At 60.3% G+C, this 57,671-nt stretch carries 41 protein-coding genes and 14 pseudogenes; 25 read left to right on the forward strand and 30 right to left on the reverse strand.

The genetic code is table 11. The features are described 5' to 3' along the window. The first annotated feature begins 158 nt into the window (after positions 1-158). From ACG873_RS02165 to ACG873_RS02190, 6 genes are all read left to right on the forward strand, one after another. Positions 159-710 (forward strand): GNAT family N-acetyltransferase, encoded by a 552-nt coding sequence (locus ACG873_RS02165; protein WP_394890178.1) that lies wholly within the window; start codon positions 159-161, stop codon positions 708-710. 260 nt (positions 711-970) lie between these two features. Beyond that, positions 971-1,246 carry a hypothetical protein gene (locus ACG873_RS02170; RefSeq protein ID WP_394890180.1) on the forward strand — a complete coding sequence of 92 codons (276 nt, stop codon included), beginning with the start codon at positions 971-973 and terminating at the stop codon, positions 1,244-1,246. A gap of 185 nt (positions 1,247-1,431) precedes the next feature. Beyond that, positions 1,432-2,706 (forward strand): flavin-containing monooxygenase, encoded by a 1,275-nt coding sequence (locus ACG873_RS02175; protein WP_394890182.1) that lies wholly within the window; start codon positions 1,432-1,434, stop codon positions 2,704-2,706. 208 nt (positions 2,707-2,914) lie between these two features. Further along, a complete protein-coding gene (locus ACG873_RS02180) occupies positions 2,915-3,397 on the forward strand; it encodes a phage integrase N-terminal SAM-like domain-containing protein (RefSeq protein WP_394893813.1) in 483 nt (160 codons plus the stop codon). 185 nt (positions 3,398-3,582) lie between these two features. Further along, complete coding sequence (locus tag ACG873_RS02185) at positions 3,583-5,262, forward strand: alpha-amylase family glycosyl hydrolase (RefSeq protein WP_394890184.1); 1,680 nt, start codon at positions 3,583-3,585, stop codon at positions 5,260-5,262. 78 nt (positions 5,263-5,340) lie between these two features. Beyond that, a complete protein-coding gene (locus tag ACG873_RS02190) occupies positions 5,341-7,818 on the forward strand; it encodes a family 16 glycoside hydrolase (RefSeq protein ID WP_394890186.1) in 2,478 nt (825 codons plus the stop codon). 1,365 nt (positions 7,819-9,183) lie between these two features. Here the strand turns inward: ACG873_RS02190 and ACG873_RS02195 are convergent. Then, on the reverse strand, positions 9,184-9,885 hold the full coding sequence (locus tag ACG873_RS02195; RefSeq protein ID WP_394890188.1) for a tyrosine-type recombinase/integrase: 702 nt from the start codon (positions 9,883-9,885) through the stop codon (positions 9,184-9,186). 566 nt (positions 9,886-10,451) lie between these two features. Between ACG873_RS02195 and ACG873_RS02200 the strand changes: the two genes are divergently transcribed. The 3 genes from ACG873_RS02200 to ACG873_RS02210 all read left to right on the forward strand — a co-directional run bounded on the left by ACG873_RS02200 (position 10,452) and on the right by ACG873_RS02210 (position 12,722). Then, complete coding sequence (locus ACG873_RS02200; protein WP_394890190.1) at positions 10,452-11,495, forward strand: acyltransferase family protein; 1,044 nt, start codon at positions 10,452-10,454, stop codon at positions 11,493-11,495. Next, complete coding sequence (locus ACG873_RS02205; protein ID WP_394890192.1) at positions 11,419-12,339, forward strand: SGNH hydrolase domain-containing protein; 921 nt, start codon at positions 11,419-11,421, stop codon at positions 12,337-12,339. The genes ACG873_RS02200 and ACG873_RS02205 overlap by 77 nt, the downstream gene beginning before the upstream one ends. An 89-nt stretch (positions 12,340-12,428) precedes the next feature. Continuing rightward, a complete protein-coding gene (locus ACG873_RS02210) occupies positions 12,429-12,722 on the forward strand; it encodes a hypothetical protein (RefSeq protein ID WP_394890194.1) in 294 nt (97 codons plus the stop codon). Between the two features lie 477 nt (positions 12,723-13,199). Here the strand turns inward: ACG873_RS02210 and ACG873_RS02215 are convergent. Next, a pseudogene (locus tag ACG873_RS02215) lies at positions 13,200-13,873 on the reverse strand (DUF2130 domain-containing protein); the annotation flags it as partial. 137 nt (positions 13,874-14,010) lie between these two features. On the opposite strand from ACG873_RS02215, the pseudogene ACG873_RS02220 reads away from it, so the two are divergent. From ACG873_RS02220 to ACG873_RS02230, 3 genes and pseudogenes are all read left to right on the forward strand, one after another. After that, positions 14,011-14,467: pseudogene (locus ACG873_RS02220) on the forward strand (IS110 family transposase); the annotation flags it as partial. A 103-nt stretch (positions 14,468-14,570) separates the two neighbouring features. Next, positions 14,571-15,112, forward strand: a pseudogene (locus ACG873_RS02225) (flavin-containing monooxygenase); the annotation flags it as partial. 25 nt (positions 15,113-15,137) lie between these two features. Next, complete coding sequence (locus tag ACG873_RS02230) at positions 15,138-15,461, forward strand: hypothetical protein (protein WP_394890196.1); 324 nt, start codon at positions 15,138-15,140, stop codon at positions 15,459-15,461. Positions 15,462-15,569: 108 nt separating this feature from the next. Here the strand turns inward: ACG873_RS02230 and ACG873_RS02235 are convergent. From ACG873_RS02235 to ACG873_RS02250, 4 genes and pseudogenes are all read right to left on the reverse strand, one after another. Beyond that, positions 15,570-16,293 (reverse strand): annotated as a pseudogene (locus tag ACG873_RS02235) (Bax inhibitor-1/YccA family protein). 212 nt (positions 16,294-16,505) lie between these two features. Next, complete coding sequence (locus ACG873_RS02240; protein ID WP_394890198.1) at positions 16,506-16,754, reverse strand: DUF6074 family protein; 249 nt, start codon at positions 16,752-16,754, stop codon at positions 16,506-16,508. Positions 16,755-16,962: 208 nt separating this feature from the next. After that, positions 16,963-18,276 (reverse strand): M16 family metallopeptidase, encoded by a 1,314-nt coding sequence (locus ACG873_RS02245; RefSeq protein ID WP_394890200.1) that lies wholly within the window; start codon positions 18,274-18,276, stop codon positions 16,963-16,965. A 62-nt stretch (positions 18,277-18,338) separates the two neighbouring features. Further along, a pseudogene (locus tag ACG873_RS02250) lies at positions 18,339-19,642 on the reverse strand (M16 family metallopeptidase). Between the two features lie 1,766 nt (positions 19,643-21,408). Between ACG873_RS02250 and ACG873_RS02255 the strand changes: the two are divergent. From ACG873_RS02255 to ACG873_RS02270, 4 genes are all read left to right on the forward strand, one after another. After that, on the forward strand, positions 21,409-21,972 hold the full coding sequence (locus ACG873_RS02255; protein ID WP_394890202.1) for a hypothetical protein: 564 nt from the start codon (positions 21,409-21,411) through the stop codon (positions 21,970-21,972). Positions 21,973-22,006: 34 nt separating this feature from the next. After that, positions 22,007-22,996 (forward strand): S8/S53 family peptidase, encoded by a 990-nt coding sequence (locus ACG873_RS02260; protein ID WP_394893814.1) that lies wholly within the window; start codon positions 22,007-22,009, stop codon positions 22,994-22,996. A 1,435-nt stretch (positions 22,997-24,431) separates the two neighbouring features. Continuing rightward, entirely contained in the window at positions 24,432-25,001 is a 570-nt protein-coding gene (locus tag ACG873_RS02265) for a helix-turn-helix domain-containing protein (RefSeq protein WP_394890204.1), read from the forward strand. Further along, entirely contained in the window at positions 24,994-26,223 is a 1,230-nt protein-coding gene (locus tag ACG873_RS02270; protein WP_394890206.1) for a type II toxin-antitoxin system HipA family toxin, read from the forward strand. The genes ACG873_RS02265 and ACG873_RS02270 overlap by 8 nt, the downstream gene beginning before the upstream one ends. Before the next feature lie 1,133 nt (positions 26,224-27,356). On the opposite strand, the gene ACG873_RS02275 is transcribed toward ACG873_RS02270, so the two are convergent. Together ACG873_RS02275 and ACG873_RS02280 are read right to left on the reverse strand one after the other, a co-directional pair. Next, positions 27,357-27,935 (reverse strand): serine protease, encoded by a 579-nt coding sequence (locus ACG873_RS02275; RefSeq protein WP_394890208.1) that lies wholly within the window; start codon positions 27,933-27,935, stop codon positions 27,357-27,359. Continuing rightward, positions 27,872-28,033 carry a trypsin-like serine protease gene (locus ACG873_RS02280; protein WP_394890210.1) on the reverse strand — a complete coding sequence of 54 codons (162 nt, stop codon included), beginning with the start codon at positions 28,031-28,033 and terminating at the stop codon, positions 27,872-27,874. The genes ACG873_RS02275 and ACG873_RS02280 overlap by 64 nt, the downstream gene beginning before the upstream one ends. 295 nt (positions 28,034-28,328) lie before the next feature. Here ACG873_RS02280 and ACG873_RS02285 point away from each other — a divergent pair. Beyond that, positions 28,329-28,556 (forward strand): annotated as a pseudogene (locus ACG873_RS02285) (hypothetical protein); the annotation flags it as partial. Between the two features lie 76 nt (positions 28,557-28,632). Here ACG873_RS02285 and ACG873_RS02290 read toward each other — a convergent pair. The 5 genes and pseudogenes from ACG873_RS02290 to ACG873_RS02310 all read right to left on the reverse strand — a co-directional run bounded on the left by ACG873_RS02290 (position 28,633) and on the right by ACG873_RS02310 (position 33,958). Continuing rightward, positions 28,633-29,391, reverse strand: coding sequence for a hypothetical protein (locus ACG873_RS02290; RefSeq protein ID WP_394890212.1), 759 nt, complete (start codon positions 29,389-29,391; stop codon positions 28,633-28,635). A gap of 53 nt (positions 29,392-29,444) precedes the next feature. Further along, on the reverse strand, positions 29,445-29,939 hold the full coding sequence (locus ACG873_RS02295; protein WP_394893816.1) for a trypsin-like peptidase domain-containing protein: 495 nt from the start codon (positions 29,937-29,939) through the stop codon (positions 29,445-29,447). A 570-nt stretch (positions 29,940-30,509) separates the two neighbouring features. Continuing rightward, positions 30,510-31,984, reverse strand: a pseudogene (locus ACG873_RS02300) (NAD-dependent succinate-semialdehyde dehydrogenase). A 183-nt stretch (positions 31,985-32,167) separates the two neighbouring features. After that, positions 32,168-32,277 (reverse strand): annotated as a pseudogene (locus ACG873_RS02305) (IS630 family transposase); the annotation flags it as partial. Positions 32,278-33,472: 1,195 nt separating this feature from the next. After that, positions 33,473-33,958 (reverse strand): hypothetical protein, encoded by a 486-nt coding sequence (locus tag ACG873_RS02310; RefSeq protein ID WP_394890214.1) that lies wholly within the window; start codon positions 33,956-33,958, stop codon positions 33,473-33,475. A gap of 410 nt (positions 33,959-34,368) precedes the next feature. Between ACG873_RS02310 and ACG873_RS02315 the strand changes: the two are divergent. Continuing rightward, positions 34,369-34,507, forward strand: a pseudogene (locus ACG873_RS02315) (transposase); the annotation flags it as partial. A gap of 445 nt (positions 34,508-34,952) precedes the next feature. Here ACG873_RS02315 and ACG873_RS02320 read toward each other — a convergent pair. Further along, positions 34,953-35,225, reverse strand: a complete 273-nt coding sequence (locus tag ACG873_RS02320) for a hypothetical protein (protein ID WP_394893843.1) — start codon at positions 35,223-35,225, stop codon at positions 34,953-34,955. A 78-nt stretch (positions 35,226-35,303) separates the two neighbouring features. Here ACG873_RS02320 and ACG873_RS02325 point away from each other — a divergent pair, with 78 nt between their 5' ends. Then, complete coding sequence (locus tag ACG873_RS02325) at positions 35,304-36,578, forward strand: flavin-containing monooxygenase (protein ID WP_394890216.1); 1,275 nt, start codon at positions 35,304-35,306, stop codon at positions 36,576-36,578. Positions 36,579-36,622: 44 nt separating this feature from the next. Next, positions 36,623-36,751: pseudogene (locus ACG873_RS02330) on the forward strand (RidA family protein); the annotation flags it as partial. Positions 36,752-37,039: 288 nt separating this feature from the next. On the opposite strand, the gene ACG873_RS02335 reads toward ACG873_RS02330, so the two are convergent. After that, the gene (locus ACG873_RS02335) at positions 37,040-37,795 is read right to left on the reverse strand and encodes a hypothetical protein (protein WP_394890218.1); all 756 of its coding nucleotides are present in this window, start codon (positions 37,793-37,795) and stop codon (positions 37,040-37,042) included. Continuing rightward, complete coding sequence (locus ACG873_RS02340; protein WP_394890219.1) at positions 37,789-38,805, reverse strand: hypothetical protein; 1,017 nt, start codon at positions 38,803-38,805, stop codon at positions 37,789-37,791. Before ACG873_RS02340 ends, ACG873_RS02335 begins: the two co-directional genes overlap by 7 nt. A gap of 266 nt (positions 38,806-39,071) precedes the next feature. Here ACG873_RS02340 and ACG873_RS02345 point away from each other — a divergent pair. Further along, a pseudogene (locus tag ACG873_RS02345) lies at positions 39,072-39,533 on the forward strand (IS110 family transposase); the annotation flags it as partial. 254 nt (positions 39,534-39,787) lie between these two features. Here the strand turns inward: ACG873_RS02345 and ACG873_RS02350 are convergent. The 6 genes from ACG873_RS02350 to ACG873_RS02375 all read right to left on the reverse strand — a co-directional run bounded on the left by ACG873_RS02350 (position 39,788) and on the right by ACG873_RS02375 (position 46,034). Beyond that, positions 39,788-40,036: a DUF6074 family protein gene (locus tag ACG873_RS02350; RefSeq protein WP_394890198.1), complete on the reverse strand. Its 249-nt coding sequence runs from the start codon at positions 40,034-40,036 to the stop codon at positions 39,788-39,790. A gap of 208 nt (positions 40,037-40,244) precedes the next feature. Further along, the gene (locus ACG873_RS02355) at positions 40,245-41,558 is read right to left on the reverse strand and encodes a M16 family metallopeptidase (RefSeq protein ID WP_394890220.1); all 1,314 of its coding nucleotides are present in this window, start codon (positions 41,556-41,558) and stop codon (positions 40,245-40,247) included. A gap of 62 nt (positions 41,559-41,620) precedes the next feature. Next, complete coding sequence (locus ACG873_RS02360) at positions 41,621-42,973, reverse strand: M16 family metallopeptidase (RefSeq protein WP_394890222.1); 1,353 nt, start codon at positions 42,971-42,973, stop codon at positions 41,621-41,623. Positions 42,974-44,381: 1,408 nt separating this feature from the next. Then, complete coding sequence (locus ACG873_RS02365; protein WP_394890224.1) at positions 44,382-44,711, reverse strand: MFS transporter; 330 nt, start codon at positions 44,709-44,711, stop codon at positions 44,382-44,384. Next, positions 44,711-44,896 carry a hypothetical protein gene (locus ACG873_RS02370; protein ID WP_394890226.1) on the reverse strand — a complete coding sequence of 62 codons (186 nt, stop codon included), beginning with the start codon at positions 44,894-44,896 and terminating at the stop codon, positions 44,711-44,713. Before ACG873_RS02370 ends, ACG873_RS02365 begins: the two co-directional genes overlap by 1 nt. A 151-nt stretch (positions 44,897-45,047) precedes the next feature. Next, positions 45,048-46,034 (reverse strand): NAD(P)H-dependent flavin oxidoreductase, encoded by a 987-nt coding sequence (locus ACG873_RS02375; RefSeq protein WP_394890228.1) that lies wholly within the window; start codon positions 46,032-46,034, stop codon positions 45,048-45,050. A gap of 115 nt (positions 46,035-46,149) precedes the next feature. On the opposite strand from ACG873_RS02375, the gene ACG873_RS02380 reads away from it, so the two are divergent. Continuing rightward, positions 46,150-47,076 (forward strand): LysR family transcriptional regulator, encoded by a 927-nt coding sequence (locus ACG873_RS02380; RefSeq protein ID WP_394890230.1) that lies wholly within the window; start codon positions 46,150-46,152, stop codon positions 47,074-47,076. A gap of 415 nt (positions 47,077-47,491) precedes the next feature. Here the strand turns inward: ACG873_RS02380 and ACG873_RS02385 are convergent. Further along, positions 47,492-47,841, reverse strand: a pseudogene (locus ACG873_RS02385) (ABC transporter transmembrane domain-containing protein); the annotation flags it as partial. Positions 47,842-48,059: 218 nt separating this feature from the next. On the opposite strand from ACG873_RS02385, the gene ACG873_RS02390 reads away from it, so the two are divergent. Together ACG873_RS02390 and ACG873_RS02395 are read left to right on the forward strand one after the other, a co-directional pair. Further along, positions 48,060-48,356 (forward strand): hypothetical protein, encoded by a 297-nt coding sequence (locus ACG873_RS02390; protein WP_394890232.1) that lies wholly within the window; start codon positions 48,060-48,062, stop codon positions 48,354-48,356. Continuing rightward, a complete protein-coding gene (locus ACG873_RS02395; protein WP_394890234.1) occupies positions 48,346-48,936 on the forward strand; it encodes a type II toxin-antitoxin system VapC family toxin in 591 nt (196 codons plus the stop codon). The genes ACG873_RS02390 and ACG873_RS02395 overlap by 11 nt, the downstream gene beginning before the upstream one ends. A gap of 613 nt (positions 48,937-49,549) precedes the next feature. Here ACG873_RS02395 and ACG873_RS02400 read toward each other — a convergent pair. After that, positions 49,550-49,798, reverse strand: a complete 249-nt coding sequence (locus tag ACG873_RS02400; protein WP_394890235.1) for a DUF6074 family protein — start codon at positions 49,796-49,798, stop codon at positions 49,550-49,552. 253 nt (positions 49,799-50,051) lie between these two features. After that, a pseudogene (locus tag ACG873_RS02405) lies at positions 50,052-50,393 on the reverse strand (insulinase family protein); the annotation flags it as partial. A 583-nt stretch (positions 50,394-50,976) separates the two neighbouring features. Here ACG873_RS02405 and ACG873_RS02410 point away from each other — a divergent pair. Next, complete coding sequence (locus ACG873_RS02410) at positions 50,977-51,126, forward strand: hypothetical protein (protein ID WP_394890238.1); 150 nt, start codon at positions 50,977-50,979, stop codon at positions 51,124-51,126. Between the two features lie 168 nt (positions 51,127-51,294). Here the strand turns inward: ACG873_RS02410 and ACG873_RS02415 are convergent, their stop codons facing one another. The 5 genes and pseudogenes from ACG873_RS02415 to ACG873_RS02435 form a co-directional block, all read right to left on the reverse strand. Beyond that, positions 51,295-51,405, reverse strand: a complete 111-nt coding sequence (locus ACG873_RS02415; RefSeq protein ID WP_394890240.1) for a hypothetical protein — start codon at positions 51,403-51,405, stop codon at positions 51,295-51,297. 749 nt (positions 51,406-52,154) lie between these two features. Next, positions 52,155-53,807, reverse strand: coding sequence for a chaperonin GroEL (gene groL, locus ACG873_RS02420; protein WP_394890242.1), 1,653 nt, complete (start codon positions 53,805-53,807; stop codon positions 52,155-52,157). Positions 53,808-53,810: 3 nt separating this feature from the next. Next, a complete protein-coding gene (gene groES / locus ACG873_RS02425) occupies positions 53,811-54,149 on the reverse strand; it encodes a co-chaperone GroES (protein WP_394890244.1) in 339 nt (112 codons plus the stop codon). Between the two features lie 365 nt (positions 54,150-54,514). Next, positions 54,515-55,696 carry a TlpA disulfide reductase family protein gene (locus tag ACG873_RS02430; protein WP_394890246.1) on the reverse strand — a complete coding sequence of 394 codons (1,182 nt, stop codon included), beginning with the start codon at positions 55,694-55,696 and terminating at the stop codon, positions 54,515-54,517. A 485-nt stretch (positions 55,697-56,181) separates the two neighbouring features. Continuing rightward, a pseudogene (locus tag ACG873_RS02435) lies at positions 56,182-57,302 on the reverse strand (beta-ketoacyl-ACP synthase III). Positions 57,303-57,671 lie beyond the last annotated feature (369 nt).

The following is a 57,671-nucleotide window of genomic DNA, read 5'->3' on the forward strand; positions in this document are numbered from 1 at the left end:
AGACAAATCGAGCCACATCATCTTTCGAGTGTCAATGCGAATACTAGAAACTTCTAGCCTCCTCACCCCCAAAACCCGCGTTTCAACGCACCACTTTTGGCTTGTGTCGAACGTGGCAAGTCTGGAAGCTCGGCCGATATCACGCGAGATTTGATCTCATGCAGCTCGATACCCTTCCTGTCTTAGAAGGCAGCAGCATCATTCTCCGGGGAGCTCAGAGCCATGATGCTGAGGCTCGCTTGAAATTAGGCGATGCCTCGGAAATCCTGGAAATGCTCGGCGTCAGCCCGGATGCAGTCCGGGCTCCGACTCCGGAGAGCGCGGCAAGATGGGTTCAGAACCTTATTGATCATCCCAGGGCATGGGTGATCGAGACTGATCGGCTAATTGGTGAGGTGCGCCTCGATCGGATCGACATGCAGGATAAACGCGCCTCTCTGGCGATTGGGATTCTTGATCCAGCGTGCCTAGGGAAAGGCTTGGGAACTGAGGCAATCATGCTCGTGCTCGGCCACGCGTTCCGCGATTTGAAACTTCACCGGATCTCCATCCGGGTCCTTGCCTATAACGCAAGAGCCATCCGGTCTTATCAAAAGTGTGGTTTTCTGATCGAAGGTCGCGAGCGCGAAACGGCGTTTGTCAACGGCCAGTGGTATGACGATTTCATCATGGGGCTATTGGAACATGAGTTCAACCCCCCTCTGCCCTAGAGTACAGGACCGTTCTCCTTCTGCCTGGATCTGATGGGCTCAGCCTATGACGACGAAATAACACCTTAGCCAGCGGCTGCCTTGCAGCAGCTAATTGACCGGAATGGTCACTCTGATCTGGCAGAGGCAGATTGTTCCTATAGGGGCACCGTCAAGTTGGGGTCAGAACAAGAGCTCTCAAAATCGATCGGATGGAAGGCTCCCGCTCCGCCGGTGCTAGATAGGCATCGGTTAGGAATAGACAAACTGGGAGCGCTCGAATGGAAGAGATTTCTACCGTTGGCATCGACCTTGCGAAGTCGGTGTTGCAGATTCATGCACTTGGGGAATTAGCCTGCGAGCCAATTGAGCACGAGGCGGGTTGCTGCGATGCCGATCATCGTCTCTGCAAATCACAAGTGCCAGCCTCGCAGCCGGAGCGTCGGTCGCGTGAAAGCCGCTGCATAGAGTACGCGATCATTCAAGGCGGCGCCAAGGCCGCTACCGATTACCGTCACGAGGTGCAACTGTCGAAGGAGGATAGCAAGGCCGCTTAATGGCCTTCGTCTTCGTTATTGGTGAGGCTGTGGCGGCGTCGGCCGCCTTCTGGTGTGAGACTATGCGCTTTACCAGGGCGAGGAGATCGAAATGCTAGTTTTCGCATTTGGGTCCATTCAGTAAATCGAGAATCACACCTCCGCCGCATCCGCAGATAACTGGGTAGCCAGAAAAGGACGCAGATATGTCTGTCGAAAAAGTGGATACGCTTGTCGTTGGCGGCGGCCAAGCGGGAGTGGGTATGAGCGAACACCTGAGCAAGTGCGGGGTGCCTCATCTAATCCTTGAACGCGGCCGGATTGCCGAACGCTGGCGCTCGCAGCGGTGGGACTCCCTGGTTGCCAATGGCCCGGCCTGGCATGACCGGTTCCCGGGCATGGAGTTTCCGCGGACCGGTCCCGATGACTTTGCCCCCAAGGAGGAGGTCGCCGACTATTTTGTCGCTTATGCAAAGCAGATCAATGCGCCGATCCGCTGCGGCGTGGAGGTCAAGCTCGTGCAAAGAAATGTCGGGCGGCCCGGATTCCGCGTCGAGACGTCGGACCGTGTGATCGAAGCCAACAGCATCGTCGCCGCGACCGGACCTTTCCAGATCCCCGTCATTCCGCCCGTCGTCCCTCGGGAAGCGGGCATGCTGCAAATCCATTCCAGCGCGTACCGCAACCCTGAGCAACTGCCGAAAGGCGCGGTGCTGGTGGTTGGCGCCGGATCCTCGGGCGTGCAGATCGCGGACGAACTCCAGCGCGCTGGCAAGCGCGTCTACCTCTCGGTCGGCCCTCACGATCGCCCGCCGCGGGCCTATCGCGGGCGCGACTGCTGCTGGTGGCTGGGCGTCCTCGGCAAGTGGGAGGCCGAGGCCCCGGGACCCGGCACCGAACACGTCACGATCGCGGTGACCGGCGCGCGCGGCGGCGAGACGATCGATTTCCGTCGTCTGGCCGCGCAGGGGCTTACCCTGGTTGGTATGACCAACGCGTACCAGGACGGCGTGATGAGCTTCGCGCCCGATCTGGCGAAAAACATTGCCCGTGGCGACGCCAGCCTGATGTCGCTGCTGGATGAAGCCGACGCCTATGTCGCATGCAACGGGCTCGATCTTCCGGAAGAGCCCGCGGCCCGCAGGATCGACCCGGATCCGGAATGCATGAGTGATCCGATTCTTGAGCTCGACCTGGCCGAGGCCGGGCTATCGGCAATCATCTGGGCGACAGGCTTTGCAGTCGACCACAGCTGGCTGAAGGTCGATGCCTTCGACGAGAAGGGCCGGCCAAGGCACCAGCGCGGCGTCTCGACCGAGCCGGGGATCTATTTCCTGGGTCTGCCTTGGCAGTCGCGAAGAGGGTCCAGCTTCATCTGGGGCGTCTGGCATGATGCCAAGCACGTGGCCGACCGCATTTCGACGCAGCGAAAATATCTAGCCTACCATGCTGCCGCGAAGCGCGAACCCGTTGACGCCTGACCAAAGCTGACGACCGCTGCGAGCCCGACCTGACGGAGACCAAGATGGCGCACACGCGAATTCGCACCTTCAACACCAAGAATACCTATCCCCGAGCAGAAGCTCGACAATGATTTGTGCCAGGGCGGTTGTCACGCGCGGCGGCCGGACCGTTCAGCGGTGGGCACCGATCAGTCAGCTGCGCCAGCGGCTGATCGGCGACATGACCATGCGCCGGTTCAGCCAGGAGACGCAGCGCAACTACGTCCGCGATGTCGGCCGGTTCGCGACCTTCCTTGGCCGACCGCCGGATACGGCCACGGCCGACGACCTGCGGCGGTTCCAGGTCTGGCAGCAGGATGACGGCGTTCCCGTGCCGACCATGAACAGCATCGTGTCGGCGCTAGCTTCTTCTTCACCCATACCGTCGACCGCCCGGACTGGCGCGCAAGCTCGTCCGGCTGGCGCATCCGCGCAGCTGCCCGTGGTCCTGAGAAGAGGTCCGCTACTACTTATCTCCACATCCGCAATATCCGAGGCGATAGAACCCAGCGGTAGGCTCGGCTTAGATGAACTCCTCGCACACGCGCCGCTCCGAAGAATGCGTGCTAGTATAGTTGGCCAGCGGCGTGCTACGGTTGCATCGATCTCGGCTTCCGCACGGCAAACTTATGCGAGAGGTAGGCCAGCCGGTGACGCCGAGACGCATTGAGGTGGTCAGTGATCTCACTCGATGAAGTCGGAGCGCACCCGCAACCGCCCGTGGCAGGGCAATGGTCGGTCAGATTCGGTCTCTATCTCCCCGGGGTGACGTACAACAAAGGTTACCGCTTGAAGGTCCGCGTGATCCATGAGGCGGATCAGTTCATCCGAGGGATAGATCCGAAGGAATTCTGGATGAGCTGGGTCAACGGATCGCCGCTTGACCTCTGGACAGCGACGGTGCCGCTCGTGGCTGATCCGGCACCGAGTCATTTCGGCCAGGTCGGGCGCTACGTCTACCGCTACCAGCTGCTCCGTTCGGACAGGCGACCGATCGCATTCTGGTTTCCGGATCCCTTCGCGCGGGAGACGGCGATCGGAACGCTGTCGGCGTTCACGATTGATCCACAGGCGCAGCCCTTCGCGTGGTCCGACGCCGCATTCGTTCCGCCGCACATCGACCAGATGGTCGTCTACGAACTCAACGTCCGGGAGTTCAATACGGACTTCGACGGCGTGACGAGGCAGCTCGACTACGTGAAGGGCCTGGGCGTGAACGTGCTCGAGTTGATGCCCATCTCGAACGTAAAGGAAGCGGTGGAGTGGGGTTATACGCCTCTCGACTACTTCGCGCCGGACGAGCGCCTCGGTGGCCCGCTCGCGTTCAAGCGTCTCGTGGATGCCGCGCATGAGCGCGACATCGCCGTGATCCTCGATTCCGTCTACGCGCATACGCACCCGGAGTTCACCTACAACCTGGTCTACGAGGCCTCCGGTGAGATGAACCCCATGCTCGGCCGGTTCGAAGGAGAGTTCTTTCAGGACTGGGCCGGAACCGACTTCCGGAAGGCATTCACGCGTGACTACTTCATCACGCTGAACAAGTACCTGATCACCGAATACCACGTCGACGGATTCCGATACGATTACGTCCCCGGCATGTACGACGGCCCTGCCGGTCAGGGGTACGCCGACCTGGTCTACCAGACTTACCAATACTCGAAGTCGATCACTCGGTTCCAGGCTGCGAGCGGCGAGCGCCGGATCATCCAATGCGCGGAGCATCTCCCCGATGCGGCGGGAATCATGGCGCAGACGCACTCGAGCTGCGCCTGGCAAAACGGCCTGCTTGATCGCGCGAGAGAGATGGGGCGGGGCGGCTACGTCACCGAACGGCTGGCCCATCAGCTCGATCCGGAGTTCCTGGGCTACCCCTCGGAACACACGGCCGCCGGTGACACGTTCGCCGTCGCGCCGTTTCAGTACTTCGAATCGCACGACCACGGCCGCTTCATCAACCAGTTCGGGACGATGAACCTGCGCGACCTGCTCGGCGAGCGATACGGGAACAGGGACCGGTTCTACAAGATGCAGCCATACGTGATTGCGCTGTATACCGGGAAGGGGATTCCCATGCTGTGGCATGGGCAGGAGTTCGCCGAAAACTGGGGCGTGCCGCCCGGAGGATTGGGGCGCAATCTGTTCGAGCGTCCGCTGCACTGGGAGTTCTTCTACGACGAGGCTGGCAAGGCGCTGGTGCGCCTTCACCGCATCCTGGGAACGCTGCGCCGGACCCACCGTGCGCTCGGAAGCCGCGGGTACTATTACTACTACGACGATCAGGCCCACCTTCAGCGTGGGGTGCTCGCCTACAGACGCAAGGCGGAGGCTGAGGGCGCCGGCATTGCGGAGGATCTGCTCGTACTGCTGAATTTCTCCGATAGGGAGGCAGAGGTATGGCTGCCGTTTCCGACTGCCGGCACCTGGGCGGAAATGATCGACGGCACTCGTTCACCGATCGAGGTGACGCAGAACGGCCAATGGTTGCCGGCCGTCGTGCCATCAAACTACGGGAGCATCTACAAACGCACGTGAGGCGGTCGAAGAACCGGATAAGCGGTCCAACGTCTCACCGCGAGTTTCAAGCGTGCCGCCGGCAACTGGAGGTGCATCATGGCGAAACTGGGCATTGAGAAAACCGCCTTCACGCTGGACGTCATCGGCCGTTTCACATGCAATGCTGACCACGAAGCCCTGGCCGCGATGAGCCAGCCCTACGCACGCCCTTTCGACGTCATCGTCCTAGGCGGCGGTAGTTTCGGACCGATACTCGCTGAGAACGTCTACTTCGACGACAAGACCCACAGCCGGCGCGTGCTCGTGCTGGAGGCAGGACCGATGGTCCTCCCCGAGCACCAACAGAACCTCCCGGTGCTCGGGGGCGACATCGAGAAGCTCGTCCGCGATGTGCCTTGGGCCGCCGACCGGAAGCTCGGCTTCGCAGGTCTGCGGGTCATGCTGGGCGGCCGCTCGGCCTTTTTCGGCGGCTGGTCGCCCCAGCTCCTGGACAACGCGAAGCACACGGAGATGCCGCGCGACCGCTGGCCGGACGCGGTAGTGCAGGAGTTGAAAGACTTGTATCTTCCACGGTCCACCGAGCAGCTCGCCGTCGACGAGACGAACGACTTCATTTTCGGCCCGCTGCACGATGTGCTGCGGCAGCGCCTCGCCACCGGCATCGATGGCGGAAAGATCGATGAAGCCATCCCGCTAGACGATCTCGACCTCCATCTCAAGATCGATCCGGCCACGTCGCCGGCCGAACGGCGGTTACTCCGCCTCGAGGCTCCGCTCGCGGTACAGAGCAAATCGCCGCGCCCCGGTTTCTTCCCCTTCAACAAGTTCAGCACCGTGCCGCTGATCGTCCGTTGCGCACGCGAGGCGCAGTTCGAGGTCGAACGGCTGCTGAACGAGGATGGCTCTGAAGGGGACGACACGAAGAAGCGGTTCATGATCGTACCGCGGGTCGTGGTGACGAAGCTCGAGACTTCGCCAGCCCCGAACGGCGAGGTCCGCATTACCAAGATCAAGGCACGGCGTCGCGAGCAGAATGGCAGCGAGGTCCCCGTCGACTTTCCCGTGGAGAGCGGAGCCAATGTCGTGATCGCCATGGGGACGATCGAGTCCACACGCCTCGTGTTCGATTCTTTCCCAAGCCTGCCGAACGTTGGCAGCAACTTCATGGCCCATCTCCGCTCGAATGTCGTGATCCGCATCCCGCGCTCGTCTTTGCCGCCCAATCTGCCGCGCGAGCTCCAATCTTCGGCGCTCTTCATGAAAGGCGCCCACAAGTTCGCAGACGGGAGTTTCGGCTATTATCACCTGCAGATCACCTCGGCGGGTCTCGACAACTTGACCGATGACGACCACGTCGAACTCTTCATGAAAGTGCCAGATATCGATTTCTACGAAGACATGCTTGAAGCCGACGACCAGCACGTGGTCATCACGATCCGCGGCATAGGCGAGATGGAATCGCGCAATCCGGCCAGTCACATCAAGCACGTCAGCGACTCGCGCGTCGAGGCGACGATCGTCCCGAGTGCGCGCGACGAGGAGCTGTGGAAGGCGATGGACACTGCGTCCGATCAGGTGGCGCGCGTCTTCGCCGCAGGCCGGCAGTTCGAGATCCGGAAGGCCGATGGGAGCTGGATCACCGTGCCGTTCGCCGCGGACCTCCAGGACGATACGAACCTGCCGCTTACGTTCAGGGACCGGCAGGCCGGTGACACGCACATACCCGGCCGGCGCGACCGCCTCGGCACCACGCATCATGAAGCCGGCGGTCTGCACTTCGGCTCCGATCCCGCGACAACGGTCACCGATCAAGACTGCAAGATTCGCGGTGTGACCAACGCGTATGTTGCCGGTCCGGCGCTTTTTCCGACGATCGGCTCCCCTAACCCCATGCTCACCGGCACCGCCTTCGCGCGCCGGCTGGCGACGCATCTGATCGAAACCATGCCGCACCACGTGCCGGAAGTGGAGCCAGGCTTCACTCTGCTGTTCGATGGGCTGACGCTCCGAGGCTGGGTAATGTCGACGATCAGCGGCGAGCCGGGACGGCCGGGCCAATTCATCGTCGTCGACGGCGCGCTCGAGGGAACGCACGCGAGCGGTCTCGGTCTGCTCTGGTACACCACAGCAATGCCGCTGAACTACGTTCTGAAGTTGCAGTGGAAGCGCTTCCGCCATGAGGACAATTCCGGCGTACTGATCCGCTTCCCGGACCCGCGGAAAAAGGGCTACCGGAACACGGCCTGGGTCGCGAGCCACTTCGGGTACGAGGTGCAGATCGACGAGCTCGGCGTCGGGAATCCGAACGGCGCGAACAAGTTCCGCACCGGCGCCATCTACAATGAGGAGAATCAGAGCTTTTCACTCAAGCCTGCAAAACCGGCCGGTGAGTGGAACGACTACGAAATCCGCGTCGACGGCAACCGTTTCAAGGTTTTCCTCAATGGCCAGCAGGTGACGGACTTCACGAATACCGATCCGAACCGGGGTCAGCCGGCGAACAGCCACATCGGCTTGCAGATCCACCCCGGCTCGCGAGTAGCGTTCCGTAACATTCAGATGAAGGCACTCTGATGAGCGCCGGAAACTCCTATCCCTATTCGGAGTGCACTTTCCTGCGCATGAGTCGGGGCTCAAGATGTCGGCGGCGAACCGGCGGCCGCGACTCGTGACGAACTCGTAACCATCGCCAAGAGCGCTGGCGTGCTGACGCGCTACGGTGTTTAAGGAAACGTCGCTATGGCTAATCCGGTGAACGCGCAGCTTGGGCCTTGTGACGATGGAAATAACCTCCGGTCAAACCCGTATGCGCTAGCCGGCACGAAAGCATCGGTCCCTCGGACGGGTGGCTGCACGTCGCTCTGGAATGTCGCGCGTGACACGTAGAGGAGCGCTTCCGGAGCCGGTCTGGTGAGCGTCCGCTGAGCGTCAGTTCCTGAAGTCTCCTGGCCCGCGTGGGTGTCCGCGTTCGGTGTGGTTAGCGGACAAAAGCAAACTGCCGGGCGTCGAGACCGGTCATTGCGAGGCCAGCCGTCGCTTCGGTACTCGCGCCTGGAATGAACATTACAAATTGGCGTCGCCGGGAGGGATTCTGAACGATCTCATTGAGATCGCACATCACAAGCGGATTAATCGCGCCTGCGCGAGAGCGCGGTCATTGGACGATTGCAGCTTCGACGCCTCCTACGGGCGGTGGCAGGAAGTGCGTCGAAGCCGCCTAGAGTCCTCGAAGCTGCGATCCTCCCATACAGTCCTGTTCGAAGCGAGCGCCTAACTTCGTCGGCGTCGCACACACTACGACAGCCGCTCCGACTGCGCTCTCACGTCGTTCAGATGCCGCACGATCTCCGTCGTCTTGCGGATGTCCGCTTCGCCGAGAGCGACGCCCCTTCGCGGATGCGATCGAAAGGAGCCGGACGTTGAGCTCGCGGTAGCGCGCGTCGCCTCTGGGCGTCAGCTGTACAAGCTTCGAGCGCCGGTGCTTCGGATTGTCGATGAATTTGACAAGTCCCTCGGCCGCAAGCTCATCCGCCAGCCGCTGCATGCGCTAACGGCTGGTGGGTCGGATCTGGGCGATCTGCGGCACGGTCAGCGGACCAAGCAACGCGAGGCTTCGCATGAAGCCGAATGCACCGCGCCGATCAGGTCTGTTGGTCACGGCATGATCGTCCCAAGGGTCTTGCCTCATAGCGAATAATCTAAAGTCAAGTTCTCGGTACAAAGCGACCGTTCGTCTTATGCCGACTCAAGGGCAGCTCAGGGTCATGGGCGCTGGTTGCGGTGAAGGTCGGTTGTCGGAAAGCAAGCCCGCGCGGGAGGATCTCGAAACGGGGTCCGGAAGCCGCCCTGTAGGGTTGCACTCGAAAGTCGCAGCTAACAACATGTGGAACTCGTGCAGGGTAATAAATCACTATTATGCGGGCACCAAAAATGCCGGTATCAGGTCCGTGGTCCCGACGGTGGGGATGCGCCAATCGCCGTCGACCTTACCTGCTTATGGGCCTCTAGCTCAAATGGGCGGACGCAGTTTGGCCTTGCCAAAAGGCTAGGCAGACCTGTGATTTGCCGGGTGTTGCTGAAAGCTGGCTTTGCCAGCCGCCAGTAGACCCGCAGGATGCGCACAAGCTGCGCCGACAACATCACCGTGCGGTCCTTGCCGCCCTTGCCGTGCTCGACCCGGATCACGCCGCGTCCGCTGTCGATGTCGCCGACCTTCAGTCCGACAGTCTCCGAAGCGCGAAGGCCCGCGGCATAGGCCGTCGTCAGGGCGGTGCGCGTCTTCAGGCTCGGCACCGCCTCGAGAAAGCGGACAACCTCGTCGGCGCTGAGAACCACCGGCAGCGTGCGTGGAGCGCGTGCATAGGCGATCCGCTCAGGGATGTCGGCATGAGCGAACGTCACGCCGTAAAAGAACCGCAGCGCGCACACCGTCTGGTTCAGCGCCGGCCACGAGATTCCGGTAGAGACCAGATGCACCTGGAAGGCGCGCACATCCTCCAGGTCAAGCCGGTCCGGGGATCGGCCAAAGTAGCGGGAGAACTTCGCTACCGCGTGCACGTAGGATCGTTGCGTGGCCGGCGTCAGATTGCGGATCGTCATGTCCTCGATCATGCGCCGGCGAAGCGGGCTCATCTCGGCCATCTTATTGCTCCTGTTCTCAAGATTGCGCTTCAACAGCAGAAATCCTTCAAAACAGAAGCCTCATCCGCAAACCGACCCGCCAAATGCCGCGTCAGCGGCTTCGTTCAATCCTGAATCTCGTCAGACGCGACACGCTTTAGAGGCCGGCGTTCGCCCGCCGGTAATGCGCCTGCAATGACCTGTTCAGGCCGGGTTTACGGGCGCGCCGTAAGTTTTTACCCTCCGTCAAAGCGTCGAGCCAAAGGCGTGCAAGCGATCCATAGCGTGGATGTATGGCATTCAAACGATCGATTTTACGAATTAGCGGGCATGCTCCATTAGAAGAACAACAATTGACCGAAAGCAAGTACGCCGACACCTGCTGCCGGCGACTTTCTTAGTTATGGGCGAGTGCGGCAGATCGGCCGAAATCGATCCAGCGAATGATTCTAGAAGGGCACCATTTTCACATCGTTGCTGCGGATACCTACGGCTGACCAACGTGCCTAAGGCCTTAGTTCATCCAATTAAGCCGGGAATTCATCAGGTCTTCTATGCCGCGACACTTTCGAGCCGATGTCCGCGCCTTGCGGGGTCTAGCTGTCCTGCTGGTTGTCCTTTATCATACCCAAATCGCGCCGTTTGGTTATCTCGGCGTTGATATTTTCTTCGTAATTTCGGGCTTTCTGATCACCGGCCTCATCGCGACCCAGCTTGAGCAGTCACGGTTCAGCTTTTGGGAATTCTATTATCGTCGTGCGAAGCGTCTGTTGCCCGCGGCCTATGTGGTCATTGCGCTCGCGACGATCGCTGCACCCTTCTTCCTGTCAGATGTGGGCCTGCGGGACTTCCGAACTCAGGTCCTCGGGGCGCTCACATTCACCGGCAACATCGTTCTCTGGACTCAGGCGGACTATTTCGGCGGATCCGCCGAAACGAAGCCTCTCCTGCATTTCTGGTCGCTCGCTGTCGAAGAACAGTGTTACCTGCTGCTTCCTGCTTTCCTGGCCTTGGCTCCCAAGAGATGGTGGCTCACAGCGGTTAGTTCGCTCCTGGTTGCCAGCCTGGCACTGTGTCTCTTCGTGGCCTTTCGTCACCCATCCGCTGCATTTTATCTTTTGCCGACCCGCTTTTGGGAAATAGCGATTGGTTCGCTCGGGGCATTGCTTCCCGCCAGCGCTCGCGTGGCTGCCAAGTTTGCGGCGCTGCGCCTCCCGGCGCTCGTGCTTATCCTCCTTATTCCCATTGGACTTTCTGGTTCGCAGAACCCGATCGTGGATGCCGCTTTGGTCTGCTTGGCAACCCTGATCCTCCTGCTGTCGCCCAGCAGGGATAATGTGGCGGTTCGAAGCATGGCGAGGATCGGGGATATCTCGTACTCGCTCTATCTGGTCCATTGGCCGGTGCTTGTATATGTGCGGGCTGCTTGGCTGGCAGAGCCTCCTGCGCTTGCGATCTATGCGGCAGTTGCCTTCTCAGTTGTAGCGAGCTTAGTTCTTCACCGTTTCGTGGAAAAGCCGTTCCGGCAGGGATCTCGTCGCATCTCGTGGACGGATGGCCTCAGGACTCGTTGTCGCAACGGTTCTTCTCGGCTTCGCACCGTCAGTCGACATTGGCGCAGCCGAAAGTAGGGTTGGCTTTTCCGAGAGCCGACGGATCAATTACGGTCTGGGAAGGGCATGTGATCTCACATCTGGATCGCCTCCTCAGGGCATTCCGGAGGCCTGCCAGACGACGGACAGGCCCGAATTGCTGGTCTGGGGCGATTCATTTGCCATGGCACTGGTTCCCGGCTTGGCCAAAACGGTCGGAGAGGCCGGCCTGGCTCAGCTCACAATGAGCGCGTGCTTCCCCGCCATCGGCGTTGCTGCCTTCTCCAAGCGCGCAGCGTCTCCTTCCTTCGCCGAGGACTGTATTCGCTTCAATGACAGTGTTTTGGGTATCCTGAAAAATCGGCCGGGGATAAGGACCGTTGTCATTTCGAGCCCATTTGACGCCCCTGACTCCAAAGACTTCATGCTGCTTAAGAGGCGTGACGGGACATTACTGGAAGTTGAAACTTCGGTAGATGGAGCCGTTGAGGGTATCAAGTCTCTCGTCGAGGCCGTTCGCGCTTTGGGCAGGCGAGTGGTCGTAGTTGCTCCCCCGCCAGTCGCAGGCTTCGATATCGGCGATTGCCTTGAGCGAAAGGTGAGGGGAAGTCTTATGCTCGGGCGGCACAGTGATTGCAAAATTTATGTCATCGATTACCGCCGGATGCGATCCCGCACTCTCGAGCTCTTGAACCAGGTGGCCGTGAAAGCTGACGTAGAGGTTGTCTCTTACCACGACGTTCTCTGCGACGACACAAAATGCAGAACTGAGATCGATGGCAAATCCCTCTACCGGGACAGCGGCCACCTTTCCTATGAAGGATCAGAGATCATCGCTCGAAAGACAAGACTTGCTGAGAGGCTGATCAGGGCTGCTCGCTAGAGCATTTTCGACATGGATACTGTTTCAAGACGAATTTTTTAGGCGGAGTGAACCGCGAGCACTTTCGCGTGGCCCGCAATGAAAAGCGCATGAGGATTTCGGACGCCCGCCGCGCCGACCTGAAAGCGCACGAGGCGACGGCCCGCAAGGCTGCCAAGCGGAACGCGTTCCCGCACGGCGCGGATGATGAGCCGATCCGTTCCGGAGATCCGGCCGCAATGCAGCGGATTGTTACCCGCATTGAGGAATTGGCGCTTTCCATCGACCGGATGAAGGCCGCCAACGGGGAAAGAGCTTTCCAGCGAAGAGTGTCAATCGGCGTCCAAAAATTTGCCGCCGAAAATGTCGCCATGCTCCTACAAGCCAAGGAGAACAAGCCGTGAAGTTCTCTGATTGTTCCGCGAGTTGACCAAAATCGCAGCTTCGGGCCGATTAGGCCTACTTGGCAGTAGACGTGCCGTTGATCTCGCCAGGAGCCGCCGGGTTTCACAATCCTCAAAACGGAGCGGGATGGCCACTCCGCCATCCAAACCCAACTCGAGTTTGCCTCCTCGTCGCGCGATGTAGATCCGGTAGTTGCGCGGGGGCTTCATCGTGGTTGATCCCCTATTCCGGCCACACTTTCGCGCAAGGCGTTTGAAGCCTGATACTGCCGCGCAATCGCCCAGCGAGCTGTCCCGCGACGGCGGCCGTCGCATCTGCGTCCTCTGAACTAGGCAGCCGATATCAGTCGGATTGAATGCCGCCTGGCGGAGCCCGTCAGATTGCTATTCAATATCCTGCTGAGCTGCATACCGCTTGCCTATTCGGGTCGTGCGGAGATGGCTCAATTGCCACCTCAAAGCCCTCAATTTCCTGCATCACTTTTCCGGCGATACCTTGCAAGTCGCCGTACATCCCGACGGTCGATTCGATAACGCCTTGTATCTGAGCCTCCCGCTTGGCCCACAGGCGTGTAGTAGCCTTCGTTCCTTGGCTAGGTCCTCCTGCACATCAGAGAACTTTTCGACGATGGCCTCGACGCGATGGCGGAACCGGGGACCGGTCAGATAGCCATAGACCTGCTCCATTTTGGACGCCTGGCCGTCCTGAGCGAGGCGGGAGTTGGCCAGCTCGATGAGGGATTGCCGGAGCATGATGGCGATCGGAATCGAGAGCTTGGCGTCGGTCGGGAACATGACGTTCTTGGGCTGCACGGTGGTGTCAACGAGACCCGGCGCGTATCCTGCGGCTTAATTGCCCCGGTCTTGACGGCGACCGCCAGGCTTTCCTGCAGCAGGGCTGCAATCCGCTCCTCGCCCATGCGGCTCCGCCAGCGCGTCATCGAGGAGCGGTCGAACGGCAGCTCGTGGCGGAAGAACTCCTCGCCGCATAATACTGGAAGTACGGGTTCTCGATCCAGCGCGCACACAGCACCTCGTCCGACAGGTTGAAGGTGTGCTTGAGGATGGCGAGCCCGCCCATCAGCCGGCAGCGGTGGCATTCCAGGCCCGTCGCAATAGACCTCGCCGAAGCGCGCCTCCAGCACCGGCCACTAGTTGGTGCGGGCCAGCCGCACCAACTAGTCCCTATGATTGCTGGGCCTGAAGGTGGCCGGTCATCCGATATGCAACGGTACGAGGGTTAAGCCGGCTGGCCGGCGCAGAGCCTCATGCATAGGAGACGGGCCATATGGAACCTATCAGATTTGTCGGTTTGGATATTCACAAGGAGCGGATTTCGATCGCGGTGGCAGAGAGCGGACGCGGTGGGTCGGTGGAATATTTCGGCGAGATTGCCAACGACCCTGATGCCATCAACAAGCTATGCGATCGTCTGGGGCGTTCCGGCAAGCCGCTGGCGTTTTGCTATGAGGCCGGCCCGTGCGGTTATGGCGTTTATCGCCAACTCACAAGCCTGGGCCATCGCTGCGACGTGGTGGCGCCATCGCTGATTCCGAGAAAGCCTGGCGATCGGGTGAAGACAAACCGTCGCGACGCCACCATGCTCGCCCGCCTCAATCGGGCCGGAGAGTTGACCCCCGTCTGGGTGCCCGATACCGATCAACGAAGCCATGCGCGACCTGATCCGCCTGCGCAGCGTCGTGCGACAGGTGGTGACGCGAGCGCGTCAACATCTTCAGGGATTTCCACAGGAAATGCTAGTTTTCGCATTTGGGTCCATTCAGGAAATCGAGAATCACACCTCCGCCGCATCCGCAGAAAACTGGGTAGCCAGAAAAGGACGCAGATATGTCTGTCGAAAAAGTGGACACGCTTGTCGTTGGCGGCGGCCAAGCGGGAGTGGCTATGAGCGAACACCTGAGCAAGTGCGGGGTGCCTCATCTAATCCTTGAACGCGGCCGGATTGCCGAACGCTGGCGCTCGCAGCGGTGGGACTCCTGGTTGCCAATGGCCCGGCCTGGCATGACCGGTTCCCGGGCATGGAGTTTCCGCGGACCGGTCCCGATGACTTTGCCCCCAAGGAGGAGGTCGCCGACTATTTTGTCGCTTATGCAAAGCAGATCAATGCGCCGATCCGCTGCGGCGTGGAGGTCAAGCTCGTGCAAAGAAATGTCGGGCGGCCCGGATTCCGCGTCGAGACGTCGGACCGTGTGATCGAAGCCAACAGCATCGTCGCCGCGACCGGACCTTTCCAGATCCCCGTCATTCCGCCCGTCGTCCCTCGGGAAGCGGGCATGCTGCAAATCCATTCCAGCGCGTACCGCAACCCTGAGCAACTGCCGAAAGGCGCGGTGCTTGTGGTTGGCGCGGGATCCGAGGCGCTGCGTCTCCTCGTGCTGACTGGCGAAGGCGCCTGTGTTCGACACGATTGAAATCGCTTCCAGCTACATGGATGCGGCGGAAACGGACACGTTACGCCAGAAGGTCAACCAGACTTCAAACTCTACGATTGCCCCCGGTGCATGTCGGATGGCGAGTTTCAAACTCGACGCCGATTTCATCGGCGTCAGGCTTGCGGCCACTGCCCACGACTCTCTTGCCGCAGACCAGTTTACGGGTGCGCCGAACGAATACGCTAGGGCGCGCCGGTATCTGTCGAACTTCGCCAGCGCCTCGACCGTCTCAGGGAGACTAGACTCGGAGATCCCGGAGAGATGGAAGCCGCCAAACACGCTATAGAGCCGGATATGCGGAAACCGTCCCTGGGCGTGCGTCAGTACGTTGATCAAACCGGCTGCTGGTCGTTGCTGTCCGTGTGATAAACACTGCTCGCATTTTCCGGGTCGGTCATTCTTTCCGCTGGCCAGTGAAGGTCAGCAGCAGCTGGAAGATGTTGATGAACCTGAGGTAGAGCGAAAAAGCTCCGAAGATGGCGAGCTTCTGCAGCGATTCCTGGTCGAAATTCTCCGTATACTGTTCCTTGATCGTCTGCGTTTCCCAGGCGGTCAGCCCGACAAAGACGAGAATGCCAATCACCGAGACGGCGAATTGGACGGCGGTCGAGCCCAGGAAGAGATTGACGACGCCGGCGATCACCATGCCGATCAGGCCCATGATCAGGAACGAACCGAACTGGGAAAGATCACGCTTCGTCTCATAACCGTAGAGGCTGGTTGCGCCGAACATAGTGGCGGCGATGAAGAAGGTGCGCGCGATGCTGGTGCCGGTGAACACGAGAAAAACCGACGCCAGCGACAGGCCCATGACAGCACAAAAAGCCCAGAACATGGTCTGTGCGCCACTTGCCGATATCGATTGCATTCGGAAGGAGAAAAAAGAAAACAAAGGCCAATGGCGCCAGCGTCACCACCCATTTGAGCGGCGTCGAGAAGATCGGCACGAAAAGCGCTGGTGTCGTCCCGACGGTGTAGGCGACAAGGCCGGTGACGACGAGGCCAAGGCACATGTAGTTGTAAACGCGCAGCATGTGCTGGCGCAGACCTTCGTCGATCAGGGCGCCGGCGTGGCTGCGGGCGGTTTCACGACGATCTCCTGGATTGGGCTTCTTCATGTGAATGGTCCTTTTTGGGATCAGTAGTTGCGACTAGTAGTGCGTATCTGAAGAGCGATTGCCGCCCGATCGAGGGCGCGAGTGTTGGCCTTGGCCACAGGGAGTTTCCGTGGCAGTCAGCGGCCCGAGATCGGCATTGGCGGATGCAGTGTTGCTGGCCTTAGCGAAGCCCCGGGTTTCTCCACGCGGCAACCCTTCCTCGTGCGCCGATGCTATCGTCCGAGTTTCGCAGACCGGGTGGCTATACCGCCTAAGACAGCACGGAGAAGCATTCTTATTTCCTGTTCGGCGATCCCCGGTGCAATTCCTGATGCGGACAGTTGGACGAGAATTGTCTTGACGGTGCTGCGCCAGAAGGCATTCGCGTCCTCCCCGTTCTTGGATTCCAGGTCCCGGGCGATAGATTCGACCAATTTCCGCCGACGATGCAGCGGAAACGCGCTTATGTTTGAATCAGCCATCGATCAGCTTGCCCTTCAACCCCGCGAACAGGCATTGGCGGGTTAAAAAAATTCGTTAACAGCGCTTTTTTGGACATCCGGAGAATCGCTCGCCTGAACGGATAACGCGCTGAAAACCGCTCCGCGGGCCTCATTAGCCCACGAACCGGGCTTCTTCCCCTGCGAAGGCCTCACATGGGGGAGAAGGAAGGCGAAATGGGTCCTGGGCTCATCCTTCGCCCCCCAGCGGCCGGCCGACGACCATAATGGCGGGCTCGGGCGAAAGCAGCTTCTTGGCCGCTGCCTTGACCTGGTCGAGCGTCACCTGATCGATGAGGGCAGCGCGGCGCTGGATGTAATCGATGCCAACCTTGTCGAGCTGCCATTTGACGAGCGTGGCTGCAATCGAGCTGGAGGAGCCCAGTTTGCGGATGGCATAGGCGCCGATCAGATATTTCTTGCCCGCCTCGAGCTCGGCCTCGGTCGGCCCGTCTTGCGCCATCTGCTTCACCACCTTGCGCACCAGGCTGAGCGTCTCGGCGGCGCGGTCCGAGCGCGTCGCCGTGGTGACGACGAGCGCGTTGGAATGCTCGTAGTCGACCAGTGTGGAGCGGACACCGTAGGTGAGGCCACGCTTTTCGCGAACCTCCTCCCACAGGCGCGACGTGGAGGGCGCGCCGCCGAGGATCTCGTTCATCACCATCGCGGCGTAGAAGTCCGGCGCGTGGCGCTTGACGCCGGGAAAGGCCAGCTGCAGCGAGGTCTGCGGCAGGTCGTAGTCGACCTCTACCTGTTGGCCGAGCTTGGGATCGACATCGGCGACGGGGGCGAGCGTCTGCTTCTGAGGCAAATCGCCGAACAGCTGGTCGAGCTTTTTACTCACCGTCTTCGCATCGATGTCGCCAACCACCGACACACGCAGACCGTCGCGGCCAAAAGTGGCCTTGTGGAAGGCGCTGAGATCGGCCGATGTGATGGCAGCGAGGCTCTCTTGGGTGCCTTCCTCCGGCCGCGAATAGGGATGCGTACCGTAGATCGCGCGCAGCCATTTGCGCTCGGCGATCGCCTCAGGGTCGCGCTCATTGGCGATGATGCCGGAAAGCATCTGGGCGCGGGTGCGGTCGATCGGCGCCTGGTCGAAGCGCGGCCTGTTGACCGCGAGCCGAAGCAAATCGAAAGCGGCGTTCTGCTGCTCGGACAGCATGCGCATCGAGCCATAAATGCCGTTGCGCTGCGCGTGGAGGCTCATCTCGGCGCCGGCATCGTCGAGCTTAACCTGGAAGGCATCGCTGTCGAGATCGCCGGCGCCCTCGTCGAACAGGGCGGTCATCAGATTGGCGAGCCCCTCCTTGGCGGCCGGATCCTGCGTGGTGCCGCCATCGAAGACGAACTGGATGGCGATGATAGGCACGGCATGGTCCTCCACCAGCCAGGCGTTGACGCCGTTTTCAGATTTCAACTCCTGAATGTCCAGGCGTTGATCGCCGGCCAGAAGAGGCAGAGAATGGTGAGGAGAAGGGTCGCCAGCGGCGTGGCGAGGCATGCTGCCCTCCTTTCTCCATGGGGAGCGCGCCTGTGCAAAGACGCCACTGCGTTGGTTCATCATCACGTCTCCGTCTTGGGCAAGAGATAGCCCGTGGTTGAATGCTCGGGCACAAGATAGCGGGCGGCGACCGCCTTTACCTGGTCGGCGGTGACCTTGCGGATGCGGTCCGGCCGTTCCTCGACGTCCGGCACCTTGCCGCCGGTGACAAGCGTGGAGCCATACACATTGGCCATGTAGGCCGGGTTGTCGCGGGCGAAGATCTGCGAGCGGACATAGCGGTTCTTTGCCTTTTCCAGCTCGTCATCGGTCACACCGTCCTTGACGATGCGAGCGATCTCGGCATGGGCCGCCGCCTCCAGATCGGCGAGCTTGGCATTGCCGCGCGGCGAGCCGTAGATGGTGAAATTGGTGGCATCCAGCATGGTGCCCCCGAAATCAGCGCCGGCCCCGGCGGCAATACCCTTCACCACCAGCTGCTGGTAGAGCCGGCTGCGGTTGCCGCCGCCGAGGATCTCCGCCAAGAGGTCCAGCGCCTCGGCCTCGCCAGGTTCGGCCGTCCGATAGGACGGCACCACCCAATGTGTGGAAAAATCGGGCACCGAAACGCGGGGATCCCTCAACGTCACCGTGCGCCTGGTGTTCTGCTCCGGCTCGAGCGGGCGGATGCGCGGCGGTAGGGCGGGACCGCGCGCGACCTTTCCATAGGTCTTCTCGGCCTGCGCCTTCACCGTCTCCGGCTCGACATCGCCGGCCACCACCAGCACGGCGTTATTGGGCGTGTAATATTTGTCGTAGAAGGCCTGGGCGTCCGTGAGGTTCAGCTTCTCCATCTCCTGCATCCAACCGATGACCGGGATGCGGTAGGGCTGGTTCTGCCAGAGCGTCGCGGCGACCTCCTCGTGCAGCACGGCCTGCGGATCGTTGTCTATGCGCGATCGTCGCTCCTCCAGGATCACATCGCGCTCGGTCTTGATATCATCCTCCTTGAGGACGAGGTTGACCATGCGATCGGCCTCGAAGCGCATCATCTGCTCCAACGCCGAAGGCGCCACCCTCTCGAAATAGGCGGTATAGTCGTTGGAGGTGAAGGCATTGATCGAGCCGCCGATGGCCGACACGGCGCGGCCCAACTCGCCGGCGGCATGGTTGATGGTGGCCGCCTTGAACATCAGATGCTCAAAGAAATGGGCAATGCCAGATTTGCCCGGCGGCTCGTCGGCGCTGCCCACCTTGTACCACACCATATGGGTGACGATCGGCGCGCGGTGATCGGGGACACCTCCATGCCGTTGTCGAGCAGGAAATTCGTCGCCTTGCCGTCGCCGGTTGCGGCCAGAGCCGGAGCGGTGATCGCAGCAGGCATCCTGCGCAGCTCGTCAGACAGAAAATTCATCGATGGCTCCGGTGGTGGTGGGACGAGCGGCAAGGTTCGGGCAAATGAGTTTCAAGACGCTGCGTCCTGTCTCCCCGATCGTAGGATAGGATGGATCGGCGGGCAGCGCCGAGCCGGATGAGCAAACCGTCTCCATGTTGCCAGGCCTCACTCGAGCGTCACCCCCTTGGATTTATCCGGGAGACCCGCGGCGGCGGTGGCTATCGGTGAGACGATCATAGAATGATTTCTCCATAGTCCGTGACGTGTTTGCGAATGATCGCGCATGAACCGTGCCAAATGACAAACCCTTCAAACGCAAGGCGATGGATATGACTCTGCGACGTTGCCTTCCCGACATTGTCGGAGAGTGGACAAAGGGAAGCGCTTGCGGGTGGGGACGATATCTTGCTCTTGAAGACGCTCCGTCCTGTCTCCCCGATCACGGGATAAGATGCCCAGATTTCGGTTGTAGTGAACCTGACATTTTGTCTGCCGCTGTCAGGTTTTGGACACGCATCACGCTCTTCCAGCCGCCAGAAATAGCGGGCCATCCGCACGGTCCGAAGCGCCAAGGCCTGAGGGCGCGTGCGACACGCCGCATGGCGTCCTTCGATCCATCGATGCCACGCACCTCGGTGTTTGAGGTCGCCGCACTCCAGATCATATCGACCAGCGTTCAAGCTCGACCCGGGCATGCGAGCAGCATGATATCGTCGGGAATTTGACACCGGGCGAGCACAGGCCGATTGTCGGCCGTCCTCCACGCCGAATTTTGGTCGCACGCCTCCACGTGGATTGCGCGGTAGGCGGCAGGCCTGGGGCCAGCGCCGGGGCGCGAAGCGATCCTTCCGCGTCATGCCCCACCGCACCTCGCGGCCCTTTGCGAATACCCCTTAGCCGCGCAAATCCCGTTCGAGCCTTGAAGCTCTTACCCAATCTTCGATTAACGACCGGTCGCTATTCTGCCCCGCTCAATGCGAGGAAGGTTGATGTCTGCCGTAATGCCGTCTGCGCCTGGCAGGGCGCGGCCAAACCGGTTTCAAGTAAATCAGCCCATCTCCTTGGGTCGCTTGCAATGTGCCGGAACAGGCCTCAAAAGCCCCGGAAAGCAGCACTATCTCGGTATCCTGTGTGAAGAACGCATTATCAGTGTTGGCCAGATTGAGACGTGATGCTCTCATTGAGGTTGCCCCAGTGGTTTTCGTCAGTGCAGATCGGGGCGGACAGTAGCGGCGCCAAAGGTTCGAGCGGTTCTCGGATGCCGGCGTTTCTGTTTGCGCAATGACTTCAAGAAAGGGCATCCGTTTCCGCATCCGTGAGATTGAGCGAGCGGCCAATTCGGCCAAGCGGTAGGTGGGTTCACGCTCAGCGTGCTCGGTGACATCCGACAATTGCGTCGGCTTTGGCTTTGACGACACAGCCTTGTTTAGCCGGCGTCTTGATTTTTTTTGACTAAGCAGCTTAAAGCCAATATACAACCCTTGGTTGGCGCGTCGCCATCTAGATTGGCATGAATTTGCTGCATTCCGTTGAGAGGGGGCGGTAGCTGCTTGCCAGGGAAGAGCGAAGAGATGGCTCGGCAAAATTGAATAGCTGGAGATCACTGATTTGTTGCGAATGAACACGTTGTCCGCTGGCGGCCATGCGTCTGGGGCTAGGGCCTCCGGAGGGTTTGAAGATGTAGCGAGGGGCAGCAGCAGTACGCCTGTCGATTGCACATGATTTGCTGGCGGGTCCAACAATGGGCGTTGCAGATGGGCATACGGTTGGCGACGGGTTTCGTCCTATTCGTGATGGCATTCTTCGTCAGCGCGATGACTGCGAACGGACAGGAGACCAGCCTTGTCGGCATTTACCAGGGTTCGGAGCTAACCGCCGCCGCCAACCAACTGGGACAAGGCGGATACGAGCTGTCGCATGGCACTCACGTGTCTTTCGACAAGTGGTACCATAGCAACTGGATCGACATGCGATTTGAAATGTTGACGCAGCTGTCGGACGACTTCGGTCTCCTGTGGGGCGTGAGCACGGGCCAGCGTGCCGAAAAGGTCCGAATCGACCCGGGTGTGAAACTCGGCTTTATTCTGCAAACGCGACCGACACCGTCCACGGCGCTTTCTCTCACCGTCAGTTCGATTTTAGGCGGGGACCTGAGGGAACGACCTTGCAGGGCTGACTATGGCACCATCGGCGGCGTCCAGACGGTGAATTGCCGTCTGGCCGCGTCGCGACTCCGGCCTGCGGACACGTTGGAGTATATGGCAAACATCAATCCAAGCCGATTGAAACTCGAACTCAGGTTCAGCGGTAGATTCTAGCGAGGGTGAAAGGCATAGGCGGTACAATTCGTTGATGAAGAACAATCCAGACAGGAAGTTTATTATGCACAAAACACAATTGTTCCCGGTAGGTTTCGTTGCCGGTCTTGTAGTGTGCCTGCTGATGGCACCCGGTTTCGCTGGTGATCTCGGTGCCGAGGCCAGCGGTAAAGGAAAGACCGGTACTCCAGCCGCGGAAGGCAGTAGCTCGGGCTGCCCACAAAATGCCGACGGCACTTTTTGCTGGATGAGCTCGGATGTTGGTGAAGCATGGGCATCAGGCTATACTGGTTCCGGCGTATCGATAACTGTCGTAGATGACTTCACGAAACAGGACCCCTTTGATGCAGATCTCGGCCGCGGTACGCAGAGGCAGCGACATGGGGAATGGGTCGCTGAAAGTGCCGGCATGGTGGCCCCCGGTGCAAACATGTTCAAGCATGACTTTTTCGACGAGTCTTCGGTCAGGTTGCAGGACGGCCTCAATGTCCTCAATCTGAGCTACAGCGTTATAGAGCCACTGAGCCAGCATCCGCTTGAGCAGTCGATTGTCGATGCGGCCTGGGCGGGTACTGCGGTCGTCACAAAGGGTGCCGCCAACGAAGGCATCGCGATAGGTACCCCGAAAGAAGGGGATGTCGATGAACTAGCTGTCAGGCTGATCGGGGCGCCATCGGCAATCTTTGTGGGTGCGCTCGACCACAATGGCACTTCCGGGAACAAGGCAGAACTGGCCTCCTATTCGAATTATGCCGGCTCAGACCCGGAGGTGCAGAACCAGTTCCTGACCGTGGGTGTCGAGGGTGACAAGACTGGCCTATTTGGCACGTCTTATGCGGCACCTGTGGTTTCGGGCTATGCTGCCATCCTTGGCAGCAAGTTCACATCGGCAACGCCGACGCAGGTCAGAAATCAGTTGCTGGATACCGCGAGGACCGACACGCTCGTCAATTACAATCCGGCGGTTTACGGCCGCGGCGAGGCCAGCCTTTCGAGGGCATTGGCACCCGATTCGATCAGGTAGACGAGCACTTCGATCGAGCAGCTGAAATTTCTGTGAGGCGTTGAGAGCCACATCGCCTCCCGGAATTCGCCTCAGCAACTGTGCGGTTCATACCGATCCAATCGCAAACAAGGGCCACAGCACTTTTTGTCGAAGGCATCTGTTGTCGGCAGACAAGGCCGAATAGCGCTTCCGTTTCGTGTATGAAAGCAGGAAAGCAGAGCCATGTCCGCCGCCTAATCACCGCCGCAATGACCGTACCCACCTGCAGGGCCAGCAGATGCGTAGGCGGGAAGCTGCGGCGGTCCAGCTCGGGCAGTTGTCTTCGACGTTGCTGTTGGGCCAAGCCATTAACGATGCGCTCGAGGTGGCCATTATGCCGACCGCCGACTCGACGAAACCGGCCGGATTTGCCGCGAGGTGAAGGTCGCGAGCTATCCTCGGACGCGCAGTGCAGGGCGAGCCGTCGCTACTGACAGAGGCGGACATACGGCCAGCTGTTCAGCCGTGTCCGGTCAGAGCCGGCATGTTCGAAAGCCGACGCTGAGGCGCGAGTATTCCGTCGGTGGGGCCACGCGGTGCACATGGTTTCCCGTCTTTCAAGCAAACACCGCAAAAAAGTCTTTGGTGGCACGTCGATTGCAAGGACACTGTAAAGGACCCGCGCGACTACGGCGGTCTCCCAGTTGGCCCCGCAGGAGTTCAAATGAAACTTCGTCGATGGTCCAAATCAATGCCATAGACGCTGCACAGTTGAGTGCGTTCTTCCTAAACCCTCCAGCGCGCTGTATTCCGCATTGCAAGCCTCGCAAGCAGGCATAACCAGCGCCGACCAGGCAAACTTGATTGGTTCACCCGATTCTGGCTAGAACGCCATCGTCACGATCCGGCTCGGATCGCCCGTGAGTTGGAGCAGCCATTCGGGGAGGATATGCTCACGATTCTTGTTCGTCGCGCCGGTTGAGCATAAAACACAATGCCGCCTTTCACACTCAATTCCGACCCTCGTGTTCCGAACTTCTCGTCCTGGCCGCCCCGGGTGACGCCGGCTGGGCTCAATCCCGCCTTGCTCGAACCCACTTTGCGGCTTCGGCCCGTGCTGGTGACGATCCCTGGCAGATCGACACGGTGCGGTAGCGAGAAGCTGGCGCACTTTGCCGCGGTCATGCCTGTTACGCTAGACGAACCCTGTCAGTCGGAGTCCTATCACCGCGAGCGATGGATATCGAGCGGGAGTGGCGCGGCAGGCTGATCCGGCTCCATGGTGCAATCTTGGACACCGCGCACGGATCTAGCGCATCTCAGGTGATGCGGTTTCCTATATCAAGAGCGGCCGTTGATCAGCATACTAAATCGGCTAGGTTGACACTCGTCGCTCACGTCGCTAGATACAGTATACTTATCATCTGATGTGTTCGATCGTGGATTCTATATCATGTCCTACCAAAGCGAGAATTTGATCGCCCAGGCCCGCGAGGTCCGCGAGGCCTCCGGAGTAAGCCAGCGGACCCTCAGTGAGCAGGCAGGGTTGACGCAGAGCCACATTTCCCAAATCGAGAGCGGCAAGATGGAGCCGGGGCTGTCCAGCTTCATCGACCTGACTCGGGCGCTCGATCTCGAGGTCATGCTCGTGCCGAAGAAACTCGTGCCGGCGGTGCTCGGCCTGGTCAAGGCCCAGGCGACGCCGGACATGCATATCCATGCTGGTCAGCCAAACGACAAGCGGTTCGCCCGCGCCGAACGGCTGGTCAAGAAGTTGAAGCAGCTCTACGGTAGCTCGGCCGATCTCGATCGCGTCGAAGATACGATGCGTTTCTTGCGAAGGGTGAACCTGAGCGATCAGGAGATGCAGCTCGTGCGCGAGCTAATCGCCCGCCTTGAGCGCTATCAGGCCAGTCCGAAAGCGGCACCCGTTGTCCGTGACATCGCGCAGAACCTGCAGCGGCTGCGCAATTCCATCGCCCATGGCGTGAGCACCGAGCCGAAGGCGGCTTACTCACTCGACGATGGAGGTGGCGATGCCTGACGTCTCGGTTCTCGACGTGCGACTCTACAACGAGCCGATTGGCACGCTGACCCACCTGCAGGGCGATCGGACGATCTTTGCCTTCAACGAAGACTATGTCGAGAACCCCGACCGGCCGACACTCAGCCTGTCGTTCAAGGACAATCTTGGCGGCCTGATCACCAACATCCGGCCGACGCAACGGGTCGTTCCGCCCTTCTTTTCGAACCTGCTGCCGGAGGGCGGCCTGCGCCGCTATCTCGCCGAGCGGGCCGGAGTCAATCAGCAGCGCGAATTCTTCCTGCTCTGGGTCCTCGGTCTCGACCTCCCGGGGGCACTGTCGATCCATCCGGCGGCCGGTGAAGCCCTTCCACCTGGTGCCGACGAGGATTTGCCGGAGAACGCCCGACCCAATGCCCTCCGCTTTTCACTCGCCGGCGTGCAGCTCAAGTTCTCCGCTTTTGCGAACGCTGGAAAGGGTGGCGGCCTGACCATCCCCGCTAAGGGCGTCGGCGGCTCCTGGATCGTGAAGCTTCCGTCACAGCAATTTACCGGCGTCCCCGAGAACGAATTCTCCATGATGACGCTCGCAGGTATGATCGGCATGGAAGTGCCGGTCATCAATTTGGTTGAGCTCGACTCGATCGCCGGCATTCCAGAAGGCATTGGCGAACTCAAGGGACAGGCGCTCGCTGTCAGCCGCTTCGACCGCACCGTTGATGGCCCCGTGCACACCGAGGATTTCGCGCAGGTCTTCGGGGTCTTTCCCGACGACAAGTACAAGCGAGCGAGCTACGCCAACGTCGCACGCGTGATCGGCACTGAGGCGGGAGACGCCGGCGCCGCCGAGTTCATCCGGCGGCTCGTGTTCAGTGCCCTAATCGGCAATGGCGACATGCACCTAAAGAACTGGTCACTGATCTATCCGGATCGGCGATCGGCCGCGCTGTCGCCTGCCTACGATCTGGTTTCGACCATCCCCCATATCGAAGGCGAGGACACGGCCGCGCTCAATTTCTCGCGAACGAAGAAGATGGCCGAGTTCGATACCGATGAACTTCGGCACTTAGCGGCGAAGGCGCTTCTGGCAGAAAAACTTGTCATCGACACGGCCGCGGAAACCGTCCAGCGATTCCGGCACGTATGGGAGGCCGAGAAGCGGCATCTTCCATTTGCTGCCAAAGTCCTGGAGGCGGTCGACGCACACGCCCCGACCGTGCCGCTCCACGACGAACTCGCATAACAGGGACAACGGTCACGATCGGGCGCCAGCAACCATTTAGGGACCAATCGAGAGGGCAGGCATGTCGCTTCGAGAACCAGCGCTTGAGTTTATATGCCCTCGATGCGGGGTTACGATCAGCGAGACCATTGAAGAAGTTCCAAGCTATGACGTTTTGGCAGACCGGGAGTCCGACGCGCAGCGGTATGCCGAGCAGACGGTGGCTTGCCCCGGGTGCGAGCAGCAATTCGCTGCCAGGCATCCGGAACACAGGAGCGGGCCCTCGTGGCGGAACTGGCGGACGAAAATACCCATGTGAGCGTGGCCGATGATCCGGTCCATGATCCTGACGATCAATGGGGCGTAGAGTAGTATCAGCGCGCGAAGCTTCCGAGCGATCCGGCAAAGGTCTTCAATTTGCCACCCATGACATCAGCTACATCGCCGGCGAGATCGAACACGGACCTCACGGGTCTATCGATGCGCTGAACCGTATGCTGCTTGTCCAGTACTTCTCCGCGATCGAGGCCTATCTCAGCGACCGTCTGATCAGACTGGTGTCCGACCCCAAGGCGATGTCAGCACTGGTGAAGGGCAACAAGGAGTGGATTGCCGACAAGATCGGAGTGGTTGAACTCGCATCGAGATCCAGACGCTTTTCGCGATTGGGTTCAAAGCGTGGAGGCTGTGACGGAAGACGTCGTGGCGCTGCGGCAACAGGCCGCTGGCGCGGGAATCCTCGGCCATTGGCTCATCAAGGTCGGCATAGGCGTGGTCGGCTTCGCAGGCTGGATGATCGGAATCTACACCTATCTGACCGGGCGCGCCCGCCGCCCTGATCCACTCACATCCCCGTTACCCTCTTGGCTTCGGCCAGGAGGGTATTTTTTGCGTTTTGATTGGAACAAGAATCTCTGGTCGCTGTTTTCACGCATCCCAAGGGAGCCGCCACACTCTCTCTTGACGCGAAGCCCGCCGCTTGCTCCTCGGGCAGTTGCACACGCGGCGGGCTTTTCTTCTTAGCCTGCACAGCATTCATGGGGCGTGGTGAGGATACCTGTTAAGCAACTCCGGTTGTTGGGACATTCTGCGCGTTCAGATAGACGCGGCAACGTGAACTTCCATCCTGCACGCATCCCGACTCGCCGCCTCAGTCACCGATGTGTTGACATCACTTTAATGATCCACTCGAGCTCGGACGCCACGCGCGTATACACACCGTACTTCAGCGGCATTCCGCAACCGTCCCCCCACGATATAATTCCAATCAAGATGGCGTCCTCTGGGCCATTGCCTTTGGTCAGAGGACCTCCACTGTCCCCTGGGCAAGCATCGGTCCAGCCGCTTTCGGTTCCGGCGCACATCATCCCAGGAGCGATTTCGTCATATACGCGGCTGCACGTTTTGTTGCTGACGTACGGGACCTTGCCCTCTAACAGCTCGTCTGATGGCTCTCCTCCAAATTGTGTATCTCCAAAACCCGCCACGGTAAGAGGCTCGTTAATATCAATTTGCACACTGGGGGTAGCAACGGGAATGGCCACTGCGGGTCGCGTACTGACCATCAGCACCATCGCTACGTCATGTGTTAATGTCTCGTCGTTATATTCTTTGGGAATAAAAAAAGCCTTTAGCGGTAACGAAACGCCATCATTGGAATCTGCAGAGCCTACTTGACCTCGACCTCGTCGACTGTTGCATCCACTAAGCAGTGCGCCGCTGTGACGATCCACCGCTCTGCGATCACCGTTCCACCGCACATGTACCCGTCAATATTGAGTTGGGCCAGCCAAGGCTGGCGTTCGATCGTGGTCGGCTTGCCGTTCAGCACGATTCTTATCGCTCAAAAAGACCCGTTGCTTGAGCAACGGCGTGTCCACCAAAAAGGATAGCGAGCGCGCAGACGGTATGACGGATGATCGGTGGCACGGGTTTCCTCGTACTATTGCCAACGGCCGCGTGCCGTTGGCGCCACTCCTGCCTTCCAACCCATCACGTAGCAACCCCTCATCTCGGATGTGATTCGCATTGCCGCAGGCAACATGCTTTGTCCTCGATAGGACGGTCTGGTTGCCGTGGGCAGAGGACTTCTTCGGAAAGCGCGACGACGGCACGGGTATCGCAATGTCATCTGCCGCATGAAACTTGGCGACCTCAAGGTCGAATTCATGCCGGACAACGAGGCTATCCTCGGCTTCAGCAATCGCTGGTATGCCAAGGGGATTGAGACGGCGGTCCCAGCGGCGTTGGAGGAAATGCTCGTGATCCGCCGCCTCACGCCTCCTTTATTTGTCGCAACCAAACTGGAGGCGTACCGCGGGCGCGGTGAAGCCGATCTCATCGGTAGCAGGGATACCGGTAACACGGCCGGTCACCTCGACGAGTTGCGTCAATCGCGCGGCGCCGGGCCACGCGGTGCACATGCGTCTTTCAAGCAAGGCCCGCAAAAAAAGTGTTCGGTGGCAAGTTCAGCATCGCCGAAATCTGCGAGCGCGATGGCGCACCCCACCAGTCGCACAAATTGAGATAGCCGAGATCGCTTGCACTGTCACCGAATCCGATCGCTGGCCTATCTCCAGACTCCGAGCGGATTTTCTTCAAGAGGAACTCTACTGCCCGGCGCTTTGAAACCGGCGGGGGAATGAGCGCGAAGTTGTTTCCGTTGTGATGTCGTATCCAACCCGCATCGTCGAAGTCAAATTTCAGTTCCGCCAGCCTCCTGCCATCACCGTCGTTTTCTTTGAAGACGGCGTATGTGGCCATACCCATTTCTTCAACGATCCACGAACGAACAGACATTTTGCCAGATTCGGCTCCTTGCCAACCTATCTCAAGTACCTGGTTTAGTGCCTCCCTGTGAGGGATCAATTCCTTAGAAATGACATCGTGCCATTCTTCCAGATGCGCACCGTCCGGTTTAAGGATGACAGCGCCGTTGGCAACAATTGCATAGCTGTTGAACGCGATTTTGACGTTCCCGTAGGCCGTCGTGCCACGTGCCGTGACGGGAATGACTTGTGACGTACTCAGCAGCCAATGGATCATGGCAACCTGCCGCTGGGTCATCATGGAATGATGTCCGTTCGAGGAGATCGCAGCTAGAGCCAGTTTATCCTGGCTGCCTTTCGGACACTTTGCGCGCGTCTGGAACAACGTGTCATCCAGATCGGCAAAGACGATTGGCCGCATGGCGTGATCTGCGGATTTGATGGGTTAATCAGGCATTGCACTCGATCCGCCATTCATATTTGGAATCCGTTTTCGTCAACTCGGAAAGATCGCGGGCAAATGACTTTCTTTTTGCGTTCACATCTATGCCAACCGCTTCCCTCAAAGCGGCGGCCAGCCCTGTTCGAATCGCAAAATTGACATTCTGTCCTAACAAGAGTTGCGGTCACGAGGCCGATCAGCAAGCCGGATGAATCGAACGCCCGCCCTCCGCTCGATCCTGGTTGAATCGGTGCGGAAATTTGGATTGGCCGAGGATCGTCTCCTGGACCCAGCAACCCCGAGACTAGGCCGTGCCAAACCTGAGGTCCCGACCCCAAGAGCCCGGAAAGCCGATATCCGAGACTTACTGCAAATTCGCCGAGGATTGGACAGATTTCGCAGAAGAAGAGCTCCAATCCGCCAAAGGACTGGTCAAGTCTGATAAGTAGCTGCGCACTGATACTCAAGTTGGGCCGGCGCACCTTCGCGTCGCGCTCTTCCTTCTTTTTGCGTTGAGGGCTGCGCACGAAATGCAAAACGCTTCGCTATGGTGCGTCTGTTCGATAGTCGACAGTGGGGCAATAGCGACAGTATTGTTTGCATCGAAACACCATGTGGTCGCCACCGGTCGGTCGCCGTCAGTATGTCAGCGAAATCACGGAGTGGCGCCGGCGCGCGTGCTGCCGCCCGAGCCCCTTCGCCGAGTATGCCGCGGGCATGTCCACGGCCCTATTTCGCCCCTGGTAGACGAGCCCTGGCGCGCACTGCCTGGCTGGGATTCAGCCCGAGTTAGCTTGCAAGCTTCTGTAGCTCGTCGAAGCGGGACGCGTGCGATCGCCCCCTTCGTCGCCAACGCGACGGTCACGTCGACACCGGGAATGGTCATCAGCCGCGTCATGCCGTCGTCCTCCAGAGTCGAGCGGGCAAGATCGCGCTCAACGACCTGGAGGGGGCGTTGTCGCGGTAACTTCTTGTGAGGAGGCCGACTGGGGTAGGCGCCGACCGCGCTCGCTTTGCACGGAAGATAATAAACAATGCCGCATTTCGGTTATGTGGCGCGCCACATACCCGATCTGCGAACCGCGCAAGCAGATGCTTCAGATGCGGTCCATGCAGAGATATTTCATTTCGAGGTAGTCCTCGAGGCCACGACGGGAACCCTCCCGCCCGATACCAGACTGCTTTATCCCGCCGAAGGGCGCCGCTTCCGAAGACATGCGCCCCGTGTTGATGCCAACCATGCCGTATTCCAAGGCCTCGGCCACACGCCAGACACGCTTCAGGTTGGAGGCATAAAAATAGGCGGCGAGGCCGTAGATCGTGTCGTTGGCCTCACGCACGACCTGATCCGCATCGTCGAAGCGGATGATCGGCGCCAGCGGCCCGAAAGTCTCCTCCTGCGCAACCGCCATGACGCTAGATATTTCGGTGAGGACCGTGGGTTCGAAGAAGGTGCCATTCTTGCCGAAAGGTTCGGCCCCACATCGAATTGTGCCGCCTTTTGCGACGGCATCGGCGATATGGGATTCGATCTTGGCCAGAGCGTGCATGTCAATGAGCGGTCCGATATCCACTCCGGGAGCGAAGCCGTCACCAACCGATAGGTGGCGGACTTTCTCCACGAATTTCTCCACGAACTCATCGTGAACCGTCGATTGGACGTAAAGGCGATTTGCGGAAACGCAAGTCTGGCCGGCATTGCGGAACTTCGCCTGGATCGCACCGTCAACCGCAGCGTCGATATCAGCATCGTCGAACACAATGAAAGGTGCATTGCCGCCGAGCTCGAGGCTGACCTTCTTGATTTGCTCGGAGCACTGGCGCATCAGTAGCCGGCCAACCTCGGTTGAGCCGGTGAAGCTGATCTTGCGCACCTTGGGATTGGCGCAGAGTTCGCGGCCAACTGCATCGCCTTCGGACGCATAGATCAAGTTGACAACGCCTTCGGGAAAGCCAGCCTGGTGCGCGAGAGCGAACATTGCGCCAGCTACGAGCGGCGTCTGTTCAGCAGGTTTGAGCACGATCGTGCAGCCGGCAGCCAGAGCCGGCGAAATCTTGCGCGCCACCATCGAGGCCGGGAAATTCCATGGCGTGATCGTCCCGACGACGCCGATCGGCTGCTTGATCACCAACATCCGGCGGTCCGTCGATGGTGCGGAGATCGTCTCGCCATAGATGCGATTGGCCTCTTCGGCGTACCATTGCAGATACGCCGCAGCATGCGATACCTCCGACCTGGCTTCGGCAAGCGGCTTGCCCATTTCCGCTGTGAGAATCGCAGCGAGGTCGCCGGCGTGATCGATGATCAACTGATGCCATCGCCACAGAAAGTCGCTACGCTCTCGGGCGGTCAACGCCGCCCACCCAGGCAGCGCGATATAGGCCTTGTCGATCGCAGCGCGTGTCTCCTCCACGCCCATGTCGGGGAGCCCTGCCAGCACTTCGCCGCTCGACGGGTTAAGGACCTCGAATGTCCGATCACCAACCGGCATGCCAAGGGCTGCCACGCGGTCGATCGTACGGAAAGATCAGGGGATTTCAGGTGGCGGATCATCGGCAGGCACAGGGGCAAACCGGATTCCTCTCAACGCAGCGGATATGTATGTCGGCAGGGTGTCGGTATGTATTCCGCACCTGCGGGTTCCTTATAGGGCCTCGGCCAGACGGCTGGTAGACCACCTCACCCAGCTTGAAAGGCAAAATTTATGAGCTCTTCTGGTCGATGGTTTGCGGTTCTCACTAGAGCACCTCCTGGTTAATCCGGTTCATATCCTGCGGCTTTGAAGTAGTTGGCACACTCGGCTGGGGTGAAGAGGTCGACGACCGCGCCACCGCGTCCCACAGAGCCTTGATGGTTCTCTCGGCCGCCTTTGCTGGCATCAGCGCCTTGTCGAGCGATATACCGCTCGAGTTCCCGGAGGTAAGCGCCGCATGCCGCTTGGAATTGTATTCGCCAAGCTCTTGCGCATTGCTGAAGGTCGTTCCGGGCAGGAGGTGCAGTCTCCCCAGTTGCGTGCCAATCAGACTCGACATGACCGCCGAAGTGCGGCTCGCTCGGTGGCCGCCATTCGATCGCGATGCCGGCATCCTGGTGTCCTCTCTTGAAAGCCCGACTCCGGAAATCGGGACGTGCAACATGTCCGGCAGGCCACCGACGGGCCATCGCTCCTGATCTCGCGCTCCCTCAGCGATGCCGATTTGTCGAAGACGGAGTGCGGCAGGCACAGGCTGGTTGACAGCCGGGACCGTGCCTCCATCATAAGATAGAACCCCTGCACACGTCCCTCGAATGTCAGCCACGGCCGGCCGATCGGCTGCCGGGTCTCCTCGTCGACGACGAAGACGTCGGCCTTCGTATGGTCGATCTGAACCACTTCCAGGGGCCGGAAGGCGCCAAACGCTCCAGCAACGGCGGTTGTCACCTTCACGATCTTCTGTTCGCCGCGCCGCCTGGCACGCTTCTGAAGGTCGATGTCCGCGAGCCGAGCTACTATCGTTCGGCGATGCGGCGGCTTCAGCCCAACCGACATGCAGTTCGTCTGCACGTCCCGGACAGGTGCGAGACCGTCGGCCGATTTCGCTTCAGGTAGAATGCATTGATCGTCGTCCGGATGATTTCCTGTCGTTGATTGTCTAGGATGCGACGACCCTCCGGCCGTCCGCGTTTGTGATCCACCAGCGACACGACGATACCGCCGGCGCGGAACAGCTTGGCCGCCGATATGCTGTCGCCTAGTTGAGGCCGAGTTCGGCTGCGAGCTCCTCAACATCTCCGGTCGTTGTGCGGCCGGTGGGCCTCAGGAAGCCACGGGCGCATGGGTTACACCGGCACGCTTCATCCCAAAGTGCCTCATCAATCTCGTCGGGAAATGGATCGTTCATGATAGGCTCGCGAGGAAAAACACCGCGAGCCTCATTCTCCACATGAAGTGGCAAAACCAAGCATGTGCCAAATTAACTGCCCATTCTCTAAATTAATGGCCAGCCCAACCGACTGAAACACGGCAGAAGCTGCCCGGAATCGGTCATGGCCAAGCGCCGGGCGCGGTGAACAGCGACGTCAGTTGCGCTTCCTCTTGCGCTTCTTCGGGGCAGGGGAGGGCGTTCCGTGCGTCAGAGAGACGACCGGCAGCCCTGAACCCCAATCGAGCTTGCAGGCGACCTCCACGGCCTGCTCAGGCGTGCCGCCGAACTCAAGAACAGCCTGCGCCTGCTTGGCGCCGCTGCCGATCGCGAAATAGGGATTGGACAGCATGCCGGTCAACGTCCAGCCGTGGCAGGCGATCTGAGCGCACCCGTCGGGATGAACAACCAGGAGATGGACGTCGTCGCGATCCACGCCGTGTGGCGTGTTCTTGATGTCTGCGCCGGCTACATACCAGTCCAGAATCGCCTCGCAGGCACCAGCCCTGCCGCTGGAGGCGCCAATCAGGCGTCCATCGGGCAGACGGCGAATCTTCATCTTGGTGCCGATGTATCCGGAATGACCGGGGTAGGCGCGACTGTCGGCGGCCATCACGCCGTCCTTGTAGGCGATGGTAGTCAATGGAGCAGCCTCCCTTCGTCGTCCTTGGTCATGGCGACATCGACCGAGCAGGCAATACTAGTATCGACGCCGGCGGCGATGGCCCGGGCGGTCAGATCCTGGGTCCAGCGATGCCGCGCAGCCAGCCAGACCCAAGGTTCATTGATGGCTTCAGTTGTGTGCTGACCGGGCGATGGGCAAGGTTAGAGGCGAAGTGAGTTGTCCCTCGTTTCGAGGGCCCTGCGTCCTCGCCGCCCTTAGTGGGAGAAAGTAGAATCATTGGGCAGCGCCGGGCCAGATGCGCCGTCAGCATGCTGCCAGGTCTTACTCGCATTTTTTTGTGGGTGACCATGAGACCCTCGATCTGTGACGTGTTTGCGATGATCGCCGCACGAACCGTGCCAAATGAGAACACCGTTTCGGCAATGTGAATATCGGGCTCTGCTATCTCACGGCTGTGCGAAGAGATCGAGGGCAAGGTGAAGATCGTTCCTCGAACGGCCGCTCGAGGGCGATTGGCCATACCTTTGGATCGAGGGCGCCTATCTGAATGTGCACCGCAGCGGGCGCCGACGCCGATGCTGAACAAATCCGTGACTTGTAGTTCAACACCACCTCGAGCTGGACGCCAGGCCCGTCGACCGTCTCGGGATAAGCTTGGATCGGAGCAAAATGCGTTCGAATTGGCGTACCTTCTTCGCTGCACCGATTCTCGATACCGGCGGGCTTATGGTTTGAACGCCTCGGGAATGATTCGGATGGCCACGCTTTACGCGTGGCCCGAGGCCGATGATGCGTGTCCAAAACTTGACAGCGGCAGACAAAAGTCAGGTTCAGAACAAACATTGGCAGAAATGTCAGGTTCACTACAACAGGCCAGCTTGGGTTTGGAGGTTTTTCAAGCGTAACCATGCGGTATTTGCGTGCTGTGCCGCTGGCACGGCCTTTGCCAATTGAGTTGCGGCAACAGTGAGTGAGAGCTGACTGCGTGCCAAGGCGCGTTGTTGACCGAATATCAGCAGCTTCCGAATTCTTCACGGTCGACTTGGCAGGTCTGCTCGTCATCTGGACGGACATCATCTTCCCGAACGGCTCCACGCTCCAGATCGGCGGTATGGCCGGCACTGATGTATTGAGCGGGAACGGCAAAAAAATACAGCCAGCCGTTCGACCACTTTTCTCCAATGGTGCTGATCCGGGACATCCCGACCCGTTGCACATCGTCAGCAATCCCTCCGAGGATTAGGGACAGGCTAACCCTTGGCACAGGAAACGCTAGTTTTCGCATTTGGGTCCATCCAGGAAATCGAGAATCACACCTCCGCCGCATCCGCAGAAAACTGGGTAGCCAGAAAAGGACGCAGATATGTCTGTCGAAAAAGTGGACACGCTTGTCGTTGGCGGCGGCCAAGCGGGAGTGGCTATGAGCGAACACCTGAGCAAGTGCGGGGTGCCTCATCTAATCCTTGAACGCGGCCGGATTGCCGAACGCTGGCGCTCGCAGCGGTGGGACTCCCTGGTTGCCAATGGCCCGGCCTGGCATGACCGGTTCCCGGGCATGGAGTTTCCGCGGACCGGTCCCGATGACTTTGCCCCCAAGGAGGAGGTCGCCGACTATTTTGTCGCTTATGCAAAGCAGATCAATGCGCCGATCCGCTGCGGCGTGGAGGTCAAGCTCGTGCAAAGAAGTGTCGGGCGGCCCGGATTCCGCGTCGAGACGTCGGACCGTGTGATCGAAGCCAACAGCATCGTCGCCGCGACCGGACCTTTCCAGATCCCCGTCATTCCGCCCGTCGTCCCTCGGGAAGCGGGCATGCTGCAAATCCATTCCAGCGCGTACCGCAACCCTGAGCAACTGCCGAAAGGCGCGGTGCTTGTGGTTGGCGCGGGATCCTCGGGCGTGCAGATCGCGGACGAACTCCAGCGCGCTGGCAAGCGCGTCTACCTCTCGGTCGGCCCTCACGATCGCCCGCCGCGGGCCTATCGCGGGCGCGACTGCTGCTGGTGGCTGGGCGTCCTCGGCAAGTGGGAGGCCGAGGCCCCGGGACCCGGCACCGAACACGTCACGATCGCGGTGACCGGCGCGCGCGGCGGCGAGACGATCGATTTCCGTCGTCTGGCCGCGCAGGGGCTTACCCTGGTTGGTATGACCAACGCGTACCAGGACGGCGTGATGAGCTTCGCGCCCGATCTGGCGAAAAACATTGCCCGTGGCGACGCCAGCCTGATGTCGCTGCTGGATGAAGCCGACGCCTATGTCGCTTGCAACGGGCTCGATCTTCCGGAAGAGCCCGCGGCCCGCAGGATCGACCCGGATCCGGAATGCATGAGTGATCCGATTCTTGAGCTCGACCTGGCCGAGGCCGGGCTATCGGCAATCATCTGGGCGACAGGCTTTGCAGTCGACCACAGCTGGCTGAAGGTCGATGCCTTCGACGAGAAGGGCCGGCCAAGGCACCAGCGCGGCGTCTCGACCGAGCCGGGGATCTATTTCCTGGGTCTGCCTTGGCAGTCGCGAAGAGGGTCCAGCTTCATCTGGGGCGTCTGGCATGATGCCAAGCACGTGGCCGACCGCATTTCGACGCAGCGAAAATATCTAGCCTACCATGCTGCCGCGAAGCGCGAACCCGTTGACGCCTGACCAAAGCTGACGACCGCTGCGAGCCCGACCTGACGGAGACCAAGATGGCGCACACGCGAATTCGCACCTTCAACACGAAGAATGCCTATCCCGAGCAGAAGCTCGACAATGATCTCTGCCAGGTGGTTGTCACGCGCGGCGGCCGGACCGTTCGGCCCGGTGGGCGCACGCCGTCAGCCAAGCTGTACGGGCTTGCTTATTTCGCATAATGTCCACTCGCTTTGGTCAACCGTGAGCCGGTGCAAACGCGCTGGGTGCACATGAGCAACGATGGAGTCCTTCGTTGCATGGCAACACCAGACCGTCCGCTGTCGGCCCGTTTGAGCCGTGGAGCAGTCGAACCGCAACGCGCCCCATTGCTGCCTTTCCAACCCAATTTGCGCCATCCTGAAAACGGACGTTGACTCATGTGGAGCGAAGTAGATGCGCTACGGGTCGATAGCTGACCGCAGGATATGTCATCAGAGCTGGTAGGCGGCACGGAGCCGGTCGGCGACATCCTCTCGCGTCATATTCACCTTGAACTGCTTGGGGTTATAATCGACCTCCGCTATCGCCACCTCGACGAATGCCCGCATGTCTTTCGCAACGGTCTCGGGCAGCGGATAGCTTGCTTCCGGGCTCAAGACTTGCAGCAGCCGTGCCACGTCGTTGCGATGTTTTTTGATGTTCTTCTCGTCGACCTTGCCGCCCGCATCGCGCTCCCGGCTGAGATCGAGCCACGCGCGTGCCTTGAACGGGATGATCGCTGCCTCGTTGAGCACCGGGATGCCGCCGGCATCGCGCACCATCGACTTGAGGAAGGCGTAATAGTCCTCGTCGAGCAGGATCGCCGACAGGCTCGCGGCCGCTTCGTCGATCGGAAGCGGCGTAAGATGCGAGTCCTCGGCAAGCGTCAGCCCTTCGGGCGACCGCGAGAACAGCTCGAGCATGGCGGGGAAATCTTCGGCCTTCGGCCTCTGAAAGCGGTAGAGGATTTTCTCGCCCTGGCTTCGCTCCCTGATCTCGTACCCGCCCTGCTCGACAAAGGCCCAGAAGCGCTCCGCGAAGGCAGCGTCGAGCGCCTCGACGATCAGCACGATGTCAAGATCCTTGGTGGCACGGAAGTCGAGGCCGACCTCGTCCATGATAAGCTCGCAGGCAGCACCACCAATCAGCACATATTGATGTTCATGGCCCGCAAAATGCGCGCGGAAGCGGTCGACCCCGGTCACCATTCAAACGTCTCCAATAATTCTTCCGCCGCTTGCGCAACGCGTTCGTCCGGGCTCTCCCGAACACTGAGATACAGCGAGAGCGGATCTATGACAGCGTCCCGCGCGAGGATCTGCGGGTCGTAGGTCCAGGTCTGAATCTCAACTCGGTCGTCATCGAACGCCGCGGCTGGGCTGAGTGCGAGCCTCTCCTTGAGGCGCTTCCAATGCATCGACAGAATGGCGCGCGTCTGGACCCGAGGCGTCGCCAGCATGGTGTAGCGGGAAAGCGCGCTCTCGCCGGCGAGCGGTGCGATATGGTCTTCGATCCGGCCGCTAACAACGCGAACCTTGCGCACTGGGGACTGCAATCGCTCTTGGATTGCCTCCCATAATTCGTGACCACCCAGGAGCATGTGCAGACGGCGTTGTCGGCCGACATGGCGAGCCTTTGCAAGTTGGAGGGCCTCAAGCTCATCTAGTGTCCGGCTTATGCTCATGATCGACACATGGAATCGCTCGGCAAGCTCGGTGAGGTGTTCATCCTCAAGGGCGACACCCTGCAGGATAGCGAGGAGCACCAATTGCGCGGTGGGGCTGATCTGGTCGGCGGGAGCGATCGCGGTCGTCGGCGCGCGCTCGCGCAGGTCGAGCAATGCTTCCGGGACATAAAGCTGCGCACCCGGCGCGATGAAGCCGATCTGCCGCTCCACCATCTGGCGTCTGATGGCGTTCGGCACATGGTCAAGCAGCAGCAGAATGAGATCGACGCCAAGTTGGCGACGGACCAGATCACGGTGCTTGAGATAATCCGTGGTTGCGCCTTGCCGGGGTTCGCGAATCGCCATGAGAACCAGAGTGCGACCGTCCAGCACCCCTTGCCACAACATGTAGCGGTCGAGCACGAAGTGCGGGACGTTCGTGGGCGCTATTGGCGTGAGTTCGAGCCGCCGCCCGAAGGCGTGCTGGACATACGCTTCCGCCGCCTGGGCGAGCGCTTTCAACTGCGCGGCAGGGATTCTTTCTAACACCATGCCGCCTATTTAACATCACTTCTGTTAAAAGTACATGCGCTGTTAAATAGGGTGGTCTTCTAGCACACCGGCTCAGCTATAGGGAAATAACGGCTGGAAGCATCCGGAATGCTTGGCTAGAGCCACCTAGCGTAAACCGCCTCATGTCGGTCGTCAAAGCTGCATGGGCCGACTTCCAAAAGCAGATGACGTGGATGGCTCCCGCTCCCGGAGTGCCAAAGTGTGGAAGCTGTCAAAGCAACCACGAGCCAAGGGAGCCATCCGGCATGGAGATTAGCACGATAGGCCTGGATTTGGCCAAGAACGTCTTTCAGATCCACGCTGTTAATGCGACGGGTAATGTCGTCATCCGCAAGGGCGCTGGACGTCGGCAAGTCCTGCCCTTCTTCGCCAAACTGCCGCCTTGTCTGATCGGCATGGAAGTCTGCGGGACATCGCATCACTGGGCGCGTGAGCTGGTGACGCTGGGCCATGAGGTACGGCTGATGCCGCCGGCCTACGTCAAACCGTATGTGAAGCGCGGCAAGACCGATGCAGCTGACGCCGAGGCGATCTGCGAGGCGGTGACGCGGCCGACGATGCGGTTCGTGCCAGTGAAGTCGGCAGAGCAGCAGGCGGCGCTGGCGCTGCACCGGACGCGCGATCTGCTGGTCAGGCAGCGTACACAGTTGGTCAACATGATCCGCGGCCTGCTCGCCGAGTTCGGCATCGACATGGTGCGCGGGCTGCACCATGCGCTTGTGTACGCAGGAACTTCCCCGGGATCGTACTCCGGGACCTCGGGCTGCGAGGACGTCACCGCGCGGGCCTGGGTCTTCTATCGGCCATCACGGCATCCTCAACATAGGCTGGCGGCGCGGTGCAGACGCGATCACCTCCGTGGCAGTCAGCGGCCCGAGATCGGCATTGGCGGATGCAGTGTTGCTGGCCTTAGCGAAGCCCCGGGTTTCTCCACGCGGCAACCCTTCCTCGTGCGCCGATGCTATCGTCCGAGTTTCGCAGACCGGGTGGCTATACCGCCTAAGACAGCACGGAGAAGCATTCTTATTTCCTGTTCGGCGATCCCCGGTGCAATTCCTGATGCGGACAGTTGGACGAGAATTGTCTTGACGGTGCTGCGCCAGAAGGCATTCGCGTCCTCCCCGTTCTTGGATTCCAGGTCCCGGGCGATAGATTCGACCAATTTCCGCCGACGATGCAGCGGAAACGCGCTTATGTTTGAATCAGCCATCGATCAGCTTGCCCTTCAACCCCGCGAACAGGCATTGGCGGGTTAAAAAAATTCGTTAACAGCGCTTTTTTGGACATCCGGAGAATCGCTCGCCTGAACGGATAACGCGCTGAAAACCGCTCCGCGGGCCTCATTAGCCCACGAACCGGGCTTCTTCCCCTGCGAAGGCCTCACATGGGGGAGAAGGAAGGCGAAATGGGTCCTGGGCTCATCCTTCGCCCCCCAGCGGCCGGCCGACGACCATAATGGCGGGCTCGGGCGAAAGCAGCTTCTTGGCCGCTGCCTTGACCTGGTCGAGCGTCACCTGATCGATGAGGGCAGCGCGGCGCTGGATGTAATCGATGCCAACCTTGTCGAGCTGCCATTTGACGAGCGTGGCTGCAATCGAGCTGGAGGAGCCCAGTTTGCGGATGGCATAGGCGGCGATCAGATATTTCTTGGCCGCCTCGAGCTCGGCCTCGGTCGGACCTTCTTGCGCCATCTGCTTCACCACCTTGCGCAGCAGGCTGAGCGTCTCGGCGGCGCGGTCCGAGCGCGTCGCCGTGGTGACGACGAGCGCGTTGGAATGCTCGTCATCGTCTAGATTGGAGCTGACGCCATAGGTCAAGCCGCGCTTTTCGCGCACCTCCTCCCACAGGCGCGACGTGAAGGGCGCGCCGCCGAGGATCTCGTTCATCACCATCGCGGCGTAGTAGTCCGGCGCGTGGCGCTTGACGCCGGGAAAGGCCAGCTGCAGCGAGGTCTGCGGCAGGTCGTAGTCGACCTCTACCTGTTGGCCGAGCTTGGGATCGACATCGGCGACGGGGGCGAGCGTCTGCTTCTGAGGCAAATCGCCGAACAGCTGGTCGAGCTTTTTACTCACCGTCTTCGCATCGATGTCGCCAACCACCGACACACGCAGACCGTCGCGGCCAAAAGTGGCCTTGTGGAAGGCGCTGAGATCGGCCGATGTGATGGCAGCGAGGCTCTCTTGGGTGCCTTCCTCCGGCCGCGAATAGGGATGCGTACCGTAGATCGCGCGCAGCCATTTGCGCTCGGCGATCGCCTCAGGGTCGCGCTCATTGGCGATGATGCCGGAAAGCATCTGGGCGCGGGTGCGGTCGATCGGCGCCTGGTCGAAGCGCGGCCTGTTGACCGCGAGCCGAAGCAAATCGAAAGCGGCGTTCTGCTGCTCGGACAGCATGCGCATCGAGCCATAAATGCCGTTGCGCTGCGCGTGGAGGCTCATCTCGGCGCCGGCATCGTCGAGCTTAACCTGGAAGGCATCGCTGTCGAGATCGCCGGCGCCCTCGTCGAACAGGGCGGTCATCAGATTGGCGAGCCCCTCCTTGGCGGCCGGATCCTGCGTGGTGCCGCCATCGAAGACGAACTGGATGGCGATGATAGGCACGGCATGGTCCTCCACCAGCCAGGCGTTGACGCCGTTTTCAGATTTCAACTCCTGAATGTCCAGGCGTTGATCGCCGGCCAGAAGAGGCAGAGAATGGTGAGGAGAAGGGTCGCCAGCGGCGTGGCGAGGCATGCTGCCCTCCTTTCTCCATGGGGAGCGCGCCTGTGCAAAGACGCCACTGCGTTGGTTCATCATCACGTCTCCGTCTTGGGCAAGAGATAGCCCGTGGTTGAATGCTCGGGCACAAGATAGCGGGCGGCGACCGCCTTTACCTGGTCGGCGGTGACCTTGCGGATGCGGTCCGGCCGTTCCTCGACGTCCGGCACCTTGCCGCCGGTGACAAGCGTGGAGCCATACACATTGGCCATGTAGGCCGGGTTGTCGCGGGCGAAGATCTGCGAGCGGACATAGCGGTTCTTTGCCTTTTCCAGCTCGTCATCGGTCACACCGTCCTTGACGATGCGAGCGATCTCGGCATGGGCCGCCGCCTCCAGATCGGCGAGCTTGGCATTGCCGCGCGGCGAGCCGTAGATGGTGAAATTGGTGGCATCCAGCATGGTGCCCCCGAAATCAGCGCCGGCCCCGGCGGCAATGCCCTTCACCACCAGCTGCTGGTAGAGCCGGCTGCGGTTGCCGCCGCCGAGGATCTCCGCCAAGAGGTCCAGCGCCTCGGCCTCGCCAGGTTCGGCCGTCCGATAGGACGGCACCACCCAATGTGTGGAAAAATCGGGCACCGAAACGCGGGGATCCCTCAACGTCACCGTGCGCCTGGTGTTCTGCTCCGGCTCGAGCGGGCGGATGCGCGGCGGTAGGGCGGGACCGCGCGCGACCTTTCCATAGGTCTTCTCGGCCTGCGCCTTCACCGTCTCCGGCTCGACATCGCCGGCCACCACCAGCACGGCGTTATTGGGCGTGTAATATTTGTCGTAGAAGGCCTGGGCGTCCGTGAGGTTCAGCTTCTCCATCTCCTGCATCCAACCGATGACCGGGATGCGGTAGGGCTGGTTCTGCCAGAGCGTCGCGGCGACCTCCTCGTGCAGCACGGCCTGCGGATCGTTGTCTATGCGCGATCGTCGCTCCTCCAGGATCACATCGCGCTCGGTCTTGATATCATCCTCCTTGAGGACGAGGTTGACCATGCGATCGGCCTCGAAGCGCATCATCTGCTCCAACGCCGAAGGCGCCACCCTCTCGAAATAGGCGGTATAGTCGTTGGAGGTGAAGGCATTGATCGAGCCGCCGATGGCCGACACGGCGCGGCCCAACTCGCCGGCGGCATGGTTGATGGTGGCCGCCTTGAACATCAGATGCTCAAAGAAATGGGCAATGCCAGATTTGCCCGGCGGCTCGTCGGCGCTGCCCACCTTGTACCACACCATATGGGTGACGATCGGCGCACGGTGATCGGGGATGACGACCACTTCCATGCCGTTGTCGAGCAGGAAATTCGTCGCCTTGCCGTCGCCGCTGGCGGCCAGAGCCGGAGCGGTCGTCACCAGGGTGGTCGCAGCAGGCATCCTGCGCAGCCCGTCAGACAGAACGTTCATCGATGGCTCCGGTTGTGGTGGCGGGACGAGAGGAAAGGTTCGGGGCAAGTGAGTTACTCCTCAGTTTGAACACGCTGCGTCCTGTCTCCTCGATCGTGGGAGAAGGTGGATCGGGGGCAGCGCCGAGCCGGATGAGCAACCGTATTCATGCTGCCGGGCCTCACCCGAGCGTCACCCTTGGATGGATCGGAAGATCCGCGGCGGCGGTGGCTTTCGGTGAGGTGATCATGGAACGTCTTCTCCTTGGTTCCCAAGGTGTTGCGGATCACCGCGCATGCACCGTGCCAAATGACAAATCGTTCAAACCCAGGGAGATTGATGCGACGATGCTACATTGCCTTCGCGACATTGTCGGACATTGGACCTCGCCAAGCGCTTGCGGGTGGGAACGATATCTTGCTCTTGAAGACGCTGCGTCCTGTGTCCCCGATCGCGGGGAAAGATGGATCGGCGGGCAGCGCCGAGCCGGATGAGCAAACCATCTCCATGTTGCCAGGCCTCACTCGAGCGTCACCCTTGGAATTATCGGGTGACCCGTGACGGCGGTGGCTTTCGGTGAGGCGATCATGGAATGTCTTCTCCTTGCGGGTGATCCTGCACGTACCGTGCCAAACGACAAACCCTTCAAACGCAAGGCGATGGATATGACTCTGCGCCGTTGCCTTTCCCGACATTGTCGGACATTGGACAACGCCAAGTGCTTGACGGTGGGGACGATATCTTGATCGTGCGGACGAGGATTGCGCGTGCTGCCGCGCAAGCAGGATAGGATGCGCCTCGAACTGCCTGCGGGTGGCGTTCGAATTGAGTGGCGAAGCTGGTGAAGGCATGGAGGCGATGGTGATCGTCGCGGAACCCTATTCTCGATAGCAGGCCAGGGTCGCAACGAGCAGAGGAGTCAGGAGCGTGGCCCGTAGGGAACAGGAGCCGGCCGGGCCACTCGCAGTGGAAGGGTGCTGCATCTAGTATTCCCGCTCGAACAGATGAATGACCGCCCCACCCATATTCGAAAATTGACCGGAGCTGCTTGAGCTGCACGAACAACGGCCGCAGCAGTGCCATTCATCAAAGTTCGAACTTTAGCGTCTCACGAGGTGCGCTGCATCAGTGGCCGGTCATCGGTGGTGCTTTCGAGTGGAGTAAGAAGCGCTGCTGCGCTTCTCGTCCCCGAACCGTACGTGCACCTTTCAGCGCATAGGCAACGAGCGACAGGCTAACGAAGGGGACAAAGCCACCGAATACTCCCGTTCCGATGTGGTAGGGAAAGGGCGAACGCCGCATTATCGAAGGCCATGGCCAGTGGCAAAGCTCTCACGGATCGGGCTCTTTGCGGTCTTTCCACCCTTGCGTAGTTCCTCAAACACCGGCGACTCGCTCAGCTTGAGGCGCAAATAAAGGGACAGGACGATCAAAACCGATGACAGCTGGACGGAATTCTCCAGCCCCACTGCTTGAAGAGTACTTCGCCGAGCGACAGCCGGCACGCAAGCACGACGACGATCGCCAGAAAAAAGCCGACGGTTGCCGTTGTCTGGATAAAGCTCGTGAAGAACCCGCGCCGGTTTGCCGGTGCGTGTTCTACAACGTAAACGGCGGCGCCACCGTATTCTCCCCCGATCGCCAATCCCTGGATTAGCCGAAGGACCACAAGAGCGATCGGCGCGAAATACCCGGCGGTCTCGAAAGTTGGCAAGACGCCGACGAGCGTAGTCGCAATGCCCATCAGAATAAGCGTCATCAAAACGTATTCTTGCGTCCCACGCGATCGCCGATGCTGCCGAACAGCAGGGCTCCTAATGGGCACACGACGAAACCTGTGGCAAAGGTTGCGACGCTGATCAGAACAGCTGCTGTCGGTTCATTGGCAGGGTAGAAGACGGTCGAGAAAAAGATCGCCAGACTCCCGTAAAGATAGAACGTCATACCATTCTATGACCCTGCCTGCGCTTGATGCGAGAACGACGGTCCAGATGCCAGGGTTTGCGGACGGACTCGTCCCTTTCTTGTAGCTGTTGCATACTGCAGCCCCGTTTATTTTTGAAAGCAGTCGGTCCTGTCTTCAGGCCGTTATAAATCAGCTCCCGATGCGCTGATCGAACGCGTAGAGACCAAGCCTTTCGCTTGCCTCGCGCAAGGTTCGGCGGACGATGTCCTTCGCCGACGGCAGATCATTGATGAGGCCCACCGCCTCACCGACAGTCACGTTGGCCGTGTCATAGTCACCAGAGACCCAAGCCGCCTCGACTTTCGACAGTTCTTCGGAATGCAGCGCGCGCAGCTCGTCTTCCCGGCCGTGCCATTTGTCGATGAAGCCGTTTTTGAGCAAACGACCGGTGTATCCTTTGGGCCAGGCCTTCTTGCGGACGATATCGTAGACGGAGGTGCGGATGGTTTCGTCCCCGGTCGCGGCGACTACCTTGTCCTTGGCCGCCGGATGAATCAGCGACTCGCGAGTAGCCCAAAACCTGGTCCCCATGAGGACGCCGTCGGCGCCAAGCATCAGCGAAGCGGCCAGTCCTCTGCCGTCGGCGATGCCGCCCGCCGCCACGACAATGACCGAAGGGGCGATCTTTGCCACGAGGTCCGCGACCGCGGGTACGAAGGGCATGGTTGACCGTGCCACCAAGCCATGGCCGCCGGCTTCGGTACCCTGAACGATGAGAACGTCGGCGCCGACATCAATCGCGCGCCGGGCGTGTTCGAGGGTGTGGACCATGCAAATCAGCGGGACGCCGGCCTGTTTGACCCGTGCCGCGAGCTTCGCTGGATCGGAAAACGAAAGCATCATCGCGGATGGACGCTCCGCAAGCGCACGGTCAAACAGCTCAAGGTCGGTTTCGACCGCCCAGGTGATGAACCCACAGCCCACGCGCTCATTGGTGATCAAGGCTGCTTCCGTTTCGTACCACTGGCGATCGGCATATCCGCCGCCCAAAAGGCCCAAACCGCCGGCGTCGGCGACCGCGGATGCAAGCGCACCACCCGCGGCCGGGGTCATCGGGGCAAGGATGATTGGATTCTCGATTTTGAAAAATTTTGTCAGACGCGTTCGTATCGTCATCGTACTTCTCCAGTTTGAGGAATGTTCCCGGTAAGTTTTCTTTGACGCTATTGTGACGCTTGACTTAAGACAAATGATTAGATCAGATATTTTTCATCTGAAAAGGAGATGGCTGATGAACAGCGTCGACCTCAAGTTTTTCCAGGCGGTGGTGCGGGCAAACAGTATCGGAGGGGCGGCCGGTGCGCTGAACACGGTGCAATCCAATGTCACCGCGAGAATAAAATCGCTCGAGGAAGAGATCGGCGTACTGCTTTTTCACCGTTCGCGCCGGGGGGTGACGCTGACAGCTACCGGCATCCAGCTTGTTCCTTATGCCGATCGTGTGGGAGAACTTCTGGACGAAGCCAAGCGCGTCGTCACGGATCGCGGAACGCCGAGCGGGGTGCTCAGGATCGGCTCGATGGAAACCACCGCCGCGCAACGCCTGCCGCCGATCCTGATCCGCTATGCTGCAGACTATCCTGACGTGGATGTGCAGGTCGAGGCTGGCCCGACAGAACAACTCGTCGGCGAAGTGGTCGCAAGGAAACTGGATGGTGCTTTCGTGTCCGGCCCCATCGCCCATCCCGAACTGGAGAGCATCCCGATCGTCGAAGAGGAGTTGGTGGTGATCTCCTCACCGCGGATCCGCGACCTAGCAGATTTGAAAGCGATGGCTGGATCACCTGCTCTAAAGGTTCTCGCGTTTCGATCGGGCTGTTCTTATCGGCGACGCATGGATGGCTTCCTGGCGAGGTGGGGTGTCACAAACGTCCGATGGATGGAACTCGGAACGATGGACGGAATCGTCGGCTGTGTCGCCGCCGGGGTCGGGGTGGCGATGTTGCCTCGTGCCGTTGTCCAGGACGCGGCAGACTCCGGGCAGGTCATCGTGCATCAGCTTTCTGACAATCTCCGACTGGCGACCACTGTTTTCGTGACGCGAAGCAATGAGTATCTCTCCGCGGCGCTTCAGTCGTTCATGACAGTTGCGTCTGAGGCGCATTCAAGGCCTGCTCAGGCAAAGCCGGTGCCAATTCGGCAGTTGCAGAATGCGTGAGGCGGGCTTGGGTCCAGTACATTATAGGGACACGGATATACGGTAGCGATTATCGGCGAAGATTTTCGATACCGAGTTCGGCCCAGATCCACCGGAATCATAGGTCGCCATGGGGTCGTTGGGGTCAGGCTGGCTTGAAGAACGGTTTTCAAGGTATTTGAGCATTCGGCGGCCTTCTCGCGACCCTCGGCGGTTTTGATGGCCTCGCGCGGGGAAATATTTCCCAGCATTCCAACGGGCTGATCGAGGGTTTCGCGATACTGCTTTTCCAAAAACTCATGAATGACTTCTGTCGCGATTTCGCTTGGCAGCTCCGGACCAGCCGTATCCTTGTCACGGACGGGCCTTTCGGCCATCATTTGCTCGACGGTACGGATTTCGGTGAGGGGCCTTCCAACCAGATCGTTCAGCCCCCTGACCCGGTCGTGGAAGGAGAAGCTCAGGCGCTGGACCTTCTCATAGAAGGCCAGCCGCAGTTCATAGCCGGTCCGGTGGCGCCGACGGCCTCGCCACAGTAGTTCTGCGCATAGTGAGGAGGCCGCGCAGGATGCTGACGACGAGCAGCGTAAGCGCCGTGTTCCACAGCGCGTGCTCTGCCGCAGGACCTACGCGCAAGCTTAGTTGCGCATAGGAGTATATAGCTGCGCATAGACTTGAAAACTGCGCGCAGGATCGCTTAAATTGCGCATAGAGTGTTATGCGCACAGAGCTCGGAGGACGACCTCGAGGTTCTTGCCTAGGCCTCTGCCGGTTGGGTGGTTCCATTCAAGCGTCACCGACCTGTTGCCGTCGCGCTAGTTTGTCAAAGCGCCTTTTCGGCAAGGAAACGCGCGATCTCGATTTGCATGGAATCCATCGATCTCCCCTCAATCGATCACCAAGGCGATCAGCGTCGACCGTCTAGCGAGGCGCATACGCGCGGTTGCAAGAGCTTGCCAGCACGTTCAACGCAATCTATATTCTGTTCAACGCAGGAGGTCCAGATGGTTGCTCAGATACGCTCTGCTGCGAAAAATGAAGCAAAGGCCGCGCTGACGCGCAACAAGCTCGTCCTCGATCAGGCTAAAGCCGTCGGCCTCTTGGGTACAGCGAAGAATACCCGTTTATCTGGCCGCGTGCCCTCGGAGTTAATCGAGGCGGCCAAGAAGCGTGCCCATGTCACCTCGGACACGGAGCTCTTGGAATTGGCGCTATCGCGACTGGCTCTCGAAGATGATTTCGGTGCCCGACTGGTCGGCCGCAAGGGCAGCATTCCGTCGGATATCGATCTTGGGGTTTGATCTCTCCGAAACACTCCGATCGCTAAAGCCCCAGAAACATGTCGGAACGCTGGAGCGCAGGGCCGACTGCGATCTCCCATGGGCCGCTGACGAACCAACAATCGGGGGACCGCTTTTCCTCGATACTAGCGTATATCTGGACGTGCTGCAGGGGCGGTCCCCGGTTGAAGTCGATACGCTGCTTACATATCGTCTATGCCACCATTCGGCTGTCAGTCTGTCCGAGCTAACCCATATCTTCGGTCGGCTGGACCCGAAGCATGCTTCTACTAAAGCCGTTCTCGAAACGATTGAAGCGACCGTAGAAGACATTCCCGCCCATCGTCTTCATTCGCCAGACGCATCCATTTGGGGGCATGCCGGGGTGCTGGCGGGCATGCTCTCTCGGCTGAGCAATCTTCCCAAAGGGGAGGGGCACGAGCGCCGCTTCGTCAATGATGCGCTGATTTTCCTACAGGCGCGGCAGTTGGGTGCAAGCGTGCTGACCGGAAATGTCCGCGACTTCGATTTCCTTGCGCAGATAATACCGACCGACCGGATCATCCTTTATCGAACGCTGCCGGGGCCGCGATCGCCATGATCGCTGCGGTTGTCATCTACCGGAAGCTTCAAGACGGGCACGCGCCAGTCGATCTGTCGAAGTGCCTCAAGTTTTTTGCGGGCGCTTTGGCGGGACGAAGAACGATACGGAGCGTCAGGTGATCATCCTCAATTCGGCTTGGGAGATGATCGATGGAATGGTCAATTGGGCGGTGTTCGTGAAGACCGACCGGGCTGACCGTCGAAACTTATGTTTCAGACCAGCGGACAAGCGCGGCTCTTTGTTATTCTGCTCGGTGACTTCCTCTCGGAAATTAGGGGCGAGCCGATCCCGCTTGGCCTCAAGCCGGCGCCGAGCAACGTGCGCCCGTCCGACCTGACATTTCTGTTTCATCTGCGGCAAGTCTGCGCCTGTCCGCAGCTCGGGCGCAGAAACGGGCGGGCTGTCGACAGCAGTCGAGGCATTCGCAAGCTGGCTGGAGGGGGAGTTCACTGCCACAGGTGTCAACCGGCATCCGATCGACAACCATTCGAAGAAGGCTTCGACAGCGAGGTACGCACATCCCGGAGACATCGACCGCAGAGTTCCCGATGTATAGTTACTACGTGCCGCCGACGATCTCAACGCGGCAACCCTTCCTCGTGAGCCGATGTTATTGTGCGAGTTTCGCAGACCGGGTGGTCATGTCGCCTAAGACAGCATGGAGAAGCCTTCCGACTTCCCGTTCGGCGAGCCCCGGTGCAATTCCTGATTCGGACAGTTGGACGAGAATTGTCTTGGCGGTGCTGCGCCAGAAGGCGTTTGCGTCTTCCCGATTCTTGGATTCCAAAACCCGGGCAATCCCCTCCACCAATTTCCGCCGCCGTTGCAGGGGAAACGCGCTTATGTTTGAATCAGCCATAGATCATCTTGCCCTTCAAACCCCGCGAATTTTTTTGGACATCCAGGAATCGCTCGCCTGAACCGGCTAACGCGCTGAAAACCGCTCCGCGGGCCTCATTCGCCCACCGAACCGGACTTCTTCCCCTGCGAAGGCCTCACATGGGGAGAAGGAAGGCGAAATGGGTCCTGGGCTCATCCTTCGCCCCCAGCGGCGGGCCGACGATCATAATGGCCGGCTCGGGCGAAAGCAGCTTCTTGGCCGCTGCCTTGACCTGGTCGAAGCGCGGCCTGTTGACCGCGAGCCGAACCAGCTCGAAAGCGGCGTTCTGCTGCTCGGACAGCATGCGCATCGAGCCATAAATGCGGTCGCGCTGCGCCTTAAAGCTCATCTTGGCGCCGGCATCGTCGAGCTTCACCTGGAAGGCATCGCTGTCGAGATCGCCGGCGCCCTCGGCGAACAGGGCGCTCATCAGATTGGCGAGGCCTCCCTTGCCGGCCGGGTCCTGCGTGGTGCCGCCGTCGAAGACGAAGTGAATGGCGATGATCGGCGTCGTGTGATCCTCCACCACCCAAGCATTGATGCCCTCTTCAGACTTCACCTCCCAGATCGTCATCGGTCACACCGTCCTTGACGATGCGGCGTCTTGTCCGGTCGCTGCATCCGCAGCACCGTCGCGCACGTCATCGAAGCTCCGTTGAACGATCGCAAGGTGCGTCGGGACAAGAGGAAGCCCGGCGGCGCCTAGTCGGGGACATATGAGCCACAGCCGCGCCGTGAGCGAGGCTTTCAATCGCCTCGTCGACCGTCATCCCGACCAATGTCCTTCCTGCCGGGCCAGCCTGTCGAACGGTCTTCCCGCCGAACCGCCAGCCAGCACCACAAGACCGACCTTCCCGCGATCAGGCCCTTGATCGAGGGCGGTTCGTTGCCCGTCCCGCGGCACGCTGGTCGTCGCGGCCGTGCCGGACGCGGCGAAGGGGATGTCCGCCGATTGGCAGGGTCTGGTCAAGGCGACCAACAACGAATGCGAACGGGCGCTCAGACACGCCGTCGTTCAGCGAAAGGTCACCAACCGGCTATCGCACATCTGGGCTGCACGGGGCGAGCCGAGATTTGAATCGTCGTCGACACCACGCGTCTCATCCCGGGCGCGAACGTCTTCAAAATCATCCTTCAAACCGTCAGCGGCTGATATCGTGATACGTGAACCGGCCACCTTGATCTTGCGGGCCTCTCTTCGGGCGCGCCTCTATCGGGACATCGAGGTGTCGAGTTCGAGCCGGCTAGCGGATCTGGCCGAAGCCATCGTGGCGGCATATGGCTTCGTCCATGCCTATGGCTTCTAGTCAGAGAGGTGCTTCAGATGACCGACACCGACAAAGGCGATAGGCCGTCTCGGTCGACCACGATTCTGTCGGGATCCCGACAGAAAGGCTGGGCTCCACCCAAAGCTTGTTTCATTTCGCCTGCGTAGTCCAATGCGATCCGAAAGTTCAGGTTCGAGCAGTTTTCGGTCAACCAAGTGTCCAATATGGTTTGGGGTCATCGGCCGTTGGGGCGTCTCCATCAGCCGCGACCGCGACGACCTCAAGTCCGCTGTCATTGTATTTCTCCTGCAGCTGCATCAGATGTGGAATCGCGTGCACACATGGTCCGCACCACGTTCACCAACATTCGACGATGTACGTTGCCGGGCCGAAAGGCTCGTGATGGGCTCGCCACGCAGCCAGGTTTCCACCTGAATCGAAGGAGCCGAGGACTCCGTCTGCATACCATGCTGATCTCCAAAGCTATGCCAAAAGTAGCGCCACTTCATGAGCGACGGCACACGGGTTCGAGGGCAGGAGACAGCACCGCTTGCCTCGCGCGTCTGCGTGCACTCAGCCCTCACTCATGTTGCCGAATCTGAATGTGCAATGGCCGTGCCAAAGCACTCAGCGCCCAGGAGCCATAACCACGCTGTGAAAACCTCCACAGTGCCCAGATGGCTCGTCGTAATGAACCTGACATTTTTGCCAAATCTTGATCCTGAACCTGACATTTTGTCTGCCGCTGTCAGGCTTTGGACAGGCACCACGGAAAGCAGCACCATCTCGGTATCGTGTGCGAAAACGCATGTTAGAGTTGCCTAGATTGAGCCGGGATGCTCTCATAGAGGGTTGCCCCAGCGGTTTCGTCAGTGCAGATCGGGGCGGAGATTAGCGGCGCCAAAGGTTCGAGCGATTATTGGATGCTGGCGTTTCTGTTTGCGTAATGACTTCAATAAAGGGCATGCGTTTCCTCATCTGTGATCGGGCAGCCGGCTTGGATCCGCGCCAGAGAAAAGGGCGGCATCACTGCCGCCCCCTTCCGAGATTGTTGAGGTGCGTGGACCTTAAAAATCCATGCCGCCCATGCCGCCCATGCCGCCGCCGCCCATGCCGCCCGGCATGCCGCCGCCGGCCGAGTCCTTCTTCGGAGCTTCGGCGATCATGGCTTCGGTGGTGACCAGCAGGCCGGCGACCGAGGCCGCGTCCTGGAGAGCCGTGCGCACGACCTTCATCGGATCGACGATGCCCATGGCGATCATGTCGCCATATTCGCCGGTCTGGGCGTTGAAGCCGAAGGTCGCGCCCTTGTTGTCGAGGATCTTGCCGGCGACGATCGAAGCTTCGGCGCCTGCATTCGCAGCGATCTGGCGGGCCGGAGCCTGCAGGGCGCGACGAACGATGGCGATGCCGGCCGTCTGGTCGGCATTGGCGCCGGTGACGGTGATGGCCAGCGAAGCGCGGAGCAGGGCGACGCCGCCGCCGGGCACGATGCCTTCTTCAACGGCCGCGCGGGTCGCATTGAGAGCGTCGTCGACGCGATCCTTCTTCTCCTTGACTTCGATTTCGGTGGCACCGCCGACGCGGATGACGGCAACGCCGCCGGCCAGCTTGGCCAGCCGCTCCTGCAGCTTCTCCTTGTCGTAGTCCGAGGTGGTCTCCTCGATCTGCTGCTTGATCTGGGCGACGCGGCCCTGGATCTCGGCCTTCTTGCCGGCGCCGTCGACGATGGTGGTGTTCTCCTTGGAGATCGACACCTTCTTGGCGCGGCCGAGCATGTTGATGCCGACATTCTCGAGCTTGATGCCGAGGTCTTCGGAGATCACCTGACCGCCGGTCAGGATCGCGATGTCCTCAAGCATGGCCTTGCGGCGATCGCCGAAGCCCGGCGCCTTGACGGCGGCGATCTTCAGGCCGCCACGCAGCTTGTTGACGACCAGCGTCGCGAGAGCCTCACCCTCGACGTCCTCGGAGATGATGAGGAGCGGCTTGGAGGTCTGGACGACAGCCTCGAGGATCGGCAGCATGGCCTGCAGGTTCGAGAGCTTCTTCTCGTGCAGGAGGATGTAGGCGTCCTCGAGTTCGGCGACCATCTTGTCCGGATTGGTGACGAAATAGGGCGACTGATAGCCGCGGTCGAACTGCATGCCCTCGACGACTTCGAGCTCGGTCTCGGCGGTCTTGGCTTCCTCGACGGTGATGACGCCCTCATTGCCGACCTTCTGCATCGCTTCCGCGATCATGGCGCCGACCGAAGTATCGCCGTTGCCGGCAATGGTTCCGACCTGGGCAACCTCTTCCGAGGTCTTGATCTTCTTGGCGTTCTTGGTGAGGTGGGCGACGACTTCGGTCACGGCCAGATCGATGCCGCGCTTCAGGTCCATCGGGTTCATGCCGGCGGCAACGGCCTTGTGGCCTTCCTGCACGATCGACTGGGCCAGAACGGTCGCGGTCGTGGTGCCGTCGCCGGCAATGTCGTTGGTCTTCGAAGCAACTTCGCGGACCATCTGCGCGCCCATGTTCTCGAACTTGTCCTCAAGCTCGATTTCCTTGGCGACGGTGACGCCGTCCTTGGTGATGCGCGGTGCGCCGAACGACTTGTCGATGACGACGTTGCGGCCCTTCGGGCCGAGCGTCACCTTCACCGCGTCGGCGAGGATGTTGATGCCGTGCAGCATGCGCTCACGGGCGTCACGGGAGAATTTTACTTCCTTGGCCATTTTTTAGCTCCGAAGGTCTGTGGAAGAGGCGAAATGGGTTTCGGCGGTCAGAACGATGCCCATGATGTCGGATTCCTTCATGATCAGAAGGTCTTCGCCATTGAGCTTCACTTCGGTGCCGGACCACTTGCCGAACAGGATGCGGTCGCCCGCCTTCACGTCGAGCGGAACAAGCTTGCCCGCCTCGTCGCGGGCGCCGGAGCCGACGGCGATGATCTCGCCTTCCTGCGGCTTTTCCTTTGCGGTATCGGGGATGATGATCCCGCCGGCGGTCTTCGCTTCGGACTCGACGCGGCGAACGACCACGCGGTCATGCAGCGGCCGGAAATTCGACTTTGCCATTTTTGGTGTCCCTGGTGCGGATGTTGAACGGTTCTCCGTTGCCGGAGCGTGCGAGTGCTAACCTCGCGCTGAGATAGGCGGTCGGCTGCGTCCCCATATTCCCCGCCTGTTGGAGCAGGCGGATCGGTGGGCGGCGCCGAGCTGAATGAGTAACCTTCTTCATGTTGCCAAGCCTTACTCCAGTGCCATCTTTGACGGGGTCCGGGAGACCCGCAGCTGCAATATGTTTTGGTGAGGTGATCAGGGACGTCTTCTCCGTGGTCGTTCAGGTGTTTGCGGATGGCGAGGCTGGGCTGGCCGCATGGGCCGGCCTATTGCACAGCCACGCCAGGGAAATGGACGAATTGGCCAGTAAGCCTTTCCGATTATCGCCCCTCTTTAGGTTCCTCCTTGGCCGCCGCTTGGACCTTTTGGGAGGAATCGTTTCGCGGAGCCGCACACAGATCGCCGTAACAAACCTTCTCATCCTTGTAGTTGGCCAGGGCCTGCAGCAACTCCGGTAGAAGGTACTGTTTCAGGTCGTGCGCGATCGGCTCCGGACCGTCCAGCGACTTCAGTGTCAACTCGATCAACTCGATGGCGCGATCTTTGTTGCCGCTCTCATGATAGTAACGAGCGATCGCTGGATAGGGCAGGAACTTACATTGGTCGCTTTGCGGGGGATTGAGTGCCAGGATGTGTTCGGACAGCTCCTTGCCCATCGCCAGGCGCTCAGCAGACGGAAAGTGCGAATGGTCAAAGTTCGGAGAGAAGAGTTCGTCTAGCGCCACAATCATCCAATTCTCGGAGTTTCTGTTGATCGCGTCGCGAACGAATTGGCGCATGACGGGCAAGCCGGCCTGCATGTCGCGCATTTTGTGAAGCAGCAGAGTCAACTGAAACTGGCGGAAACGGAGGTTGTCCGGCATCAAGGCGATGCCTTCTTCGATCGCCGAGCGCGCCGTCTTCCAATCCTCGGCCTCCACTGCCGCCCGAAATGTATCATTGATCGGCTTCGTCAGCGCTTGTTCGCGCGCTTTGGTTTCGCCTTTCGCGATCCGCTCCCTGTCGGCGGCTTTCGCTTTGTCGCTGGCGCGCCAGCTGCCATTGAGCACCTTCGGCAAAACCTCATCGAGTTTTGTCGGTTGACCGATAAACGCGATGTGGCCGTCTCGGTCGACCACGAAACTGGTCGGAATCCAGAAAGAAAAGCTGGGCTCCATCCAAAGCTTGTCCATTTCGCCTGTGGAGTCGAACGCCATCCGAAAGTTCAGATTCGAGAACTTTTCGGTCAACCAAGCGTCCAGCTTGCTTCGGGCCTCATCGGTCGTTGGAGCGTCTTCATATGCCGCGACTCCGACGATCTCAAGTCCGCTCTCCCTGTGTTTCTCCTGCAGCTGCATCAGATGGGGCATCGCGTCCACACATGGGCCGCACGAAGTTCTCCAAAATTCGACGATATACACTTTTCCGGGCTCGAAGCTGGTGAGCGGCTCGCCACGCAGCCAGGTTTCCACTTGAATCGAAGGGGCCGGGGACTCGATCTGCAGGACCACAGCGTTTGGCATGAGTTGGTTTCTTTCCTAGAGAGGCACACCGGTTCGCGAGAGAGGCCTCTCTTATTCCTAGGGGTCGCAAGGGTCATGCCAGCGCGCATAGTGCAGGAATGCTTTGAAAAACCTCCGCAGTGCCCAAGGTGGCCGGTGTCATGAACCTGACATTTTTACCAATGTTTGTTCTGAACCTGTCAGATCGTCTGCCGCTGTCAGGTTTTGGACACGCTTCGCGCCAGTTCGAAAAGCGTGGCCCGTCCACACGGTCCCGAAGCGCCAAGGCCATAAGGACGCGTGCGGCACGCAGCCTCTGCCCGTCTTCCCTAGGCCGTTCGCCTCATCAAGGGCAAACCGGCATGCGAAACGCTGCCTGCATGGACAAGCCGTCCGAAGCTCCAGTCCATCCAGAATAGCATTGGCCGGGCAAGTGACAAACTGGCGAACACCCTTCACGCGTGCCGCGCATGACAGCGCCGGCCAACGAGCGCGCAAGGAACCCGTCAAAGCTTCCTCAGCAGCGCTCCGCCGATCGAGTACCCCGCCCCGAAGGCGCAGAGCAGGCCGTAATCGCCGGCCTTCATGTCCTCGTGATTTTCCTTGAACGCGACGATCGCACCGGCCGCCGCCGTGTTGCCGAGCCGCTCCAGCACCATCGGCGCGCGATCATGGCCGACATCGTGGCCGAAAGAGAGCTTCAGGATCATGGCGTTCATGCGCGCATTGGCCTGGTGCAGCCAGAACCGCCTGATCCCATGCGGCGTCAGGCCGTGCTCTGCGAGAAAATCGACGATGAAACGGTGGCCGGCCACCGTCACTTCCTTGAACACCTTGTTGCCGACCTGCTTGATCATGTTGCCGCGCATGTCGATCGCGGAGGTGTCCTCCTGCCCGGCCCGCAGCAGGAAGCCGAGATTGGTGCGGATATTGTTGGAAAACTGCGTCCAGCCGCGCGTGTCGAGCACCTCGAACTTGCCCGGCCGCGTCTCGCCTTCCTCCAGCGCCTCCACCACCATAGCCGTCGAGGCGTCGCCGAAGATGAAATGCGTCTGCCGGTCGCGGAAGTTCAAATGCCCGGTGATGATCTCGGGCGTCACCACCAGCACCCGCTTTTGCCCACCCGCCCGCACCAGGTTGGACGCTACATGCAGCCCCGCTGCCGCCGACGAGCAGCCGAGGCCCAGGTCGAAGGCCGCGCCCTTGATGCCGAGCGCGTTCTGGATCTCGATGCCGATCGCCGGATAGGGCCGCTGGTGATGCGAGGCCGCGCAGATGACGAGATCGATGTCTTCTGGGCCAAGCCCGGCATCGTCGAGCGCGCGCCGCGCCGACGCCACGCCGAACTCCGCCATCACCGACAGCTCGTCGTCGCCGCGCGGGGGATGCGCGGCGTCATCCGCTCGGGATCCAGAATCCCGTCCAGCACCAGAACGTGGCGCTTTTTCACCCCCGACGCATAGACGATGAAGTCGGTGTCCGACTTCGCCAGCTTCTCCTCGCCGGTGATCTCGCGGCGCGCGTTTTCGGCGTCCACCCAAATGTTGAAGCTGCCGACGAGTTCCTCATTGGTGATCGAGGCCTCGGGGATGACGACGCCGACGCCGCTGATGATGACGCGATGCATGCTGCTAAACGATCCCCGTGCGGTTGCCGCGACCTGCGCGTTGCAATAGATAGTGGACGGCGTTGGCTTGAGGGCTTTGGAAAGACACGGCCGCCAATCACCTGGGCTTCGCCCAAGTCTCTCTGCTCTCCGGCGAGCAGTCTCTCGCGTTCCCAGCGGCGCACCGCAGGGATGTGCTGTGCAGCATTTTCATAGATCGGCAAAATTAATTGTTTGGATAAGACCGATCCATGTCCCAAATGGTTGGGGAGCCGTAGACGAAGTGGTTTGCGCGAGACGTCCAGCCATGCGCCAGTGTGTTGAGCGGTGCAGCAGAGGTTGCATAGCCAGCAGCGTTGCGAACGGACATCGTGTTTCAGGAAGTTCTCT

It is taken from the genome of Allomesorhizobium aridi (assembly GCF_043769475.1).
Lineage (GTDB): Bacteria > Pseudomonadota > Alphaproteobacteria > Rhizobiales > Rhizobiaceae > Allomesorhizobium.

Excerpts from the sequence above, each read along its gene's own strand:
- ACG873_RS02175 (WP_394890182.1), top strand. The coding sequence starts at position 1,432 with ATGTCTGTCGAAAAAGTGGATACGCTTGTCGTTGGCGGCGGCCAAGCG.
- ACG873_RS02270 (WP_394890206.1), top strand. The coding sequence starts at position 24,994 with ATGCCTGACGTCTCGGTTCTCGACGTGCGACTCTACAACGAGCCGATT.
- ACG873_RS02365 (WP_394890224.1), bottom strand. The coding sequence starts at position 44,711 with ATGACGCTTATTCTGATGGGCATTGCGACTACGCTCGTCGGCGTCTTG.
- ACG873_RS02170 (WP_394890180.1), top strand. The coding sequence starts at position 971 with ATGGAAGAGATTTCTACCGTTGGCATCGACCTTGCGAAGTCGGTGTTG.
- ACG873_RS02195 (WP_394890188.1), bottom strand. The coding sequence starts at position 9,885 with ATGGCCGAGATGAGCCCGCTTCGCCGGCGCATGATCGAGGACATGACG.
- ACG873_RS02335 (WP_394890218.1), bottom strand. The coding sequence starts at position 37,795 with ATGGTGACCGGGGTCGACCGCTTCCGCGCGCATTTTGCGGGCCATGAA.
- ACG873_RS02290 (WP_394890212.1), bottom strand. The coding sequence starts at position 29,391 with ATGCGGCCAATCGTCTTTGCCGATCTGGATGACACGTTGTTCCAGACG.
- ACG873_RS02165 (WP_394890178.1), top strand. The coding sequence starts at position 159 with ATGCAGCTCGATACCCTTCCTGTCTTAGAAGGCAGCAGCATCATTCTC.
- ACG873_RS02415 (WP_394890240.1), bottom strand. The coding sequence starts at position 51,405 with ATGCAGCTGCAGGAGAAATACAATGACAGCGGACTTGAGGTCGTCGCG.
- ACG873_RS02185 (WP_394890184.1), top strand. The coding sequence starts at position 3,583 with ATGAGCTGGGTCAACGGATCGCCGCTTGACCTCTGGACAGCGACGGTG.
- ACG873_RS02180 (WP_394893813.1), top strand. The coding sequence starts at position 2,915 with ATGCGCCGGTTCAGCCAGGAGACGCAGCGCAACTACGTCCGCGATGTC.
- ACG873_RS02325 (WP_394890216.1), top strand. The coding sequence starts at position 35,304 with ATGTCTGTCGAAAAAGTGGACACGCTTGTCGTTGGCGGCGGCCAAGCG.
- ACG873_RS02190 (WP_394890186.1), top strand. The coding sequence starts at position 5,341 with ATGGCGAAACTGGGCATTGAGAAAACCGCCTTCACGCTGGACGTCATC.
- ACG873_RS02360 (WP_394890222.1), bottom strand. The coding sequence starts at position 42,973 with ATGAACGTTCTGTCTGACGGGCTGCGCAGGATGCCTGCTGCGACCACC.
- ACG873_RS02355 (WP_394890220.1), bottom strand. The coding sequence starts at position 41,558 with ATGCCTCGCCACGCCGCTGGCGACCCTTCTCCTCACCATTCTCTGCCT.
- ACG873_RS02210 (WP_394890194.1), top strand. The coding sequence starts at position 12,429 with ATGAGGATTTCGGACGCCCGCCGCGCCGACCTGAAAGCGCACGAGGCG.
- ACG873_RS02350 (WP_394890198.1), bottom strand. The coding sequence starts at position 40,036 with ATGGCTGATTCAAACATAAGCGCGTTTCCGCTGCATCGTCGGCGGAAA.
- ACG873_RS02240 (WP_394890198.1), bottom strand. The coding sequence starts at position 16,754 with ATGGCTGATTCAAACATAAGCGCGTTTCCGCTGCATCGTCGGCGGAAA.
- ACG873_RS02320 (WP_394893843.1), bottom strand. The coding sequence starts at position 35,225 with ATGCGAAAACTAGCGTTTCCTGTGCCAAGGGTTAGCCTGTCCCTAATC.
- ACG873_RS02245 (WP_394890200.1), bottom strand. The coding sequence starts at position 18,276 with ATGCCTCGCCACGCCGCTGGCGACCCTTCTCCTCACCATTCTCTGCCT.
- groES (WP_394890244.1), bottom strand. The coding sequence starts at position 54,149 with ATGGCAAAGTCGAATTTCCGGCCGCTGCATGACCGCGTGGTCGTTCGC.
- ACG873_RS02340 (WP_394890219.1), bottom strand. The coding sequence starts at position 38,805 with ATGGTGTTAGAAAGAATCCCTGCCGCGCAGTTGAAAGCGCTCGCCCAG.
- ACG873_RS02370 (WP_394890226.1), bottom strand. The coding sequence starts at position 44,896 with ATGACGTTCTATCTTTACGGGAGTCTGGCGATCTTTTTCTCGACCGTC.
- ACG873_RS02375 (WP_394890228.1), bottom strand. The coding sequence starts at position 46,034 with ATGACGATACGAACGCGTCTGACAAAATTTTTCAAAATCGAGAATCCA.
- ACG873_RS02400 (WP_394890235.1), bottom strand. The coding sequence starts at position 49,798 with ATGGCTGATTCAAACATAAGCGCGTTTCCCCTGCAACGGCGGCGGAAA.
- groL (WP_394890242.1), bottom strand. The coding sequence starts at position 53,807 with ATGGCCAAGGAAGTAAAATTCTCCCGTGACGCCCGTGAGCGCATGCTG.
- ACG873_RS02255 (WP_394890202.1), top strand. The coding sequence starts at position 21,409 with ATGGGCATACGGTTGGCGACGGGTTTCGTCCTATTCGTGATGGCATTC.
- ACG873_RS02430 (WP_394890246.1), bottom strand. The coding sequence starts at position 55,696 with ATGCCAAACGCTGTGGTCCTGCAGATCGAGTCCCCGGCCCCTTCGATT.
- ACG873_RS02205 (WP_394890192.1), top strand. The coding sequence starts at position 11,419 with ATGGCCTCAGGACTCGTTGTCGCAACGGTTCTTCTCGGCTTCGCACCG.
- ACG873_RS02390 (WP_394890232.1), top strand. The coding sequence starts at position 48,060 with ATGGTTGCTCAGATACGCTCTGCTGCGAAAAATGAAGCAAAGGCCGCG.
- ACG873_RS02260 (WP_394893814.1), top strand. The coding sequence starts at position 22,007 with ATGAAGAACAATCCAGACAGGAAGTTTATTATGCACAAAACACAATTG.
- ACG873_RS02380 (WP_394890230.1), top strand. The coding sequence starts at position 46,150 with ATGAACAGCGTCGACCTCAAGTTTTTCCAGGCGGTGGTGCGGGCAAAC.